This window comes from Cellulomonas cellasea (genome assembly GCF_030372105.1).
GTDB classification, from domain to species: Bacteria; Actinomycetota; Actinomycetes; order Actinomycetales; family Cellulomonadaceae; genus Cellulomonas_A; species Cellulomonas_A cellasea_A.
The window spans coordinates 228,500-284,515 of sequence record NZ_JAUDBQ010000002.1 but is presented as its reverse complement, the minus strand read 5'-3'; the positions used below and the strand labels follow the sequence as shown (position 1 = coordinate 284,515).

Genomic DNA, 56,016 nt, shown 5'->3' with positions numbered 1-56,016 from the left:
CTCCAGACCGATCGGGCCACCGAAAGCTCGCCGCCCGAAATGGGTGGGTGCTGATTCGCAGCCTCGAGGGTGCGAACGCCCGGAGTCATTCGCAGATTGCGCCCGCTGACCTGCGGAAGCGCAATCCACGAACACCCCACCATGGCGACCGCCGCAGGGCGGTCGTGCACAAGAAGGACCGTTGCCCCTCGTGGGTTGCGGTCCTTTCTTGTGTCTCTCGCTCGACGACACCGTCGGCGAGAGAGTCACAGCATCATGATCCCGTCGGTCGAGCCGGGGCAGGGGCATCGGGCGTATGACTATGCAGTTCTTAGTCCCTCTGACTAAACTCTGCATGGTGAACACCGAACGGGAGGTGCGTCGACTGCTCGCGCGCGCGCCCATGCGGACGGTTCGCGCCGCGAGCCTTGCCGGCCTCTACGCGCATCCCGGGCCTGAGCTCGCGATCCTTAACCGTCGTGGGGTGGTGCACCGCCTGGCTCACGGCATCTACTGTGCCGTGCCGCCGGAGCACGCGGGCGGCAACTGGCGGCCGGCGCTCGAAGCGGCAACCGCTGCCGTCGCCACCGTCCTCTACGGCGATGGAGTCCCGGTCCTCACCGGACTCAGCGCTGCGCGAGTGCATCAGGCCCTGCCCCGTGCGATCGGCGTCGGTTATGCCGCCGTCCCCACCCAGCGCCGACCGCTTCGACTGGCCGATCGCGAGGGCGAAGTTCGCTTCGTCATGCGCAAGGTCGGAGAGCTCGACGCCGTCGCGATCGCCACGGAACTCGGCCAGGCGCTGGTGACCACGCCCGAGCAGACACTGCTCGACCTCGCGCGCGCGGATCCCCGTGCGGCGGACCTCGACGCCCAGCAGGCCATCGACGCGCTGTGGCCGTCGTGCGACCCCGGAGTCCTTGACGAGATCGCCAGCCGTCAACGGATGCGCGCCACCTACGCGCGAGTCGCGGCGAACCGATGACCGCCTCCCGGTACGACGAGTGGACGGCTATCGCCGAGCGATTCGGCGTCGACATGGAACAGGTGCGCCGGGACCACTTGATCTCTCATCTGCTCGGCGCGATCGCCGCGAGAGTCCCCACCAACGACCTCGTCTTCTTCGGTGGCACAGCGCTGTCGCGCACCTACCTGACCGATGCCCGGCTTAGTGAGGACATCGACCTCATCGCTTTGGCTCCGCGCTCCGACGTCGCCGCACGGATCGAGGCAGCCGTCCGGCGGGGCCTAGCCCGCAGCCACGGCCGTCCCGCCTGGCGCCCCCTGTTGAGTGGCACGTCGGGTAGCCAACCGGCGACTGTTGGTGTCGAGGGGACCGCGAGCATCCAGGTTCAGCTCCTCAGCGGCGAGGGCTACCTCTGGCCGACCGAAGTGCGGGACATCGACCAGCGCTACAGCGACGCCCCACCCGCGCGGCTCCAGACCCTGACAGGCGCGGGATTCGCCGCCGCAAAGCTCAGCGCGTGGATGGACCGGCGTGCGCCCCGAGACCTGTACGACCTATGGGCGATGAGCGAGCGAGGGCTGATCGACGCCGACGCGCTCGACGTGTTCACTCGCTGCGGTCCGCAGGGTCGGCCGCCCGCGAGCTGGGTGTTCACGTCGGCCCCTGAAGAGACCGCGTGGCGTCGCGCGCTCGGGCACCAGACAAGGTTGCGAGTCACCGCCGCTGAGGCGCTTGCCTCCGTCCAAGAGGCGTGGAGCGCGGCCGCAAAGGCGTAGTCCGCCGACCGCCGTCGGCACCGCGCGCTGAGCGCGGCGCCGACGGGCCGGGACCACTCCCCGTCAGCGGCGACTGCGACCGGCGATCAGCGCAGTCGCAGCGGGGCCACCGCGAAGCCGCCGAGGGGAGGCTCCTCGCGCTCGCGCGGCCGCTCGGGGTCGGGCTCGATGGCTGCCGTCGCGTTCAGGATCGCCCTGGTCAGCACCCGCAGCTCGAGGGTGGCGAGCGGCCGCCCGGGGCACACGTGTTTGCCGATCCCGTAGACCAGGTTGTGCGGCGCGTTCGCGTCGGGATCGAAGGCGTCGGGGTCGCCGAACGTCTCGGGGTCGCGGTTGGCGGACGTCCAGTTGAGGAGAACCGTGTCGCCTGCGGCGATGTGTCGGCCGCCGACGGTGACGGGCGCGGTGGCGACGCGGCGGTTGCTGACGAAGGGGTTGTCGATCCGCAGGATCTCGTCGAGGACGCCGTCGAGCTCGTGGTCGGAGACGCCGGATCGCAGCCGGGCCTGCAGGTCGGGGTGGTCGGCGAGGTAGGTGAGCACCACGCCGGCGCACAGCGCCATGGACCCCAGGTCCCCACCCGTCCAGTTGCGCAGGATCGAGACGATCTCCTCGTCGGTCAGCGCCCGGCCGTCCACGTGTTCCCGCACGAGGTCGGTCGTCACGTCGGCGGGGGCGTCGGCTCCGGCACGACGGCGGGCGTCCGTGAGCGAGCGGATGATGGCGTCGAACCGCTGGGCGACCTCGGCTGTGCGCGCACGGTCGCGGGAGCGCGTGGCGGCGTGGTTGTCCGCCATCCACTGCAGCAGCTCGTGCTCGAGGTCGGCCGGCCAGCCCAGCCAGACGCTCTGTGCGCGCACCGCGAACCGCGAGCCGACCTCGACGGCGTCGAGACCTCCCGGGACGTCCAGCTCGGCGACGAGGTCCGCGGCCACCTGGCGCAGCGCCGGCTCCACGGCCCGCATGCGGTCGGGTGTGAAGTACGTGTCGACGACTGCGCGCAGCGCGGTGTGCTCGTGGCCGTCGAGACCGTTGGGCACCTGCAGGTGGCGTGAGACGGCGTTGGAGAACGTCTCGTGGTCGAGGGCGGCGGCAGTGACGTCGGCGTGGGTGAACAGGGTCCACGTGCCGTCGGTTCCGTGGGCGACGGGGCACCGCGCTCGCATGTCGTCGTACGCGGCACGCGGGTCACTGCTGACACTCGGGCCTCGGGGGTCCCAGTCCGGACGCTCCCGCTCCTCGGTGGTGACAGCGCCGCCCGCACTCGTGGGCACGTCGGGCGTCGCTGGGGAATCAGATGGCAGGTGTTCAGTCACGACGTCCATCTTGGACCCGGCCCGACGCCACCCCGACACTGCGGACTCAGCGCCCCGCCGCGTTCCGACGGGCCGCCCTTATGGGCCGGCCAGGAATGTCAGCAGATGTCGGGCCACCGTCTCAGGCTGCTCCTCTGCCAGGTAGTAGCCCGCGCGAGGGACGTGCGCGAGGGTCACATCGTCGGCGTGCTCCTCGTAACCATGCAGGAGCCCAGGGTGGCCGGCCGCGTCGCGGTCTCCGTCGTAGAGGACCGTGCCGTAGAGCATCAACGTGGGGGTGACGAGCCGGGTGGTGCGGTAGGCGCCGGCGGCGGCTCGTCGGGCCGATCCGAGGGCGAGCGCACGGTAGGTCGCAGCGGCGGCGCGGGCGCGGGCGGGGTCTCGGAGCCTGCCGAGGAACAGGTCGAGGTCCTCTGCTGACCAGGTGTCCGGGGCGACCGAGCTGCCGAGCATCATCCGGCGGGGGAGGCGGCCGCGGCTCAGCAGCCTCGGCCCCAGCGCCGGGAGCGCGGTCGCGAAGCCGGGCCACAGCTGCCACGTCCGGAGCATGACCCCCATCGAGAGCACGGGGTACGGGTGCGGGGCGGCGAGGCTCACGAACCTTCGCACGCGCTCGGGGTGGGCCAGGCACACCCGGAAGCCGAGCGTGCCGCCGATGTCGAGCCCGGCGAGGGACACCCGGTCCAGCCCGAGCGCGTCTAGGAGGGCCACGATGTCGGCGACGAGCTGCTCCTCGGTGTAGCCGCCCGTAGTCGCCTCGGTCCACCCGGCGCCGCGCAGGTCCGGGGCGGTCACGCGGTGGTGGGCGGCCAGGGCAGGAATGACTTTGCGCCATCCCCACCAGTGCTGCGGGAAGCCGTGCAGCAGGACCAGCGGCTCGCCAGCTCCGGCCTCGGCGACGTGCATCCGGAGGCCGTCGGGCAGCTCGACCATCAGGTGCCGGACGCCGTCGAGATGCGGGAGCGGACGGTCGACGGGGCCGTCATCACTCGGTGCTTCCGCGTCGCTCTCGCGAGCCTCCATGCCCTCCGACGCTACTCCGCACGGCCGGCGAGGACCCCTGCGCGTGATCGGCAGCCGACCGTGACGCAGCTTTCCCAGATTTCTGGGATCGACCCTCGCGGGGCCGCGGCCTAGCGTCGAGTGATCCCGCACGCGAGGGCGCCGCGCCACCGAAGGCGCCTGGAAGGGGATGGCATCGTGAACGGCATCGCGCAGGTCGCAGCACTCTTCGGAGCGGTGGCTTACATCGGAGCCGCGCAGCTCGAGATGGTCTTCTTCAATCGGCCGCGTGCCCACAAGTTGCTGCACGTCGAGGTCGACGACGTCAGGGACGTGCGGATGTGGGCGTTCGTCGTCGGCGTCCGCAACGTCCTGGTCGGAGTGGGGACGATCGTGGGGCTGGTGATGCTCCACGTCGGAGACGTGGCGACGGGCCGCGTCGTGGTGCTCACCCTCGCCTGGTACATGCTGCTGGCGAGCCTGGCCATGGCGGTCGCCGACCTGCTCGGGTATTGGCGGCCGCGGGGTGGCAGCGTCATCGGCACCATCGGGTCCAGCCTGCCGCCCCTCGTCGTGATCATCGCGGCGATGTGAGGCGCTGGGACCAGTGCCAGACTTGAGGTATGTGGCACGAGCGTGCCCACCGGGCCCGTCGGGACATCGCGGCGTTGGCCGCCGCAGGCCTCGGCGTCAGCGATCTGCATGCCGCGGCGATCCGGGTGATCGCCGACGACGTGGGCACGGACCTGGCCTGCTGGGCCACGATCGATCCAGAGACGCTCGTCATCAGCGCGATGACAAGCGGGGAGACAGCGATCCCGCCCGAGTACGAGCCGCTGCTCGCCCAGGCCGAGTACGCGCCGGATGAGCCGCACGCGTTCGCCGAACTGGCCCGCCAGGGTTCGCCTGTGGCGCGCTTGTCCGACCTGCCGGGGGTCGAGCGTGAGCGCAGCGCGCGCCTGCGCACGGTGTGGCGGCCGCTCGGCGTCGAGCGGGAGCTGCGGGTGATGTTCATGGCCGACGGCGCCTGCTGGGGCGGGGCTGGCATGGTCCGGTCGGGGCCAGACTTCAGCGACCGGGAGGTCGAGCTCATGAGGTCGGTCGCCCCTGTGATCGCCGGCGCGACCCGGGTCGCCGTGCGATCCGAGGCGCGCACGCCGGTGGCGGGCGGTGGGGGAGCGATCGTCGTTGTCGGCCCGGACGGCGGGCTCCGAGCCGCGACGCCAGCGGCCCGGGACTGGAGGGACGGGCTCGACGAGATCGCGTCCGGCCGCTTCCTGACGATGATGCGGGTGATGGCCCTCGGCGCCCGGTCCTCCCAGTCCGGCGGCTTCCGCGCCCGGCTGCGTGGCCCTGACGGCCGGTGGGCGGTGCTCGAGGCGAGCCTCCTGATCGGCTCGGATGAGGAGCAGACCGCCATCACGATCGAGCCGGCGACCGGCGACCAGCTGCTGGGGTTGCTGCTGACGGCGTACGGCCTGACAGCCCGGGAGCGCGAGATCTGCCATGAGGTCATCGGGGGGCACTCCACCGCTGAGATCGCCGAGCACCTCTTCATCACCACGAACACCGTCCAGGACCACCTGAAGTCGATGTTCGCCAAAGTCGGGGTGCGCAGCCGTGGGGAGATGGTCGCGCGGCTGCGCCCCGAGGGGATCCCGAAGGCTCCGCTGCAGGTTGGCGCCCCTCTTGCCGAGAGTCCGCTTCGTTCCGAATGATGGGGTGCATGCCCGACTCATCGACACCGCTGCCGACGGCGCTGGGACGTCCGGCCACGCGAGCCTTCGAAGCCGCCGGCTTTCGCACGATCACCGACCTCGACGGGGCTAGCGAGCGAGCGCTCCTGGCCCTCCACGGGGTGGGACCACGAGCGATCAAGATCCTGCGAGAGCACGGGGTCGAACTCGCGCCCTGACTTCAACGCCGTGCTGCTCGGGTCACCCGCGCCGGTTCGCCCACCGCCGTGAGACGTCGACCAAGGCGAGCCCGAGGGTGAGAAGTCCGATGGTGAGCCCGCCCAACGGAAGCGGGGAGTCGGAGCCCGTCGCGGCCAGCGCTGTCCCCCCGCCGGACGAGACCTTGGTGTAGGTGTTGGTCACCGCGAGCGTCGACGTGGCGCCCGCGGCGATCGTCACGCTGGCGGGGAGCGACACCGTCACCCGGACCGTCGCCGTGGCGCCCGTGGCGGGCTCGGTGACGGAGCACACGCTGTTCGCCGGCACCCCCGTGAAGGTCTGGCTGGTGGTCCCCGCTGACGCGCCTGCGGGCAGCGTCACGCGCTCGGACAGCACCCGCGAGCCGTCGCTCACGCACTCGACCGTCAGCTCGACTGCGCCTTGGGCGCCCGCCCCGGCGCCAGTGATCGTCTTGCTCACCACCAGAGTTCCCGGTCGGGCGTCATAGGTGTTGGTGACGAGCAGCTCGCCGCCCTCGGTCGCGCTGATCGTCACCGGGTCGGGCAGGTCCGTGGTGACGGCCACTGTCGCCGTCTCGCCGGTCGTCGGCTCCGTGACCGTGCACACGCTCCCCGACGGGATGCCGGTGAACGACGCCTCGGTGTCACCCGCGCCTTGGCCTGCCTCGATGACGACGAGCTCGGACAGCACGGTGGCCTGGCCCTGGACGCACTGGACGGAGAGCTCGACCTGGCCCTGCGATCCAGCCGCCGTCCCCGCGATCACCTTGGTCACCACGAGTGAGCCGGGCCGCACCTCGTAGGTGTTGGTCACGGTGATTCGCGCGTCTGCGTCCGCCGCGATCGTGACGGCGCCGGTGTTGGTCGTGGTGACCTCGATCGCCGTCGTCTCGCCGGTGGTCGGCTCGGTGACGCTGCACTCGCTGTCGACCTGGATCCCGTCGAACCTCGTCGAGGTCGTGCCCGCCTCGCTCTCGGCCGGGATGACGACGCTCTCCGACAGCACTGTCGCCCCGTCGAGCGTGCACGCCACGTCGAGGACCACCTCGCCCTGCGCGCCCGCCGCGCCACCGGCGACCGTCTTGTCGACGACGAGGGCCCCGGTGGCGAACAGCTCGATCGCGGCTGTCGCGTCGGCTTTGATGTTGGCCGTCTGCGCGAGGATGAGTTTCTGGGCTGCGTCCACCCCGGGCGTGCTCTGGTCATAGAGGTAGACGTTGCCGGTGGGCACCTCGACGGTCGCGGTCGCGCCGAGCGAGACGGCGCCGGCCGTGGCGCCACGCACCCAGATCTGCGTGCCGGACGCGACGGTTGACCCGTCGGGAACCTCGACAGTGCCTGCGGCGTCGGAATACGCGGTGACGCCAGTGGGGACGGACAGCGTGATCGAGGGCGCCGGGCCGGTCGTCGTGGCCGCCGTGACGGTGAACGGCCCGACAAGGGAGCCCACCGCGCCACTCGCGGACGCGGGCGTGATCGCGATGTCGGGTGACGCCGGCTCCGGCAACGGCCCTGCGGCCAGCACCTCGGCCACGATGGTCGCCACGATCGGGTTGAGCATGTCGCTCGTCGCCACGACAAACCCGTCGCTGAAGAACCAGATTGCGGCCTGGACCGCGGCGGCCCGCTCGTTGTCGCCCGCGGGCGTGGCCGGCTCGGTCGGGACCGTCGGGTAGTAGCTGTTGAGGATCCTCGCGATGTAGCCGACGTTCGGCACGGTGGACTCGTCCCAGGTCCCGTTGGTGTATCCGAGGCCGGAGAACGTGGTGGTCCGGATGTCGATGCAGTACATCGACAGGACGGTCCCCGTGTCCTCCGCGATGGCGCGGATGATGCCGGCGAAGCCCTCGTTCGCGACGTCATAGCCCGCGGGGTCGGAGGTCGGGTAACCGGCAGTCGGGTCGAATGGGGTGCCGACGGGCGGCAGGAAGCCGTTGACAGCCTGCCCCTCGGCGGTCGCAGGGTCTGCCACGGTCAGGTCGGTGGCGGGGGAGGTGACCGGTGCCTCGTTCGGCGGGTCGGGATCCACGACGGCCGCCGTGGGAGCGATGCCGATCGCGAGGAGGAGGGCAGCGAAGGCAGCCACCCCCCGAAGCGGCTGGAGCCCAAGCGTGCTGTTCGCCGACCTGACATGTGGTCCCCCCGGACATTGGCGACTGGGACGGCAGCCCTCTGCGAGGTACCCGGTCGGTCCTCGGCCTGCCATGCGTGCGTCGTTTGTCGCCTTTATACCGCTTCCAGGGTCCGGTGTCTGATCCTGAGGGGCGGTTCGATGACTCCGACCGACGCCGCGGGTGAGGCGCCAATTGCCCTAGGCGCGCGCGTCCACCACGAGGCGCCGCCGCAGCATGGGCACGCCAGGCCCGTCGAGCTCGTCCAGGTAGGCGGCGCGGCCGGCCATGCTCATGACCAAGGCGAGGGTGGGCCCGGTGACCATCGGGCCGGCGCCTGCGGTGAATGGCCCGTCGTCCGCGCGCAACGTCAGGCCCGTGACGTGTGTGCGACTGGCGACGGCGAAGTCGCGTCGGGCGAAGAAGTCGGCCACGGGTGTCTGCGCGTCGACGCTCGGAGTCCGGGGGATTCCCAGCGGCTGGCGGATGTCCTGGGCGTGCACGACGACCTCGCCGAGGTAGGCCGGGGTGTGGCTCGACGGCGCAATGGTGCTGCCGATGACGCCGCGAAAGCGGTCGAGGGTCTGTGCCGGAGTGCTGCCGCGGTGGTCGGCCATCCTGCGCTGATTGTGCACATCAGCGCGAAAGCGAGCGCCGAGCATGCTGCGGAGCCATTGCCGCTGGCTCATGCTCGCTGCGGCGATGAGATGGGCGACGACCTCCTCGACGTCCCACCGGCCACACAGCGTGGGGCGCCGCCACTGCTCAGCGCTCAGGCCGCTCAGGTCCTCCGCGAGGGTGGCCCGCTCGGCCCGCGCCAGTGTCCAGAGTGCGTCGTCCTGCTGTTTCGCCATCGTGCTCGACCGCCCTTTCCTCAGTGACATCCCTTGTGCAGGGGGTGACGTGCTTCTGGCGCGCCGGAATGACCTAGTCTCGGCCCATGTCGGCGACTGAAGAGCAACGCCCGAGGCTGAGTGGCCCCGCTGTCGCGGCCCTGATCGCCCTCGCCGTGCTTTTCATCTCGGGCCTCGTGCTCGCCCTTGACGAGCTCATCGATATTCCGTTCTCCATAGTCGTGGTGGCGCTGATTGTTGCGGGGATCGCCGCTCTCACGCTGGCGGGCGCGGCATGGGCAGAGTCGAGGAGACGCGGTCTCGGGATCCTTCGCAGCCTCGGTCGGTCGGTGCGGGCAGTTGGCAGAGCCGTGTGGGACTCCTTCTAGGCCCTCCTTTCGAGAGCATGCCGTGGAGGGCTGACATCGGCGGATGTGGCGTGCGCATTCGAGCGGCGCGGCGATAGGGCCACCCGCCGTGATCGGCGGGTGGCCCTGTCGTTCTCTTCAAGGGCTATGCGCTCAGTGCCCCTGGGTGTACGGGGCGGCGAACGCGTAGACCGCCAGGACGGCAGTCACGACACTCGCGGCGGCGACCTGGACGCGCTCGCGGCTGGGAACCTTCATGGGGTGCTCCTCTCGACGGCGGGCGGGCTGCCCGCGGGGGTGGTGCCGGACGGGTGGTGCTCCCCGACGATCGCGCCGGGGCGTGTGGTGGATCGGCGGGCGCCGATCACGAGGGCGGCCGCGAGACCGCCCCACAGAAGGAGGTCGCCCACGCTGAGCACGACGCCGAGCCCCGGGACCCCGATGACGTCGGCCAGGGCGACGAGTGCTGTGCCGTCGTCGATCGGCACGTGCCCGGGAGTCGGCGCGGCGATCTGCTCAGCCGGGATGCCGGCTGCTCGAGCGCCGGAGACGGAGAAGGGCATGCCGCCGTTGAGTGCCGTCGTGAGCGCGTTCGCGAGGGCGCCGGTGAGCATCGCGGCGAGCGCGACCTGGACGCCCCGCTTGGCGCCGCGCGCGTTGGCCAGGGCGAAGCCCGTCGCGCACACGGCGAGGGCGAGCGGTGGCAGCACCCGCCCGGCGGCGTGCAGCGGGCCCGCCGCCCACGTCGGGTCTGCCGTGCGGAGCAGCTGCACGAGCGCGCCCGCGATCGCCCAGAGCAGGCCGCGGACCCGGACATCCGCAAGGGCCGCGATGCCCTCGCCGCGCAGGAGGATGCCGATGACGAGGGCGACCGGGACCACGAGCAGCACGAGCAGCATCGCCACGCCCGATGACCTCCTCGCTTGGCGCCGCCTCGTCGGCCGGGGTCTGTCGACGCCAACCCCTGCACGTGGCGGGGACGCTAGTGGCCCCTTGCCGGCGCCCGATAGGCCCGTCTCGTCCGTTGGGCGTCCCACTGCGCGCTGCCTGCGGACCATCTCGCCGAGCCGGAAGGGCGCGTGGGGCGATGTGCAGTTCGGGGGAGTGGTCACGAACCAGCCCTGAACTTCGAAGGCGCCGAAGACGGAGAAGGGCATGCCACCGTCGAGCGCGGTCGTGAGGGCGATCGGGACCGGAGCCACTGTCGTCGGCCGGTCGCCGGCGCCGCCGTCGATGATCTGAGCCGCGTCGGTGCATCCGCCGGCGGACCTCAGTCGGAAGTACAGGTGTCAGCACGACACCGCCCGTGCCACGGGCTGAACCTGGAGGACGCCATGCGAGCACGACCCTTCGCAGTAGCCGCCGGAACAATCGCTGTTGCTGCACTGACCTTCGCCGCCGTGCCCGCACAGGCCGCGACCGGTGACAACGCCCAGCTCTCGGTGCTGCACGGCGTGCCGGACCTCACCGTGGACGTGTGGGTGAACGGCGAGCGCACCATCGACGACTTCACGCCCGGCAGCCTCGCCGGCCCGCTCGACCTCCCCGCGGGCACGTACACCGTGGCCATCACGGCGGCGGATGCGGCGGACGCGAGCTCCCCGGCCATCGGACCGGTGGACCTGCCCCTCGACGCGGGCGGCAATTACACGGCCGTCGCGCACCTCGACACCGCCGGAACGCCCACCGCGACGCTGTTCGCGAATGACACGTCGCCCACCGCGGCTGGCCAGGGTCGGCTCACGGTCCGTCACGTCGCCGCGGCCCCGGCGGTGGACGTCCTGGCGGGCGGGCAGCCCGTGGTCTCCAACCTGACGAACCCGAACGAGCAGTCGCTCGACCTGCCGGCGGGCACGGTGTCGGCCACGGTCGTCGCGGCGGGCACGACGGCGCCGGCGCTGCTCGGCCCGGCGGACGTGAGCGTCGCCGAGGGCTCGAACACGATCGTCTACGCGTGGGGCAGCGCCACTTCGGAGCCCTCCACGCTGGCGCTCGCCACGCAGGTGGTGGGCGGGCTGCACAGCAACCCGTCGGGCGTGCAGGCCGGGCAGGCTGGCCTGGTCGACGACTCCGGCGCACGGCCGTGGATGATCGCGGCGGGCGCGCTCGCGCTGCTCGGCGCCGGCGTCCTGACGGTCGCGCGACGCACCCAGGCCGCGGCCGCGAAGGACGACCGCTGATCGTGCCCACCCTGGCGCAGGACCGCCCGGCCCGGGAGCGTGAGGCGGCGCGAGCCGTCCGCCCCCGGGCCGCGGCTCGCGCCATCGTTCATGGACGCCGTCGAGTGGTGGGGCGAGCCCTCGCGGTGGCGCTTGTGGCCCTCGGCGCCTTCACGGCGTGCGGCGGCGACACGCCGGGAGCCCCGGACCCTGGGGCCACCGTCGGGCAGTCGGCGCCCTCGTCGAGCCCGTCCCCGGCCGGGGACGGCTCGGTGCCCGTGACCGATGCGGGACTCGGAGCCAGCACGGCGCCGGCAGTGGTCCCGCCCGTGCGGGTGCAGGTGCCCGAGCTGGGCATCGACATGCCGGTCGAGTCCGCGGGCGTCGCCCCGGAGGGCGACATGGAGCTGCCCGACAGCGCGGACGTCGCCGCGTGGTACGAGTTCGGCCCGGCCCCCGCCGCAGCCGAGGGGTCCACGCTGATCGCCGCGCATGTCGACTCGCTGACCACGGGCATCGGACCGTTCGCGAGGCTCCACGACGTGGCCCCGGGAGCGAAGGTGGTCGTCAGCGCGGCTGACGGGAGCACTTACGAGTACCGGGTGCGGGACGTCGTCCGGACGCCGAAGGACACCGCCCCGGTGGGCGAGTGGTTCGACCGCGCAGGACCGCCCCGACTGGTCCTCGTCACCTGTGGAGGTGCGTTCGACCGCGACGTCCGCCACTATGCGGAGAACGTCGTCGTCACGGCCGTACCCGAGGGCGGCTGACCGTGCCGCAGCGGGCGCGGGTCTTGACGGCGGGTGAGGAGTCGTCCGTGGCGGTGGCAGTCCCCCCGCCCGACCCGGCCGGGTCGTCGGGGCCAGCGGGCGCGGAGGTCGACGACGGCGTCTCGGCGCTCGGCGCGGCGTTCGCCGCCGGCGACGAGACCGCAGTCCGAGACGCCTACCGGCGCTGGGCGACACTCGTCCACACCATCGCGCTGAGATCGCTGGGCAGCGTCGCGGAGGCCGAGGACGTCACCCAACAAGTCTTCGTGGACGCATGGCGCAGCCGGGGCCGGTTCGATCCCACGCGCTCGCGGCTGCCCGCCTGGCTGCTCGGCATCGCGCGGCACGCCGTGGCGGACGCGCACGCCCGCCGGGCGCGCGACGGCCGGCTCGAGGTCGCGGCGGGCGCGTCCGCGTCTGCGGAGGCATTGGGGGCGGCGCCGGGGCACGACGACCGGGTGGTGGATCGTGTGGTGGTGCGCGACGAGCTGGACCGCCTCGGCGACCCGCAGCGCACCATCCTGCGGCTCGCGTTCTATGACGATCTGACGCACGAGCAGATCGCGCGGCGCCTGGACTTGCCGCTGGGCACCGTGAAGAGTCACGTCCGGCGCAGCCTGGCCAGGCTGCGGAACCGATGGGAGGTGGAGGGTGTCGCCGAATGACGCGCACGTGGACGACGACGTGCTGAGCCTCCTGGCCCTCGGTGAGAAGGTGGGATCCGTCGAGGAGCGGCAACACCTCGCGAGCTGTCCGGAGTGCTCCGACGAGCTGGCACACCTGCGCGCGATCGTGGGAGTGGCGCGGGCCGCAGACGGCGACGAGCCGCTGGTCGCGCCCGCGCCGCACGTGTGGGAGCGGGTCGCCGCAGAGCTGGGCCTCGACCCGGCGCCGGTGAGGGCTGCCGAGGATGGGCCGACCCGTGCCGCGGAGGAGGCGGCACGGGAGGAGGGTCGCGCTTCCGTCGTGCCACTGCGCCGCCCGCGCCGCACCTGGGCCTGGGTGGCGGGAGCGGCCGCCGCCGGCGTGGTGATCGGCGGGGCCGGCGCCTGGTGGGCGACCCGCGAGCCCGCGCCGACGATCGTCGCCAGCGCCACCCTCGAGGCCCTTCCCGGCTGGGACGCTCAGGGCGTCGCCGAGCTGGAGACCACCGCCGACGGGTCTCGTGTGCTGGTCGTGGACATGAGCGGCGTGATGCCCGACGAGGATGGCCTGCGTGAGGTCTGGCTGCTGCGCCCTGACGTGTCCGGGCTGGTCAGCCTGGGCCTGCTCGCGGGCGACTCCGGGCGGTTCGTGCTGCCCGACGACCTCGACGTGGGCGAGTTCCCGGTGGTGGACGTGTCCTCGGAGCCACTCGACGGGGACCCGGCGCACTCGGGCGACTCGATCGTCCGCGGCACCCTCGGCGCCTGACGGCCCGCCCGCCGACGCCCCGCCCCTCGATGGCGGCTCACGAGCCAGTCCTGCACCTTTGAGGCTCAGCGCATGGGGCTCAGGGGCGCACGTACGCCCATCCCTCGCGTTGCCGCCTCACCAGATGGCCCACTCCGGACGGGACGACGACGGCCTGGGGCACGAGGTCGTCGCTGGTCAGGCCCTGGGCCTGCATCGTGTTGTGGCACGCGACGAGGGTGATGCCGGCGGCGAGCGCCTCCGCCAACGATACGGAGACCGGGCCGCCCGGGCGGGCGAGGCTGATGCCCTCACCGTGGACGACGACCTCGATCGGGGTCCCCGCGGGCACCTCGGGCAGCAGGTGGAGGGCGTTGCGCAGCACAGACGCCTGCTTCGATGGCGCGTCCTCGTCGAGATGGAGCGTCACGCCCTCGCTCATGTGCGTCCCTTCCACAGTGGCCGACTGAGGCGCCGCGGGTGAGTTCAAGCCTCGGCGGAGGGGAGGGGCGAGCCGCCGTGTAGGCGATAGCCGGGAGTCCGATGCTATATCTCGGGGTGGCGATATGACGGTTCATGTGGGTTTGATGGCGTGACGGCCGGCTCCCGAGATCGCACGACGTGATGTCGGCGGTGCGGGCACGAGCGCTCTCTGACCCGCCGGGACCACGTGCACGATCACTGAGCCGGTAAGAATGAGATCCGGCTGACCGTCAGCTGCGGCGGCGCGCTGCAGGACCAGATCGTCATCGCCGCGAGGACCACCACGGAGACGGTCCGCGCCCATCCCGGGCTGCCCGCAGGCGTCCACTGCACTGTCACCGAGACCGCCGACGGATCCTCCGCCCGCGTGCGGGTGACGACCACCGCCGCCGCGCCAGTGGCTGTCGTCGCTGGCGGGACGGTCACGGCGACGACGTCCAACGCCTACACGGCGGACGCCCTCCCGGCTGCGCCCACGGCGTGGACGGCGCCCGGCGGCGTGCCGACGCGTCTCGCGGCGACCGGCGGGGACGCCACGGCGGCGCTCTCGTTGCTCGCGCTGGCCAGCCTGCTGGGCGGCGCGCTGCTGCTCGGGCGCGCGCGCCGCAGATCGCGGCGCTGACGCCTCGCCCGCTGGAGTCATGCCAACCGGGCACACTTGCCTCGTGACGAACCGCGCAGGACACCAGCACGTGGCCCACGGGCATGACCACCACGGCCCTGCGGGGGTGGGCTCGCCCGAGGTGATGGGCTGGGAGGCGTGGTACGCCGCCCAGCAGCAGGTCTGGAGCGGGAAGGTGAATGGAGCCGTCGTCGCCGAGTTGTCCGACGTGGCCCCGGGGCGCGCGCTGGACATCGGGTGCGGCGAGGGAGGCGACGCGGTGTGGCTGGCCGCGCGCGGGTGGGACGTCACGGCTGTGGACGTCGCCGCTGTGGCACTGGAGCGGGGGCGGGCGGCGGCGCAGGCCGGGAACGTCGACGTCCACTGGGTCCAGGCTGACCTCACGACGGGCGCACCGGACCTGGGGGCCTTTGACGTCGTCTCGGTGCAGTACCCGGCGCTGCGCCGGACGCCGGGGGAGGACGCGGTGCGGGCCGTTCTCGCGTCCGTGGCGCCCGGGGGGATCCTGCTGGCGACGTGGCACGCCGACATGGACGCGGAGCACGCGCGCTCACGCGGCTTCGAGCTGGACGACTTCGTGCAGCGTGCGGACTTCGTGGCGCACCTCGACGACGCGTGGATGATCGAGGTCGACGAGACGCGGGACCGCGACGCCCCTGCCGGCCAGGGCGGGACGCACACCCGCGACGTCGTGCTGCGCGCCCGCCGGAACCCCTGACAGCCCGCGTCGCCGGTCAGGCCACCAAGCCCCTGCGGTACGCGTACACCACCGCCTGCACCCGGTCGCGCAGGTCGAGCTTGGCGAGGATCCGGGACACGTACGTCTTGACGGTCTCGTGGCTGATCACCAGCGTCGCGGCGATCTCGCTGTTCGACATGCCGCTGGCGATGAGCCGCAGCACCTCGAGCTCGCGCGGGGTCAGGGCGCCGTCGTCGGGCGTGCGCTCCGGAGGGCTGATCCGGCTGGCGTACCTGCCGACGAGCTGTCGGGTGACCTCGGGCGCCAGCAGCGCGGCGCCAGCGGCGACGGTGCGGATGCCGTGGAGCAGCTGCGCGGGCGGCGCGTCCTTGAGCAGGAACCCGCTCGCCCCGGCGCGCAGCGCCTCGTACACGTATTCGTCCAGGTTGAACGTCGTGACGACGAGCACCTTGACGGGATTCGTCACGCCGAAGCCAGCCAGCAGCCGGGTCGCCTCGATGCCGTCGAGCACCGGCATCCGCACGTCCATCACCAGCACGTCCGGCCTCACCCGCGCGGCGAGGTCGACTGCGGCGCGCCCGTCGCCGCACTCGCCCACGACCTCGAGATCGGGCTGGGCGCCGATGATCGTGGCGAACCCGGTGCGGATCAGCGCCTGGTCGTCGCAGACCAGCACCCGAATGGGCTCGGTCATGACGGGCTCCCGGCGGGGATCCGGGCCTGGACCACGAATCCGCCACCCGTCTGCGCGTCCGCGCTGAACTCGCCGCCGAGGATGGCGACCCGTTCACGGAGCCCGGCCAGGCCGCGCCCGCTCCCGCCGACGATCCCGCCGACGCTCCCGCCGACGATCCTGGCGCGCGGGCCGGAGCCGTCGGTGCTGACCTCCACAGTGATCTCCTTCTCGCCGTGGCGGACGCGCACGATGGTACGGCTGCCATGGGCGTGCTTGAGGGCGTTCGTCAGGGCCTCCTGGACCACCCGGTAGGCCGCGACCTCCGCGACGCCGGTGGTCTCGGGCGGGCTGCCCTCCTCGACGTACTCGACTGGCTGCCCGGCCTGCCGGGTCAGCTCCACGAGGCCGTGGAGCTCGCCGACCGTCGGGGTCCGCGGGTCGGCGCCATGGTCGGGGTTGAGCACGTCGAGCAGGCGCCGCAGGTCGCTGATCGCGCTGCGCCCGGTGTCGGTGACGGCCGTGAGCGTCCGGTCGAGGCGCTCGGGATCGGCGGTCACGTAGCGCGCGGCCTCGGCCTGCACGACCATCGCCGTCACGTGGTGGGTGACCACATCGTGCAGCTCACGGGCGATGCGGGTGCGCTCGGCGGTGCGGGTGCTGTCGGCGACCTGGCGGCGGTGCTCGGCCTCGGCGATGCGGGACTGCCGCAGCCACGCGCCGACGCCCCAGGCGAGGGCCAGCAGGACGTAGAACGTGACGTAGTCGCTGACGCGATCAACGGATCCGTCCCGGTGGAGGCCGACGGCCATCGCCACGTAGGCCGCGGTCGCGAGGGTCGCGGTGGTGCGCCGATAGCGGTCCAGATGGGCGCCCGCGCTCACCAGCGCCACAGCCAGCGCGCTGCCGGCCACCGTGTGATAGCCGCGGAGCTGGTCGAGGGCGAAGCCGGCCGAGACCAGGGCGAGGCACACCGCCGGCCACCGGCGGCGCACGGCCAGTGGCAGGCACTGGAGTGCGACCGCGACGGCGGCCAGCGCGTCCAGCGGACGGTCCGGCATGTCGCCGAGCCGCGTCCCCTGGCTCTGCCACGAGGGGATGAGAGGCCCGAGGGCCAACACAAGGGCGAGCGGGAGGTCGCGCAGGGTGACGCTCTGGCGTTGCCACAGGTCACGCAGCCGCCGCAGGTCCACCGTCACAACGTAGCGGCCGACGCGATCTGGGCGGCCCGCCGCCGGCTCGGCACGATGTTGCCGCGCCGGTGGGCCAGCACCAGGAACACGGCCGTCAGCAGCGAGCCCGCCAGCACGGCGTAGATGCTGCCCTCGGGGCCGAACTCGCCGCCGGTGAGGATCGCCGGGCCCGACGTCACCCCGCGCAGCAGGCCCTGAGGCATGTCGCTGCCCGAGACCACCGTGCCGAAGATGCCCGCGGCGGCGAAGTTCCAGGCGATGTGCAGGCCGATCGGCAGCCACAGGGTGCGGGTGGCCGCGTATGCCGCGCCGAGCATGGCGCCCGCCTCGATGGCGATCGCGATCACGCCCCACAGGGTGGCGTCCGGGTTGGCCAGGTGCATCGCGCCGAAGGCCACAGAGCTCACTGCCAGGGCCGCCCAGGTGCCGGTGCGCTTCTCGACGAGCCGGAACAGCAGGCCGCGGAACATCAGCTCCTCGCCCACCGCGCCGGCGGCCACCAGCCCGATCAGCCCGACCGCCGCCGTCACGGACCCTGTGTCCTCGACCCGGTAGCCGCCGCCCACCGCGATGCTCGCGATCACGGCGCCGAACATCAACAACCCGAGGAGCAGCCCTCGGCCCAATGCCCCGCCCGCTCCCGCCAAGCCCACTTCGACCGCCGCCCGACGCTCCGTCGTGCGGATCGCCCACGCGTACGCGAACAGTGCGAAGGCCGCGGCCGCGAGGCCGACGACGAGGCTGAGGAGCCAGTTGTCTGCGACGGCCTGGACGGCCAGGCTGCCGATGAGGGCAGCCCCCACCACGATCACGATCTGCTTCAGAACCTGCATGTCTCGTCCTCCCAGAGATCGCCGCGGCCGGTGGGCTGCGACTACCTGGAACGCTAAAGATCGGACGATCCGGAATCGTCACCGCACGGTGGACACTTGCGGGTCCCTCGCATGGGGGACCCGCAACGCCTCTGCGAGTGGATGGGGGACTGATGGGTGGCGACTTCGACGCGATCGTCGGGCGCGTGTTGGCGGGCGTGCCCCGGCAGAGCCGCGCCATGGTGGCGATCGACGGCGTCGGGGGGAGCGGGAAGAGCATCTTCGCCGAGCGATTGGCGCGGCGCGGCGGCGGACGCCCGGTGATCGTGTTGCACGTCGATGACTTCTTCAACCCGTCGGCGATCCGGCGCGCGAGGGGGCGCCACTCGCCCGAGGGATTCTGGCTCGACGCCTTCAACTACGAGGCGCTCATCTCGTGGGCGCTCACGCCGTTGGCCGCTGCCGGTGGTGGGCTCTACCGCCCAGCGTCGTATGACCATGCCAGGGACCAGATCGTGGAGGCTGACCCGCTCCCGGCTCCCCCCGACGCGCTGGTGCTGGTCGAGGGCGTCTTCCTCCACCGTGACGAGCTCAGGCGGTTCTGGGACTTCTCGGTGTTCCTCGACGTGCCCTTTCTGGAGGCCTCCAGGCGCATGGCGCAGCGCGACGGTCTCGAGGCCGATCCCGAGAGCGGGTTGATGCGCCGGTACGTGGGCGCCCAACGGGCCTACTTCCGCGATGCCGCACCGTGGGAACGCGCCTCGCTGGTGGTCGACAACACCGACGTCGACACCCCCCGGATCATCGATGCGGCAGCCGTTCGCCACACGCGCTGAGGGGTCGGGCCACAGGGACGGCTCCACCCTCGCGTGTCAGGTCGTTCGGCCGGCTCAGGCAGTCGGGAACGCCGTGGCCAGTGTGCGGTGGACTCGGTCCGTCATCGCCTCGTCGAGCGTGCCGGGGGCGAGCAGATGCTCGGCGGCCTTCTTGGGCCACAGGACATCGATGCCGTCGATGACGAAGGACCCGCCGATGAGCGGCCAGCTCGCCTCGATGAAGCACAGCATCCCGCGCACGGGAACGTCGGCGAACCCCGCGGCGTCGAGCGCGCTCCGGACCACGTCCACCTGCTTGTGCGCGCCGTCGACCAGCTTGGTCTGGTTGCGCCCACCGACCATGAGCAGCGTGACCCGTGGGCGGAAGAGCCCGCCGACCGACCGCTTCGACGGGCGTCCTGAGTACCGCTTGGCGTCAATGACGAAGACGCCCGCCGACGAGACCGCGAGGTGGTCGATGTTCGCCCTGGTCCGTGGGATGCGGCGATCGTGCAGCACGCGCACGCCCTTCGCGGCGAGCCCGTCGAGGCCCTTGCCGAGCAGGGCCTCACCCCGGGCGCCGACGGCCCACGCTCTCGTGCTCTGCGGCTCTTCGGAGATGGCGAGCAGGAACCCCCCGATCCGGGGATGTGCGGCACGGACGCGTTCCTCGCGCTTCGTGCTTCGACGTTCGTACTCACGTCGGGCGGAGCCGCCAGCCTTGCCCGAGGCGATCTCCGGCTGTCCGCTCTCGGGAGGGCTGACCTCCACAGGCCGCGCCGTCGGATGGTCAGGCGCGCCACCAGCTAGTGCGGGCGTTGCCGTGGAGCAGTCGAGGCACCGCACCGTCCTGCTGGCCCGGTCGTACTCGGCGGAGACCCCCGCCGATAGTGCCTTCCCGCAAGCGCGGCATCGGCCCGCGTACCGCAGGCGCATCACCTTCGTCGTCGGCATCCCGCCCTCGGCGCCACTCGTCATGCCTGGAGCATCGGCCGGAGATGCGAGCGACTGAAGGGACGGATGAGCGCCCGACGCCCGGTCAGGATCCGAGCTGGGCGTCGATCCCGGTCAGCACGATCGCGAGTTGGCGCTCGAATCGAGCGTCCTCGTCGCCGCGCGCGTGGCCTGCCGCGACGACGAGGGGCGCTTCATCGCCGACCATCGCGTCACGTGCCTCGAGGGAGTACCGCGCCGCGTCGGACTGGCTGCGCTCCTGCTCCTCGATGACGAACCCGACGACGAAGGACGTCACCAGATCGACGGCGTCCATGGCGTCGGCCAGCTGGAGCCCGGCCGCTGTCCAGGAGCGCAGCCACACCTCCTGTGCCCGCAGCGCCTCGGGGTCGGTGAGGCGCGTTCCGCTGAACGTGCGCGCGCCGTCGCGATGCGCCAGGTACTCGGCGCGCAGGATGCGGGCGTAGCCCTCGAGGCTCTCCCGCCAGTCCCGGCCGGCGAAGCCTGCGATGAAGGCCGCGTTCACGCGCCGCTGGATCTCCGTGCCCATCTCGTCGAGCAGTTCCTGCTTGTCGTGGACGTGCCAGTACAACGCGGGGGCTTTCACCTCGAGCCGCGTGGCCACCGCGCGCACCGTCACGCCGTCGATCCCGTGCTCGTCGAGCTGGTCCAGTGCGGCCGCCACGATCCGCTCGCGGCTCAGTCTCTTGGTCACGGTTGACACCTTAACAACGTTAAGCGACAGTGGAAGTTCATTGAACTTAGTTAAGGAGGCTGTCATGCGCGCTGCAGTTGTCGCGGGGCCCGGCGCTGGTCCCGTCTGCTCGGACTTCCCCGAGCCCGAGCCGATGCCCGGCCAGGAGTCGCTCGAACTCGTCGCCGCGGGGGTGCACCGGGTCACCAAGGCGATCGCCGCCGGCCAGCACTACGGGAGCGAGCGCCGCTACCCCCTGGTCGCCGGGGTCGACGCCGTCGCGCGGACCGCCGACGGGCGCCTGGTGTTCACGGGATTCCCGCGTGCGCCGTGGGGCACCATGGCCGAGCGGCTCGTCACGCCGTTCAGCCTGGAACTGCCCCACGGCGCCGACCCGCTCGCGATCGCCGCCGGCGTCAACCCGGGGATGTCGGGCTGGTTCGCGCTGACGGGGCGCCGCGAGGAGCGCGGCGGGCTCGGCACGGTGCTCGTGCTGGGCGCCACCGGTATGTCCGGGAGCATGGCGGTCCAGTCGGCATTCGCCCTCGGCGCCCAGCGGGTCGTGGCTGTGGGCCGCAACCCCGAGGCCCTTGAGCGGCTCGCCGCGCGCGGGGCGACGACCGTGTCCCTCGCCACGGGCGACCCGGCGGCCGCGATCGCGGGGGCGCTCGGCGACGACACGCCGTCCCTGGTGCTCGACTACCTCTGGGGCCCGGTCGCCGAGGCGACGTTCGCCGTCCTCGGCCGACGCGGCCTGGCCGAGGATGAGGGCGACATCACCTACGTGCAGATCGGCTCACTCGGCGGACCGGACGCGGCAGTGCCGGCCGCGCTGCTCCGCAGCCGCAAGATCCGGATCGTCGGCAGCGGCGCGGGCTCGGTCTCCGCCGAGCGGACGATGGCCGAGCTGCCGCGCATCATGCGGCTCATCGCCGACGGCGCCCTCGAGGCTCCCGCGACGGCGTACTCGCTGGAGCGGGTCGGGGAGGCGTGGGCCCACGGCGGTCCGAGCCGCGCGGTCGTCGTGCCCGGCTGACCGATCAGCCCGGCCACGGCGACGTGCGCTCGTTCGCCGCCGTGGCCGACGCCGCTCAGGTCCAGCGCGATCCGGTTCATCTGACCCGTCGCGGGTGAGCCCGTATCGGGACTGTTGACACGAAATCGACATCCTGCCTAGTGTGTGCACGTTCACACAATCTCGACGGCGAGAACGTGCGACACGATGTGTGCACGTGCACACACTGTGTCGGACTCCCGCCGCACGACGGGCAGGGAGCACATGAACTCGCCGGAAGTCGTCCTCGGAGCCGGGGACACCACCACGCGCGGCATCGCGTTCGGGTGCGACTACAACCCCGAGCAGTGGGACCGCGACGTGTGGCGCGAGGACGCCCGGCTCATGCGCGAGGCCGGCGTCGACCTGGTCGCCGTCAACATCTTCGGCTGGTCGCACATCGAGCCGCGGCCGGGGGAGCACGACTGGTCCGGCCTCGACGAGATCGTCGACCTGCTCCACGAGAACGGCATCCGGGTGAACCTCGGCACCGGCACGTCCTCGCCGCCGCCGTGGCTCACGACGCTGCACCCCGAGATCCTCCCCGTCATGGCGGACGGCACGACCCGGTGGCCGGGAGGTCGCCAGGCGTGGTGCCCGAGCTCCGCCGAGTTCCGCCGCCGCGCGCTCGCGCTGGTCGCCCAGGTCGCGAAGCGCTACGGAGAGCACCCCGCGGTCGCGCTGTGGCACGTGTCCAACGAGCTCGGCTGCCACAACGCGCTCTGCTACTGCGACGAGTCCGCCGCCGCGTTCCGGATCTGGCTCGAGCGCCGCTACGGCACGGTCGACGCGCTCAACGCCGCGTGGGGGACGAGCTTCTGGAGCCAGCGGTACGCGGACTTTGCCGACGTGCTCCCGCCGCGGGCCACGATCTCGCTCGGCAACCCCGCGCAGGCCGTCGACTTCCACCGCTTCAGCTCGGACGCGCTGCTCGACCACCACCGCGCCGAGGCGGAGGTGCTCCGGCGGTTCTCGAACGCCCCCGTCACGACGAACTTCATGGTCACCGCCCACATCCGCAACCTCGACTACTGGTCGTGGGCGCCTGAGATGGACGTCGTCGCGAACGACCACTACCTCGACCACCGGCTCGACGACCCGCGCTCCGAGCTGTCGTTCGCGGCCGATCTGACCCGCGGGCTCGCCGGGGGAGCGCCATGGCTGCTCATGGAGCAGTCGACGAGCGCCGTGAACTGGCAGCCGGTCAACGTGGCCAAGGATCCGGGCCAGATGACCCGCAACTCCCTCACGCACGTGGCGCGCGGCGCGGACGGCGTCTGCTTCTTCCAGTGGCGGGCGTCGGCGCAGGGCGCTGAGAAGTTCCACTCGGCGCTCGTCCCACATGCCGGCACGGACACGGAGGTGTGGCGCGAGGTCGTCGAGCTCGGCGCGACGCTCGACCGGCTCGACGAGGTCGCGGGCACCCGCGTCATCGCCGACACCGCGCTGCTGTTCAGCTGGGAGTCCTGGTGGGCCGCCGACGGCGAGGCACGGCCCTCGCACGCCGTGCGGTACCTCGACCAGGTGCACGCCGCGTACCGGGCCCTGCACCAGCTGGGCGTGACGGTCGACGTCGTCGGCCCCGACAGCGACCTGAGCGGATACCGGCTCGTCGTGGTGCCCGCCCTGCACATGGTCTCGGACGCGCAGGCGGCCCGGGTGAGCGGGCACGTCGAGGCCGGCGGGCATGCGGTCGTCACGTTCAACTCGGGCATCGTCGACCAAGATGACCGGGTGCGGCTCGGCGGGTACCCGGGCGCGTTCCGTGACCTGCTCGGCGTCGTCAGCGAGGAGATCGTGCCGCTGCTGCCCGGGCAGCGGGTCGCGCTCGACTCGGGCGCCCACGCGTCGCTGTGGACCGAGCGGCTCCGCACCACCGACGCGGCCGTCGTCGCCTCCTACGCCGACGGCCCGCTCGCCGGAGTGCCGGCGATCACACGGGCCGAGCGCGGCGCGGGCGCCGCCTGGTACATCGCGACGGCGCTCGACGACCCCGACCTGCGCGATGTCATGCGCTCCGCGGTGGCCGGCGCCGGTGTCGCGGCGACCGGCCCGGAGAGCGACGGGTCGGTCGAGGTGGTCCGCCGCGCGGGCGGCGGTCGCAGCTACGTCTTCGTCATCAACCACTCGCACCGCGATCTCGAGCACCCGGCCACCGGGCACGAGCTCGTCACCGACCAACGAGCCGATGGCCTCGTCCACGTCCCCGCCGGAAGCGTGCGGGTCGTCCGGGAGGGCACACCAGTCCGGGAGGGCACACCCGCATGACGAGCACCCAGACCCTCGCCCCCGCGCCGACGCGGGCCTCGCAGCCCTGGCGCCGCGTTCCCGTCCCGCATAAGCGCGCGATCGCGTTCTTCGTGCTGCCGTTCGGGGTGCTGTTCGCGCTGTTCTACGCGCTGCCCATCGGCTACGCGGTGTGGCAGTCGCTCCTCGTCGTCGAGCGTGAGGGCACGTTCGGCGCCCCGCGCCAGGTGTTCGGCGGGCTCACGCAGTACGCCCAGGTCTTCGAGAACGGGCCGTTCTGGAGCTCGGTCGGGCGCGTGCTGGCCTTCGGGGTCGTCCAGGTCCCCGTGATGCTCGCGCTCGCGCTCGTGTTCGCGCTGCTCCTCGACTCGCCGCTGCTGCGGGGCAAGAGGTTCTTCCGGCTCGCGTTCTTCGTGCCGTACGCGGTGCCCGGCGTCGTCGCGGCGATCATGTGGGGCTTCCTGTACTCCCCGAACCTCTCGCCGTTCACCGCTGTCACCGGGCGGGTCGACCTGCTCTCCGCGGACCTCGTGCTGTGGGCGATGGCCAACGTCGTCACGTGGGTCTACGTCGGCTACAACATGCTGATCATCTACTCCTCGCTCCTCGCGATCCCCACCGAGGTGTACGAGGCCGCACGGCTCGACGGCGCGGGACAGCTGCGGATCGCCTGGTCGATCAAGATCCCGTTGGTGATCCCGGCGATCGTGCTCACGACGGTGTTCTCGATCATCGGCACCCTCCAGTTGCTCGCAGAGCCGCAGGTGTTCCGCTCGTTCAGCTCCGCGGTGACGAGCACGTTCACCCCGAACCTCACCGTCTACTCGACGTCGTCCGTGCCGAACTTCCACCTCGCCGCGGCGTTCTCGGTCGTGCTCGCGCTCGCGACGTTCGTGCTCTCGTTCACGTTCCTCAAGCTGACCCAGAAGAAGGGCGTCCAGTGAGCGCCGCCGTCCGCACCGCCCCCCAGCCCACGGCCTCGCCGGCGGCCTCGCGGGGCGTCCAGGAGAGCTTGTTCTCGCGCGCCGGCGCGATGCTCGTCATGGGCGTCTTCACGCTCTACTTCCTCGTCCCGATCTGGTGGCTGATCGTCTCCGCGACGAAGGACCGCGGGCAGTTCACCAGCACGAACCCGCTGTGGTTCGCCGATATGAACCTGGTCGAGAACGTCAGCGCGCTGCTGCGCTACGACGGCGGGATCTTCGCGCGGTGGATCGGCAACTCGCTCGCCTACACCGCGGGCGGCGCGCTGCTCGGCACCGTGCTCGCCTCGATGTGCGGGTACGCCCTCGCGAAGTACCGGTTCCGCGGCCGCGACACGCTGTTCAACGTGGTCCTCGGCGGCGTCCTCGTCCCGGCGACGGCGCTCGCGCTCCCGCTCTTCCTGATCTTCAGCCAGGTCAACCTGACGAACACGTTCTGGGCGGTGTTCCTGCCGAGCCTGGTCAGCCCGTTCGGGGTGTACCTGACGCGGATCTATGCCGCGGCGAGCGTGCCCGACGAGCTGCTCGAGGCCGCACGGCTCGACGGGTCGGGCGAGGTCCGCACGTTCTTCACGGTGTCGGTGCGGCTCATGTTCCCCGCGCTCGTGACCGTGTTCCTGTTCCAGTTCGTCGCGATCTGGAACAACTTCTTCCTCCCGCTGATCATGCTCCGCGACGAGGCCGTCTTCCCCGTGACGCTCGGCCTCTACTCCTGGAACACCCAGGTGAACCAGATCCCCGAGCTGCGCGGCCACGTGCTCGTCGGGGCGTTGCTCGCGATCATCCCGCTGATCGTCGTCTTCCTGCTGCTGCAGCGCTTCTGGCGCAACGGGCTCGGAGCCGGCTCGGTGAAGTGACCGCTCGTCGATCGACCGCTCATCGCCCGGCGGCGCCCTGCCTGCCGTGCGCCCTTCCACAGATAAGGACAACCATGCGTCTCACCAAGGCCGCCAGCGTCGGCGCCCTCACCGCGGTCGCCCTGCTCGTCGCCGGCTGCTCGTCGAGCGACGGCTCCTCCTCCGGGGGTGACGCCGCCGGCGCCTGCGAGCCGTCGGACGGCGCTGTCGAGCTCACGTTCACAACGTGGATCCCGGGCATCGAGGAGGTCGTCGATGTCTGGAACGAGGCGAACGCCGACATCCAGGTGACAGTGCAGACCGGGCCCAACGGCAACGGCGGCACCTACCAGAACTTCTTCAACCAGCTCAAGGCCGGCAACGCGCCCGACCTCGGGCAGATCGAGTACGACGCGCTGCCGAACTTCCGCGTCCAGAACGGGCTCACCGACCTCGGGGCGTGCGCCGACGTGCTGGCCGCGCAGGGCGACTTCGTCGACTGGACCTGGGACCAGGTGAGCTTCGGCGAGGACGGGCACGCGTACGCGATCCCGCAGGACGCCGGCCCGATGGCGCTCTTCTACCGCGCCGACTTGTTCGAGGCGAACGGCATTGCCGTCCCGACGACGTGGGCCGAGTACGCCGCCGCGGCGGAGAAGGTCAAGGCCGCCGGCGGGCACATCACGAACTTCTCGCAGAGCGACGTCAACCAGTTCGCGGGCCTCGTGTGGCAGGCGGGCGGCACCTGGTTCTCGAACGAGGGAGACGAGTGGGGCGTCGACCTCGCGGGCGAGGAGTCCACGCAGGTCGCCGAGTACTGGCAGGACCTCATCGACCGGGACCTCGTCTCGAGCGTCCCGCCGTGGACGAGCGAGTGGGACAACGCCTACAACACCGGCGCCGCGTGGACGTGGGTCTCGGCGGTGTGGGGCGCCAACTCGATCTCGAGCGGCGCCCCCGACACCGCGGGCAAGTGGGCCGTCGCGCCCATGCCGCAGTGGGAGGCGGGCGACGAGGCCGCCGGCAACTGGGGCGGTTCGTCGACAGCTGTCTTCCGCGGCTCGGAGCACGTCTACGAGGCCTCGAAGTTCGCGCTGTGGCTCAACACGTCCGACGAGGCGCTCACGCTGCTCAACAAGGGCGCGAACCTCTACCCGGCGACGAAGGCCGGCGCGGCCCTGCCGGCGCTCGCGGAGGGCGTCGAGTTCTACGGCGGCCAGGCGATCTACGACGTGTTCGCCGAGGCCTCGACGCAGGTCCCCGCGGGCTTCACGTGGGGCCCGACGATGACGCAGGTCTACGCGGACGTCTCCGACGGCTTCAAGGGCGCGGTCTCCGGGTCGGGGACGCTCCTCGCGTCGCTCGAGTCGGCGCAGGGATCGACGATCTCGACGCTCGAGTCGCAGTCCATCCCCGTCGCCAAGTGACCGCATGATCCAGCACCTGCGCGCAGCAGGGTCGAGCCTCGTGCTCGACGTCCCGGTGCGGGGCGGTGGGGACCTCCCCGCCGTCCTGCACTGGGGGCGCGACCTCGGCCCGCTCGACGACGACTCCCTCGCCGGGCTCGCGGTGGCGCTGGTCCCGGCCGTCCCGCCGAGCGCGATCGACACCCCGCTGCGCCTGTCGATCCTGCCGACCCGTGAGCAGGGGTGGACGGGGCGGCCGGGCTTCGAGGGCTTCTGGTCGGGCTCGGGGGAGCCGGCGGCTGCGCTGGTCATGGCCGGCGCCGAGCCGGTGGGCGACCGCGCGATCCGGCTGCGCCTGGCCGACGCCGCGGGCACGCTCGCGGTGACGACCGACGTCGAGCTCACCGAGCACGGCGTCCTCCGCGTCCGCAGCACCCTCGAGAACCGGGGTGACGACACGTTCGTGCTGGGGGCGCTCGACGCGTCCCTGCCGGCCCCGGACCGCGCCCGCGAGGTGCTCGACTTCACCGGGCTGTGGGCGCATGAGCGGCGACCGCAGCGACTGACGCTCGGCCACGGAGCGTGGACGCGCGAGACGCGCCACGGCCGGCCCGGCCACGACGACCCCTTCCTGCTGGTCGCGGGGACGCCAGGGTTCGGGTTCCGCTCGGGCGAGGTCTGGGCGACGCACGTCGCGTGGAGCGGCGACAAGCGCCAGTGGGCCGAGCGACAGGCCCTGGGCCATGCCCTCCTAGGTGGCGGCGAGCTGCTCGCGCCCGGCGAGGTGCGGCTCGCGCCGGGCGGGCGGTACACCGCGCCGTGGCTCGTGGCGGCGTGGTCCGACGCCGGGCTCGACGGCCTGTCCGACCGGTTCCACCCGTGGATCCGGTCCTGGTCGACGATCCGGCGCGCACGGCCCGTCGTGCTCAACACCTGGGAGGCCGTCTACTTCGACCACGACCACGCGACGCTCAACCGCCTGGTGGACGCCGCGGCCGACGTGGGGGTTGAGCGGTTCGTGCTCGACGACGGCTGGTTCACCGGCCGCACCGACGCCGCCCGTGCGCTCGGCGATTGGACTGTCGACCCGGTCGCGTGGCCCGACGGCCTGCACCCGCTCGTCGAACGTGTTCACGCGCGCGGCATGGAATTCGGGCTCTGGGTCGAGCCGGAGATGGTCAGCCCCGACTCCGACCTCGCGCGAGCCCACCCCGACTGGGTGGTGGGCGGCTCGAGCCTGCCGACGTGGCGTGACCAGCGCACACTCGACCTCGGCCACCCCGACGCGTACGCGCACGTGCGCGACGCCCTCGCCGCGCTGCTCGACGAGTACCCGATCACCTCGCTCAAGTGGGACCACAACCGCGACCTGCTGCACGGCTCGGCGCACCGCCAGACGACCGCGCTGTACCGGCTGCTCGACGAGCTGCGCGCACGGTTCCCCGCGGTGGAGATCGAGTCGTGCGCGTCCGGGGGAGCGCGCATCGACCTGGGGATCCTCGAGCGCGTCGACCGCGTGTGGACGTCCGACACGAACGACCCGCTCGAGCGCCAGGGCATCCAGCGCTGGACCGGGGTGCTGGTGCCTCCCGAGTACCTGGGCGGCCACCTCGGGGCGCCCCGCGCCCATACGACCGGACGCGTCGCGAGCACCGGCTTCCGGTGCGCCACGGCCATGTTCGGCAGCGCCGGGATCGAGTGGGACCTCACCCGCGCGGGCGCCGACGAGCTCGACGAGGTCCGGGCCTGGGTCGCCGACCACGTGGCCGGACGCGGACTGCTCCACTCGGGGCGGGTCGTCCGTGCCGACAGCGCGGACCCGGGCGTGCTGGTGCACGGCGTCGTCGCCCCCGACGGCAGTGCGGCGTTGTTCGCGGTCGTCGCCCTCGCGGCGGCCGAGGCGGCGCTGCCCGCGCCGGTGCGGCTCGTCGGCCTCGACCCGGAGCGCGTCTACCGCGTCCGGACTGTCGGGGCGCCGCCGCTGCTGGTGCAGGCCGCGCCCCCGCCCTGGCTCGCGCGCGGCGAGGCCACGCTGCCCGGACGGGTCCTCGTCGACGTCGGGCTCGCCGCGCCGCTGCTCGCCCCGGAGAACGCCGTGCTGCTCGCAGTCGACGCGGTCGAGGCGGTGGGCCCGGCGGGCCCGATCGGCCCGGCCGACGACGTTACATTCGACCCATGACCCCTCCAGGCCGGCGCCGCGCCACGATCCACGACGTCGCCGCCGAGGCGGGGGTCTCGCGGGGGACCGTGTCCCGGCTGCTCAACGGCACGTCCTACGTCTCGTCCGAGGCGCGCGAGGCGATCGAGAAGGCCATCGCCAAGGTCGGCTACGTGCAGAACACCGCCGCGCGCAACCTCGTGACGCGGCGCTCGCGGGCCGTCGGCTTCGTGGTCCACGAGCCGCACGAGCTGTTCCTCGACGACCCGAACATCGGCGCGATCCTGCTGGGCGCCAACGAGGTGGTCTCCGAGGCGGACTTCCAGCTCGTGGTCCTCGTGCTCGACTCGGAGCGCGACAGCCAGCGCGTCGCCGACTATCTGCGCGGCGGGTTCGTCGACGGCGCGGTGCTCGTCTCCGCCCGCCAGCACGACACGATCGCAGGCGCCGTCGAGCGCCTCGGGCTGCCCGCCGTCTTCATCGGGCATCCCCCGGGGCACCCCGCGATCCCGTACGTCGGCATCGACAACCGCTCGGCCGCGCGCTCGGTGACGCAGGAGCTGCTCGGCACCGGGCGGCAGCGGGTGGCGATGGTCGCGTGCGCGCTCGACCGCGACTCCGGCTCCGACCGGCTGGCGGGGTTCCGCGACGCGCTCGGCGAGCAGTTCGACCCCCGGCTCGTCGTCGACCACCCGTTGTACTCGTACGCGAGCGGCCTCGAGGGCGCCCGCGAGCTGCTGCGCCGCGAGCCGGCGATCGACGGCATCTTCGCCGCGTCGGACGCGGTCGCCGCCGGGGTGCTCGAGGCGCTGCGCGAGGCCGGCCGCTCGGTGCCGGGCGACGTCGGCGTCGTCGGCTTCGACGACAGCGCCTGGGCGGTGCGCTGCGTGCCCGCGCTGTCCACGGTGCGCCAGCCCGCGCGCCTGATGGGGCGCCGCGCCGCGGAGATCGTGCTCGGCCAGATCGAGGGCGTCGAGGTGGAGCCGGGTGGCGCGCTGCTCGACACCGAGGTGGTCTGGCGCGCGTCGGCGTGACTAGTCCCGGCGCAGGCCCGCGACGACGAGTTCCACCATGCGGCGCGCGTCGTAGCGGGAGTCGTCTCCTGAGCCGATGCAGAGGTTCCCGATGCCGCGCATGAGTGTGTAGGCATCCAGGTCAGGCCGGATCTCGCCTGAGGCGGCGGCCGCGTCGATCAGTTGCGCGCACACCGGGACGAGCCGATCGACGAAGTACGCGTGCAGGGCGTCGAAGGATGGGCTGTCGGACTGCAGCGCCTCGGCGAGGCCGTGCTTGGTGACGAGGAAGTCCACGAAGAGGTCGATCCAGGCCGCCAGTGCCGCCTGCGGTGTGCTGCTGGACTCCAGCAGGGCTGGCCCGGCCTCCGCGCAGGCCTCGACCTGGTGCCGGTACACGGCCACGATCAGGTCCGCGCGGGTGGGGAAGTGGCGGTAGATCGTGCCCATCCCCACGCCGGCCCTGGCCGCGATGTCGCGCACGGGAGCCTCGACCCCTGAGGCGACGAACGCGGCGGCGGCCGCGGCGAGCAGCGTCGCCTCGTTGCGCCGGGCGTCGGCCCGTTTGCGCGGCGTCGCCGGCCCTGAGGTGCTGCGGGTGTCGGCCATCGTGCCCTCCATCTCCGTCGATCTCTTGTCAACCGGAACAGCGCTCCGTATAGTCGAGACCGGAGCAATGCTCCGGTTTTCTGAGCATGGCAGGCAGCAGGCATGAACAGCAAGCGGCTCGCTCCACGCCGCCCACCCACCCAGGAGGAACCATGCTCTACCGCACCTTGGGCCGCACCGGTGTGCAGGTCAGCTCGCTCGCGCTCGGCGCGATGAACTTCGGGGCGATCGGCGACACCACCCAGGACGACGCCACTGCGATGGTGGACGTCGCCCTCGAGGCGGGCGTCAACCTCATCGACACCGCCGACATGTACAGCCAGGGCGGGTCCGAGGAGATGGTCGGCAAGGCCATCGCCGGCCGACGCGACGACATCGTGCTGGCCACGAAGGCGAGCATGCCCATGGGCGACGAGCCCAACCACCGAGGAGCCTCGCGCCGTTGGCTGGTCGCCGAGCTCGACCACTCCCTGCAGCGCCTCGGCGTCGATCACGTCGACCTGTTCCAGATCCACCGCTGGGACCCGACCACCAGCGACGAGGAGACGCTCTCGGCGCTGACCGACCTGCAGCGCGCGGGCAAGATCCGCTACTTCGGCTCCTCGACGTTCCCGGCGTACCGCATCGTCCAGGCCGAGTGGGCCGCCCGCGAGAACCGCCTGGGCCGGTACGTCACCGAGCAGCCCAGCTACTCGATCCTGCAGCGAGGCATCGAGGCGCACGTGCTGCCCGTGACCCAGGAGTACGGGATCGGCGTGCTTGTGTGGAGCCCGCTGGCCTCAGGCTGGCTGTCCGGCGCGGTCCGCCAGGGGCGCGAGATCGCCACCCACCGCTCCGCGTTCATGCCGCAGCGGTTCGACCTCGCCATCCCGGCCAACCAAGCCCGGATGGACGCCGTCGAGAAGCTGGCGAAGGTCGCCGACGAGGCGGGCCTGACGATGATCCAGCTCGCCCTCGGCTTCGTGACCGCCCACCCCGCGGTGACGAGCGCGATCATCGGGCCCCGCACCATGGACCACCTCACGTCGCAGCTCGCCGCCGCGGACACCGTGCTCACCGCCGATGTGCTCGACGCCGTCGACGCGATCGTGGCCCCGGGCGTCGACCTCGCCCCCGAGGAGAAGTTCGACGTGCCGCCGGCGCTGCTCGACCCGTCGCTGCGCAGGCGCGGACGCGACGACGGCCGGTAGGCGCGACGGGGACGTCGCCTGATCGGACGCAGGGACCTTGGCCCGACGTCGTGGCTGGCCAGGCCGCCTAGTGTCCGAAGGGTGACGGCGTCGTCCCCCGGCGCCTCCCCGCAATGTCGCGGGGTCGCACATTGGCGCAAAGGAGCAGTCGATGAAGGCAGCGTTCGTGACCGGTCCGAACACCCTCGAGATCCGGGAGGTCCCCGATCCTGTTCCGGGCGACCGCGACGTCGTCGTGAAGATGCGCGCGTGCGGCATCTGCGGCTCGGACACGTCGTACTACGTGATGGGCGCCCTGCCCGGCTATCCGGCCATGCCCGGCGGGCTGCCGATCGGGCATGAGCCGACGGGAGTGGTCTCGGCGGTCGGCAAGGACGTGACCGGGCTGGCCGAGGGCGACGCGGTCTTCATCAACCCGATGGCGGCGCCGAGCGGCGTGATCGGCAACGGCGGCCGCCTCGGCGCGCTCGCGGAGTACGTGCTCGTCGAGGACTGCGAGGTGGGCGTCAGCGTCAAGAAGATCCGCGACGACATCCCGTTCGAGGTGACGGCGCTCAACGAGCCGATGGCCGTCGCGCTGCACGCGGTCAACCGGGGCGAGCCGCTGCCCACCGACAAGGTGGTGATCTTCGGCGCAGGCCCGATCGGCCTGGGCGCGCTGATCTGGCTGAAGCTGCGCGGCGTCGACCACGTGGTCGTGGCCGACGTCCAGCAGGACCGGCTCGACCTGGCGAAGCGCATGGGCGCCGACGCGGTGCTCGACTCCAGCGGCAGTCCCGAGGAGGTCACCGCCCAGCTGATGGAGCTCCACGGCTCGGCGGCCAACGGCATCGGGCTGCCGCGCGCGGGCACGGACCTGTACATCGACGTGGCGGGCGCACAGGCGTCCTTCGACGCGATCGTGGCCTCGGCCAAGACGCGGGCCCGGGTCTCGACGGCGGGTGTCTACAAGCACGCGCTCTCCCTGGACATGAGCATGGCGCTCATGGCGGAGCTCGACCTGCGGTGGGCGATGGGCTACCCGACGGAGATCTTCGACGTGACCGACCAGCTGGCGGAGCACTGGGAGCAGTTCGCCCCGATGATCAGCCACCGGATCCCGTTCGCGGACCTGCAGAAGGGCTTCGACCTGCTGACGACGCCGAGCGGCGCGGTGAAGGTGTCGATCCTGTTCGACTGAGTGGTCCGGAACTGAGTGGAGAGCCGGGCCCGACGACGCGAGGCAGCGTCGTCGGGCCCGGCCCCGACACGTCAGCTAGCGGAGACGCGCCGCCGTGCGAGGGCGGCCAGGCGACCGAAGTTCACCGTCCAGCCGACGCCGAACACCTCCGGCTTCACCACCTGGGCGTCATCCGGCGCCCACATCCGCTCACGGACCCGGTCGAGGGTGGGCCTGCGGAAGTCGTAGGGGACGAACCTGGCGACGTTGCCGTGCCACGTCCTCTGATCCTGCGGTGTGCGGAGCTCCTTGACGATGGCGGCGATGGTCAGCGCGATCACGATCAGCCGGATCACGCTCGCCAGGCCGCCGGAGTCCTTCTTCTTGTGCGGGCCGTCGTGCGAGCCCATGGCCTGGTGATGCGAACCCACGATGGCCTCCTCATCCGGTGACAGTGCGTCCATGCTCCACCTGGCAGGGCTCGGTGGCCAGGGACCACTGTCGCGAGGCGGTAACCTGGTCTCGCTGCGATCGCCGCAAGGCTGATCGCGCACTCGAAGGCCGTCATCCCTCTCGCCGGGGGTGGCGGTCCTTCTTGTTTCCCGGCTGTGCCGAGCCACGGCTGAGGTCGAGTCGGCGAAACCGTGACGGACCTCGGTCCTGGTGCGGGCTGTATGCCTCCCCACCTGCGACGTCGCGCAGGCTGACGTCGGGCCGTAGGTCCTGTTGAGCCGGTGGTCCCCGGGTTTAACCTTGCGGTGACTCCACAGGAGGTGTCCCCAATGAAGGTGACAGACAAGACCATCGCGGTAACCGGCGGCGGCAACGGAATCGGCCGGGAGCTGGTCCTGGGCCTCCTTGAGCGCGGCGCGCGCGTGGCGGCGCTCGACATCAGCGAAGACGGCCTGAAGGCCACGCTGGACCGCGCGGGCAGCCGGTCGGACAGGCTCTCGACGCACGTCGTGGACATCACCGACCGCGCGGCGGTCGAGGCGTTGCCCGCGGCGATCATCGCGGAGCACGGCCAGGTGGACGGGCTGATCAACTGCGCCGGGGTGATCCAGCCGTTCGTGCCGCTGATCGACCTCGACTACCCGTCCATCGAGCGCGTCATGGCCATCAACTTCTGGGGCCTGATGCACACCACCAAGGCGTTCCTGCCGTATCTGGTCGCCAGGCCGAGCGCGCACATCGTCAACGTCTCCAGCATGGGCGGGTTCATCCCCGTGCCCGGGCAGACCGTGTACGGCGCGTCGAAGGCAGCCGTGAAGCTGCTGACCGAGGGGCTGCATTCCGAGCTCGCGGAGACGCCGGTGTCGGTGACCGTGGTGTTCCCGGGCGCGATCCACACAGAGATCACCAAGAACTCGGGCGTGGAGATGCACGGGAAGCCTGACGCGGCCACGGCGGACCAGTCGAAGCACAAGATGACCTCGGCCCCCGACGCGGCTCGCATCATCCTCGACGGGATGGAACGCGACGCCTACCGGGTCACGGTCGGCAAGGACGCCACGATGCTGGACCGCCTGGCGCGGCTGTCGCCCCGGCGGTCCGCGGCGCTCATCCAGAAGAAGATGAAGGACCTGCTCGACTGACGAGCTTCCGGTCCCGGCTGGGCCCACCCCACCTCCAGCCGGGGCCGGTTTCACACCGGCCGGTTTCCCACCCGCGCTGGCCTGTCGGGCGGCATGCTGTGGGCGTGACCGTGACCCTGACCCCGCACGCGGGCGAGCCCGTCGCCGCGCCCTGGACCGCAGCCTCGACCGACGACCTGCTGCGCCTGCTCGGCGCCACTCGGGGCGCCCCCACCGGCAGGCCGAGGATCGTCGCGGTCGACGGCCGCAGCGCTGGCGGCAAGACGACCCTCGCGGCACGCATGAACGCCGCCGTCCCCGCCTCGGCCATCGTCCACACCGACGACGTGGCTTGGAACGAGTCGTTCTTCGGCTGGGCGCCACTGCTCGTCAGCGGGGTGCTCGAGCCGCTGCGCCGCGGGCTCGCCGTCTCCTACCAACCGCCCGCCTGGCCGGCGCATGGGCGCGACGGCGCCATCGAGGTCCCCGCCGGGCTCGACCTCGTGATCGTCGAGGGCGTCGGCGCCAGCCAGCGCGCGCTCACCGGGCTGCTGGACGCGGCCGTGTGGGTGCAGTCCGACGCCGCCGAGGCGGAGCGCCGGGGCATCGCCCGCGACATCGCGCAGGGCGTGAACGGCGACGAGGCGGCCAGCATCGAGTTCTGGCACGGCTGGATGGCCCAGGAGCTGCCGTTCCTCGCCGACGACCGGCCGTGGGAGCGGGCCGACGTGATCGTCTGCGGCACACCGGGCCTGGTGACGGACGCCGAGGCGTCGCCCACTGGGCACGAGGTCCTGCTCGCAGTGCCCTAGACCCCTGGATGCGGGTGATGTGGCGCAGTCGAGCCCCGAGTTGAGCACAGGCGCCCAGCGGCGCGCGAGACAATGGCCGCATGTCGACGACTGACCAGCAGCACCCCTGGGTGAAGAACTACCAGCCGGGCGTGCCGGCCGAGATCGACCTGCCCACCGAGTCCCTCGTGGCGTTGTTCGAGCGCTCGGTGGCCGAGGGCGGGAGCCATCCGGCGTTGGAGTTCTTCGGTCGTCGCACCACGTACACCGAGCTCGGCGACCAGGTGGCGCGCGCGGCGGAGGGGCTGCGCAAGCTCGGGGTGCGGGCGGGGGACCGGGTGGCGTTGGCGCTGCCGAACTGCCCGCAGCACGTGATCGCGTTCTACGCGGTGCTCCGGCTGGGCGCCATCGCTGTGGAGCACAACCCGCTCTACACGTCCCGCGAGCTGCGGCACCTCTTCGAGGACCACCAGGCCCGTGTGGTCATCGCCTGGGACAAGGCAGTCCCCGCGATCCAGGCGTTCCCCGCCGATGTGGAGATCGACCACATCGTCTCGGTGAACCTGCTCAAGGCGTTCCCGACGGTCAAGCGCCTGGCCCTGGGCCTGCCGGTGAAGAAGCTGCGCGCGACGCGCGACGCGCTGACGGCCCCGGCGCCGGGGACCATCCCGTGGGAGAAGCTGCTCTCCGCCGATCCGATCGACGGCGCGCACCCGCGCCCGGCCGTGGAGGACCTGGCCGCCATCCAGTACACGTCGGGCACCACGGGCCTGCCCAAGGGCGCGATGCTCACGCACTTCAACCTGTACTCCAACGCGCTCCAGGGCGAGGCGTGGATGCACGGCGCGGAGCTCCGCAAGGAGGTCTTCTACGCGATCCTGCCGATGTTCCACGCATTCGGGATGACGCTGTACCTGACGTACGGCATCCGCAAGCAGGCCCTGATCGTGCTGTTCCCGAAGTTCGACCCGGACCTCATCCTCGACGCGATGAAGAAGTCCCCGGCGACGGTGTACTGCGCGGTGCCGCCCATCTATGAGCGGACGGCGTTGGCCGCGAAGGAGAAGGGCGTCTCGCTGCGCTCGTGCAAGTACTGCATCTCCGGCGCGATGAACCTGCCGCCGCACGTCGTGGAGTTGTGGGAGTCGGTGTCCGGCGGCCTGCTGGTCGAGGGATACGGCATGACGGAGTCCTCGCCGGTGGCCCTGGGCAACCCGTTCCACCCGACGCGCCGCACGGGCACCATCGGGGTGCCGTTCCCGTCGACGTCGATGCGCGTCGTCGACGTGAACGACCCGACTGTCGACGTGGCGCAGGGGGAGCCGGGCGAGCTGCTGCTGCAGGGGCCGCAGGTGTTCCAGGGCTACTGGAACAACCCGGAGGAGACGGCGAAGACCCTGCTGCCCGGCGGGTGGCTGCGCACGGGCGACATCGTCACGGTGGACGAGGACGGCTTCACGACGATCGTGGACCGCGCCAAGGAGATCATCATCACGGGCGGCTTCAACGTCTCCCCGTCCGAGGTGGAGGCCGTGCTGCGGCTGCACCCGGACGTCGCGGACGTCGCGGTGATCGGCAAGCCGCTCGAGCGGGGCGGCGAGATGGTCGTCGCGGCTGTCGAGCTGGAGCCGGGCGTCGCGCTCGACGAGGAGGCGCTGCGGGCGTTCTGCCGCGAGCGGCTGGCCGCCTACAAGGTGCCGCGCCGCGTGGTGCAGATCCAGGACACGCCCCGTTCGATGCTCGGCAAGGTGCTCCGCAAGCAGGTGCGCGAGCAGGTCATCCCGACGCTCTGAGGGCGGGGTGGACCTGATGGAGGCCCAGCGCATGGCGCGGGGCCTGATGGCGGAGCACGGACTGAAGCGCTGGACCCTGGTGCTCGACCGGGCCAAGACGCGGGCCGGGGTGTGCCGGGCGGGGCGGCGCGAGATCGGGCTGTCGCGTGAGCTGACGGCGCTGCACTCGGTGGAGCAGGTCCGCGACACGGTGCTGCATGAGATCGCCCACGCGCTCGTGGGGCCGGGGCACGGGCATGACGCGGTGTGGCGGGCGACGGCTGTGCGGATCGGCGGCAGCGGCGAGCGGTGTGTGCCGTCCGACGCACCGAAGGTCGAGGGGCCGTGGGTGGGGGTGTGCCCGGCGGGGCATCGCATGAGCGTGCACCGGCGGCCGGTGCGGGTGCGGACCTGCCCGACGTGCTCGCCGACGCTGGACCTGGACGCGTTGTACACGTGGACGCTGCGGGGCCAGCCGGCGCCGATGCACCCGGCGTACGTGGCGGAGTTGGCGCATGTCCGGGCCGCGGCGCGCCACGGCGGCTCTGGCGCGCGCGTGGGCGCGCCGGGCGGCGCCGTCGACCTGGAACCGGGGGAGCGGGTGCGGCTGCTCGGAGGCGGCAAGTACGCGGGCCTGGTCGGGGTCATCGAGAAGCGTGGGCGCACCCGGTACGCAGTGCGGACCCCGCGCGGCTTGGTGAGCGCCCCGTTCACGCTCGTCGGGCGGCTGGCGGAGCCGTCCAGGGCTCCCGGGTCCGTCACGTAGGCTCGCGCCCATGCACTGCTCGTACTTCGCCGCAGCGCAGTGCCGCTCCTGCACGTTGATGGGGCAGCCGTACGCCGAGCAGCTCGCGGGCAAGCAGCGCCACGCCGACCTCGCCCTCGGGCGCCCCGAGGGCTTGCAGTGGCTGCCCCCGGTCGCCAGCCCCGAGTCGGGCTTCCGCAACAAGGCGAAGCTGGTGGTGGGCGGCGACGCGCACGAGCCGACGCTGGGCATCCTCGACGCCGACGGGCGCGGGGTGGACCTGCGCTTGTGCGGGCTCTACACCCCGGGACTGCGGGCGGCGTTCCCGGTGCTGGCCGAGTTCGTGGCGCGCGCCGCGATCGCGCCGTACAGCGTGCCGCAGCGCACCGGCGAGCTGAAGTATCTGCTGGTCACCGAGTCGCCCGACGGCGAGCTCATGCTGCGGCTGGTGTTGCGGTCGCAGGAGTCCGTCGCCCGGATCCGCAAGCACCTGCCGTGGTTGCGGTCGGCGTTGCCGCGGCTGGCGGTCGTGTCCGTGAACCTGCACCCCGAGCACAAGGCGACGGTCGAGGGTGAGCGGGAGATCGTGCTCACCGAGCAGCAGACGCTGCGGATGCGCCTGGGCGGCGTCGACCTGCACCTGCGCCCGCAGAGCTTCTTCCAGACGAACACCGGCGTCGCCGCGGCGCTCTACCGGCAGGCCGCCGCCTGGGTGGCCGAGAAGTCGCCCGCCTCGGTGTGGGACCTGTACTGCGGGGTCGGCGGTTTCGCGCTGCACGTCGCCGAGCCCGAGCGCGAGGTGGTCGGCATCGAGACCAGCGTGGAGGCGGTGGCGAGCGCGCGGCTCAGCGCGGAGGAGGCCGGCCTGGGCCGAGTGACGTTCGAGGCCGGCGACGCGACGGCGTTCGCGCTCGCGGCTGAGCGGGTGCCCGACCTGGTCGTGGTGAACCCGCCCCGGCGCGGGCTCGGCGAGGACCTCAGCCGCTGGCTCGAGGAGTCCTCGGCGCGGCACGTCGTGTACTCGAGCTGCCATGCGGGGTCGCTGGCCCGCGACCTCGCGTTGATGCCGTCGCTGCGCCCACGCCAGGCGCAGGTGCTCGACATGTTTCCCCAGACGGCGCACTACGAGGTGCTGACCCTGCTCGAGCGGGCCTAGGGCGCAGTCAGGCCAGCGAGAGGAAGAGCTTCTCGAGCTTCTGCACGTCCAGCGTCTGCTCGCCCTCGTCGGACTTCGTCATGCACTGCCGCATGCCCGAGGCGATGATCGCGAACCCGGCGCGGTCCAGGGCGCGGGACACGGCCGAGAGCTGGGTGACGACGTCCTCGCAGTCCCGGCCCTCGTCGAGCATCCGCACCACGGCGTTGAGCTGCCCTTGGGCGCGCTTGAGCCGGTTGCTGACCTTGGCCATCTCGTCCCTGTCGAGCTCCATGCCGGTTCCTCCTCGGTGACTGCTGGGCACGATACCCCGCTGGGTATCGGTGGGTGGCGCCGCGGCAGGGCCCGGCGCCGCCTTGTCGTGGGCGCTGCTCAGCGGCGGCACGTGCACCGCTGATCGGCGGCGACCTGCGACATCACGTCGTCGACATGCAGGCCGCAGCCGTCCCAGGTCGTCTTGCCGCAGGTGGCGCAGGGAACGGGGAAGCACATGGGGAACTCCTTCAAACGGGGTGGGTGTGGTGGTGAGGTGTGGGGGAGTCAGCGCCGCACGGCGCCGCCCGCGGCCTGCCAGGCGCCGATGCCGCCCGAGAGACTCGTCGCGTCCAGGCCGAGGGCGCGCAGCCGCTTCGCGCCGGTGCGCGAGCGCATCCCGCTGGCGCACATCACGACGACGGGCCGGCCCTTGGCGACGCGTTGCGCGGCCTTGTCGATCTCGGCCAGGGGGATGTGCACGGCCTGCGGGGCGTGGCCGGCACGCCACTCGCCGCGCTCGCGGACGTCGACCAGCGACGCGCCGTCTCGCACGAGCTCGAGCGCCCGGGCGGCGTCCACTGTCGCGCGCAGCCGCCCGTCGTCCTGGCCGCGGCCCAGCAGCCTGCGCATGCGGTCGCCGAGGGACGGCGTGGGGGTGGTGCTCATGCGGGGATCTCCTCCGGGTCGTTGGTCACGCGGGTCGTGGGCACGCGCGGGGGAAGGGGCGCCGCGGATCGGCGGGCCGCCTCGAGCGTGAGCCAGCCTCCCGAGAGGTTGCTGGCGTCCACGCCATGCGCCAGCAGGATGCGGGTGGCCAGGTAGGAGCGGACGCCGCTGGCGCAGTGCACCTTCACCGGGCGGCCGTCGGCGGCCTCGAGCACCTCGTCCAGGCGGGCGCGCAGCTCGGTGTGCGGGATGTTCAGGGCGCCGTCCAGGTGGCCGGCCGCGAACTCCGCGGCGGAGCGCACGTCCAGCACCAGGCTGGTGCGCAGCGCCTCGTCGAGGTCCCAGGCCTGCCACTGCGGCATGGCGCCGCTGAGCACGTTCTGCGCCACGAATCCCAGCATGTTCACCGGGTCCTTGGCGGAGCCGTACGGCGGGGCGTAGGCGAGCTCGAGCTCGGCCAGGTCGTCTGCTGTCATCTCGGCGCGCAGCGCGGTGGCGAGCACGTCGATGCGCTTGTCCACCCCGGACCGGCCCACGGCCTGGGCGCCCAGCAGGCGGCCGTCGGGCGCGAAGGACGCCGTCAGGTGCATCGTCTCGGCGCCGGGGTAGTAGCCGGCGTGGTGCGCGGGGTGCAGGTGCACCACCTCATGCGCGATGCCCGCCTGGCGCAGCGTGGCCTGGCTGGCGCCGGTGACGGCTGCGGTGAGGCCGAAGACGCGCACGATGGCGGTTCCGAGCACTGTGGCCTGCGGGGTGGTGCGGCGCCCGGTCATGGAGTCGGCGGCGCGGCGGCCTTGGCGGTTGGCCGGGCCGGCCAGCGGGACGGGCCCGACGGCGCCGGTGACGGCGTGCACCACCTCGACCGCGTCGCCCACGGCCCAGATGTGCGGGTCGGAGGTGCGCTGGTCCGCGTCGACTGTGATGGCGCCGGTGGGGCCGGTGTCGAGGCCCGCCTCGCGGGCGAGGTCGCCGGCGGGGCGCACCCCGACGTTGACCACGACGAGGTCGGCGGCGAGCCGCGTGCCGTCGGACAGGGCCACGGTGACGCGGTGGCTGTCGGCGGCGGGGTGGACCGACTGGGCCGAGACGCCGAGGTGCAGGCCGACGCCGTGATCCGCGAGCTCGTCGGCCAGCAGCGGCGCGAGCTCGGCGTCGAGCGGGGGCAGCACCTGGTCGGCCAGTTCCACCAGGTCGACGCGCACCCCGCGTGCGGTGAGCGCCTCCACAGCCTCGAGGCCAATGAACCCGGCGCCCACCACGACGGCGCGCGGGGCGGCGCCCGGGGTCTGCGCGGAGGTGATCCGGTCGACCTCGGCGCGCAGCGCGTCGACGTCCGGGATGGTCCGCAGGGTGTGCACGGCGGGGTGGTCGAGGCCGTCGATCGGGGGCCGCACGGCGACGCCGCCCGGCGCGAGCAGCAGCGCGTCGTAGCCGATCTGGTGCTCGCCGTGCGGGCCGCGGACGGTGACGGCCTGGGCCGCGGGGTCCACGGCCACGACCTCGTGGCGGGTCCGGACGTCGAGGTCGAGGGCGCGCGCGAGCGACTGGGGCGTGTGCAGCAGCAGGTCGTCGCGGCGCTCGATCTCGCCGGACAGGTGGTACGGCAGGCCGCAGTTCGCGAACGACACGTGCTCAGACTTCTCGAGCACGATGATCTCGGCGCGCTCGTCGTTGCGGCGGGCGCGGGCGGCGGCGCTCATGCCGCCAGCGACACCGCCGACGATGACGATCCGGCGGGCGGCGGCGCCGTCGGTGACGGGGGTGGTGCGGGGGGTCAGGTGCTGGTCCACACCCCGACTATATACCCCCGGGGGTATAGGTTGGTCAGCGGCTGAAGCCGAACCGGTCCACCCTGCGGTGGAACCGCATGCCTCCCATGCCGCCCAGCACCGAGCCCACCAGGCTCGCCACCGCGATCACGACCAGTGCGACCACCCCCGCGAACGTGAGGGAGCCCTCGTCCAGTGGCACCGTCGGAACGCCATTCAGCTCCGCCAGCACGTTGTAGCGGGCGCCGGCGATCGCCGTGAGGACGGCCACCGCCACCGACAGCACCACGGCCCACAGCCACACGGCGACGCCCTGCCGCGCGCCGTTGAAGCGCGCCATCCGCCCGGCCACGTACCCGCCGCAGTAGTAGGCCACCAGGACGACCAGCAGCAGGAGGATGCCGGAGACGATCCCGACGGTCGTCGGATCGGCGGCGGCCTGGTCCGTCGCCGCGTCGATGTCGGTGTTGCTGGCCGCGCCGATCGCGATGCCCACCGCCGCCACGATGGCGGTCAGCAGCACGACCGTGCCCGTCGCGGTGAGCCATCCGAAGAACGCGGAGCCCACCTTGACGCCGCCGAACCGCTCCCGCTCGCGCTCCACCACCGCGTCGCCGATGCGCGCCGCGCTGGAGCCGTGGGGCTCTGGCCGGTAGGCGGGTGGCTGGTCGTGGGGGTCCATCGGGGTGCTCATCAGCCGGCCTCCTCAGGAGTGCGGGAGCCGAGGCCGCCGGGACAACCGCAGGGTCCGAGGCCGCGCTCTCGGCTCGTCCACCCGTGTCCGAATGGACCCCACCACGCTACGCACGGCGACTGCGCGCGGCGACCGGTGGCCGGGCCGTCGTCCCGCGGCGCGGCGCCGGGTCCGCGTGCGACGAGGCGCGATGCGAGGATGGGCAGATGCCCGAGGCAGACCCCATCGCCACAGCCGACACGACGTCCGGGGACGCCCGTCCGTGGCACGTCCTGACGATCGACGAGGCCAAGACCGCGCTCGCCGTCGATCCCCGACGCGGCCTGGACGGCCCCGAGATCGCCCGACGGCTGGCGGACGTCGGCCCCAACCAGCTCGAGCAGGCGCCCCCGACGCCGGCGTGGCGCAAGGTCCTGGCCCTCCTGGTCGAGCCGATGACGCTCGTGCTGCTGGCCGCGGCGGTGGTCAGCGCGGTGGTGTCCCGTGAGCTCGAGACGCCCATCGTCATCCTCGTGGTGGTCGTCTTCAACGCGATCCTCAACCTGGTCCAGGAGCGCCGGGCCGAGAACAGCCTCCGCGCGCTGCAGGACATGACCGTCACGCGCGCGACAGTGCGCCGGGACGGGCGGGTCGAGCAGGTCGAGGCCGACGGGCTCGTGCCCGGGGACGTCGTGCTGCTGGAGCCGGGCGACGTCGTCCCGGCTGACGGGCGGCTGATCGAGGCGGCGGGCCTGGAGGTGCAGGAGTCGGCCCTCACCGGGGAGTCGGCGCCGGTCAGCAAGGACGTGTCCGCGCTGGGCGACCCTGCCGCGAGCCTCGGCGACCGCACTGACATGGCCTACATGAGCACCGCCGTCACGCGTGGGCGCGGCGCGCTGCTCGTCACGGCCACCGGCATGCGCACCGAGATCGGCCGCGTCGCGGGGCTGCTCAGCTCGGCCGGGCGCGAGACCACGCCGCTGCAACGGCAGATCGCGCAGCTCGCCAAGTTCCTCAGCATCATCGCCGGCGTCGTCATCGTCATCGTCTTCGCGCTCGGCCTGCTGCGGGGCGTGGCGCCCGCCGACCTGTTCCTGACGGCTGTGGCGCTGGCCGTCGCGACGATCCCCGAGGGGTTGACGGCCGTCGTCACCTTCACCCTCGCGATGGGCGCGGGGCGGCTCGCGCGGCAGGGCGCGATCCTCAAGCGGCTGTCCTCCGTGGAGACGCTCGGCTCGACCGCGCACATCGCAACCGACAAGACCGGCACGCTGACCCTCAACCAGATGACGGCGCGCGAGCTGTTCGCCGGGCAGCGGCTCTTCGAGGTGACGGGGGAGGGCTACTCCACCGACGGCACGCTCGAGGTGACGGGCGAGGGCCCCGCGCCGGACGTGCGCCGCGCGCTGCTGGGCATGGCCCTGGCGAGCGAGGCGGTGCTGCGCGACGGCGAGCTGGTGGGCGACCCCACCGAGGGCGCCCTCGTGGTGCTCGCCGCCAAGGGCGGGCTCGACGTGGACGCCGCACGCCGCGCCTGGCCCCGGGTCGCCGAGATCCCCTTCGACTCCGACCGCAAGTACATGGCGACGTTCCACCCGTGGGCTGCCGTGCGCGGCGAGGCTCCCGCGGACGCTGAGGCCCAGGCGACCCTGGCCGCCTGGGCAGAAGGGCTGGTCCCGGGCGAGAGCGGCGCGCGGCTGTTCGTCAAGGGAGGGCCGGACGTGGTGCTGGCCCGCTGCGCGTGGCTGGACACCCCGACGGGGAAGGTCCCGCTCGACGCGGCGCAGCGTGAGCGCCTCGCCGCGCTGACCGAGCAGATCGGCTCCCGCGGGCTGCGCGGCATGGCCGTCGCGGCAGGGGACGTGCCCGCCTCGGAGATCGACCCCGAGGCCATCGGCTCGCTCGACGTCGAGGACCTCGCCCGCCATGTCGACGGGCTGACGCTGCTGGCCCTCGTCGGGATCGTCGACCCGCCGCGCCCCGAGGCGCGCGCGGCGATCGCCGAGGCCCGCGAGGCCGGCATCAGCGTGCACATGATCACCGGCGACCACGTCGGCACCGCCTCGGCGATCGCCCGCGACCTGGGCATCGAGGGGGAGGCGGTCTCCGGGGCGGTGCTCGACGACCTCGACGACGCCCAGCTGGCCGAGCGCGCCCGCGGCTTCGGCGTCATCGCCCGGGTGAGCCCCGAGCACAAGATCCGCCTGGTCGACGGGCTGCGCGCCGACGGCTCGGTGGTGGCCATGACCGGGGACGGCGTGAACGACGCCCCCGCGCTCAAGCAGGCCGACATCGGCATCGCGATGGGGATCACCGGCACCGAGGTCTCCAAGGGCGCCGCGTCGATGATCCTCACCGACGACAACTTCGCGACGATCGTCGCCGCCGTGCGCGAGGGGCGCGGGATCTACGACAACGTCGTGAAGTTCGTGCGCTTCCAGATCGCCACGTCGTGGGGCTTCGTGCTGATCTTCCTCGTCGCGGGCGCCGTCGGGATCGCGGGCGGGGCGCCGTTCACCGCCCTGCAGGTGCTGTGGGTCAACATCATCATGGACGGCCCGCCCGCGATGGCGCTGGGCCTGGACCGGCCCGACCCCGGGGTGATGCGCCGCCCACCGCGGGCGGTGGGCGAGTGCATCCTCACCGGGCCGCGCATCCTGCGCATCACGCTGTCCGCGCTCGTGATGGCGATCGGCGCCCTGGCGGTGCTGGAGCTGGCGCCCGGCCCCGAGCCCCAGGCCGATGTCGCCACCACCGCGGGCACCCTCGCCTTCACCACATTCGTGTTCTCGCAGGTGTTCAACCTGCTGAACGTGCGCAGCCGCGAGGCCAGCGTCTTCACCCGCGCCACGTTCACCAACCGCGCGCTGTGGCTCGCGCTGGCCGCGATCGTGGTGCTGCAGGTGCTGGTCGTGCAGACGCCGGCGCTGCAGGGCTTCTTCACCACCACCGCGCTGACCGGGGGCCAGTGGCTCGTCGCGGTGGCGGTGGCGTCAGCCGTGCTGTGGGTGGAGGAGGCGCGGAAGGCCGTCAGTCGCCTGCGGCATTGAGCCCCACCTCGGCGACCTCGCCCTTCTGGACGTGGACCGTCGCGTCGGACTCGCCCGCCCGCACCGTGTACGTGCCGGGCTCGAGGCCGGTGGCGCCGAACCACCCGCTGGCGTCGGTGCGGGTGACGACCTGCTCGCCGCCGTCCGCCTGCAGCACGACGTCCACCGGCCCGCCGCCCTGCAGGTCGACGGTCCCGGACACCATGCCCGTGGACGGGCTGGTCTTCCAGGTCATCTCGGGCACTGCGACGTCGTCCGCGAACACCCCGGAGCGCAGCGCGCTGGTCAGCGCGGCGCGCTCGGCGCGGTCCACGGCCACGTCACTCGAGTCGGCTGCCGCCTCGGTGGTGTTGGCGTAGCTGTAGCCGTTCCAGCCCAGCCCCAGGTCGTCGACGCGCTGTGCCTGGGCGACGTTCTCGGCGACGTCGTTGAGGTACAGCCCCGGCCCGGCGACCCCGTGGCGGCCCGCCTGGTACTCCAGCAGCGCGGCGTTCCACTCGTCGAAGCGGCGCAGCGAGTTGGTGCTGGAGTGGCTCTTGTAGTTCATCGTCATGACGGTGTCGACGATGCCCTCGTCCAGCCAGCCCTTCCAGTCCTGCAGAACGCCCAGGTACGGCTGGGTGGACTCCCAGGCGCCGACGGTGATCGGCCCGTCGCCGTAGGTGACCGCGTTCACGCTGAGCCGGTCGCTCGGGTCGTTCTCGTACAGGCCGACGTAGACCTTGCGGACCATGTTGGTGACCTGCTCGCGCCGCCAGTCGCTGAACTGCTGGTCGTTGGGCGCCGGCACGTCGGTGCGGCCGGTCTCCGCGGCGAAGCGCGCCAGCGAGGTCTCCGAGTAGCCCCAGTCGTTCGCGTTGGTGTTCGCGGAGTCGTCCGGGTAGCGGATGTAGTCGAGGTTCACGCCGTCGATGTCGTAGTTCTCCGCGATGGAGACCACGCCGTCGACCAGGTAGTCCACGGCCGCCGGGTTGGCGGGGTCGATGTACGACATGGTGCCGATCTTCTCGACGCCGTCGTTGCGCTTGTTCAGCCACCGGTCGGAGCCCGAGGCCGAGAAGCCGTTCGTGTTGTACACGTGGTCAGGGGACTCCGGCGGGGTGCTGCGGCTCCACAGCGTGGTGGAGTTCACCCACGCGTGCACCTCGAGGCCTGCGGCGTGGGCCTGGTCCACGACCTCCTCGAGCGGGTCGTACCCCGGGTCGAGGTCGGCGTCGGTGCGGGGGAGCGTCGAGTCGTCGCAGAAGCAGTCGAACCAGCGGGCCACCTGCACGACGAGCGCGTTGGCGCCCACGGCCTGGGCGTCGGCGACCATCTGGCGCACCTCGTCAGGGGTGGAGATGCCCTCGTTGAAGCTGTCCACCCAGTAGCCGCGCCACTGCTCGTCCTTCGCCTGCGCGTCCGAGGAGGCGGCTGCTCCCCCTGACGCGGCGGCCTCGGGGGAGTCCTCGGCCTGCGCCGCCGCGTCGGGGGACGCGTCGTCGGAGGCGTCATCGGACCCGGAGTCGGTGGAGGACGCCGTGCGGGAGGCGTCCGGGGAGGCCTTGCGGAGGCGTTCGGCGGCGGCGCCGTCGAAGCCCATCGACCATCCGAATAGGAGGGCGAGACAGCCGAGGATGGCTGTCAGGAACGTCAGTCGTCGAGTCACGTGCTTCCCCCTTCTGGATCGGCGACCAGCGTGCGTCGGTTTCCTGAGAGGCGGGCTGTCGCGCGGGCGCGGGCCGACGCGCGACGGGGCACGCACGACGACCACCGGCCGCGGCTGCGGTGCGGTGGTCGCCGTGCGCTCGGCCGGGCAGTGCCCGGCCCACTGCTACTTGGCGAGGAAGGCGAGGAGCGCCTCGTTGACCTCGGCGCCGTGGGTCCACAGCAGGCCGTGCGGCGCGCCCTCGATCTCCACGTAGTCGGCGGCAGGGAGCGACTTGGCGAACAGCCGGCCGGTGGCGTCGATCGGCAGGATGCGGTCGGCGGTGCCGTGCACGATCAGCGCCGGGACGTCGATCTTGGCGACGTCGCCACGGAAGTCCGTGAGCCACGTCGGGTGCGCTGCCACGGAGGCGTGCGGGCTCGCGGTGGAGGCCACGTCCCAGCTCGCGCGCAGCGCCTCTTCGCTCAGGCGGTTGCCCAAGAACTCGTCAGTGTTGAAGAAGTTGGTGAAGAACTCGGTGAAGAACGCGTACCGGTCCGCCTTGACGGCGGCGAGGAGGCCGTCGAAGACCTCCTGCGGGACGCCGGTGGGGTTGTCAGGGGTCTGGAGCAGGAAGGGCTCGAGCGAGCCGAGGAACGCCGCCTTCGCGATCCGCTCCGAGCCGTAGGAGCCCAGGTAGCGGCCGACCTCGCCGGTGCCCATCGAGAAGCCGACGAGCACGGCGTCGCGGAGGTCCAGGGTCTCGAGCAGGGTGTTCAGGTCGGCGGCGAACGTGTCGTAGTCGTAGCCCTCGGTGGGGCGGCTCGAGCGGCCGAAGCCGCGGCGGTCGTAGGTGATGACGCGGTAACCGGCGTCGAGGAGGGCGGCGGTCTGCTTCTCCCAGGAGTCGCCGTTGAGCGGGTAGCCGTGGATCAGCACGACCGGCTGACCTGCGCCGTGGTCCTCGTAGTACAGGTCGATGCTCGTGCTGTTCTCGGTTCCGACAGTGATGTAGCCCATGGACCCCTGCTCTCTGGGACTGAGAGAACGATCGTTCTCTGCTGTGGTCACCACCGTAGAGAACGCACGTTCTCTTGGCAAGTACTATGGCGTGATGAACGAGCAAGAGACCCGTGCCCGAGTCGTGGAGGCCGCTGACCGCCTCTACTACGCGCGTGGCATCCAAGCTGTGGGCATGGACGAGCTGCGCACCGCCGCCGGCGTGTCCCTCAAGGCGCTGTACGCGCTGTTCCCCTCGAAGTCCGACATCGTCCTGGCCGTGCTCCAGCGCCGCCACCGGCTCTGGTCCGACGGCGTCGAGGGCAGGGTGGGCCAGGCGGGCAGCCCGCGCGCCAGGCTGCTGGCCGTCTTCGACTACCTCGCGGACTGGTTCGCCGACGACGGGTTCCGGGGCTGCGGCTTCATCAACACCTTCGCCGAGCTGGGCGGCACCTCCGTGGTCGTCGCCGCGGAGACCCGCGCCCACAAGCAGTCGTTCCAGGAGTACGTCGCCCGGCTGGTCGCCGACGCGGGCGGCACGCCGGAGCTCGCGGCACAGCTCGCGATCCTCGCCGAGGGGGCCCAGACCACCGCCGCGATCGCCGGCGCCCCCGACGCCGCCGCGCAGGCACGCCGAGCGGCAGAGGTGCTGATCGACGTCGCCGCAGCCACCGCGGCAGCGGCGACACCACCCGTGCGCCGCCCCGCGGGGACCCAGGAGCAGGCGCATGCCTGACTACGGGCACGACCTCCTCTTCGGCTCCTTCATCACGCCGGTCAATGCCGACCCGCAGCAGGCTGTGGTGCTCGCCCAGGAGTCGGAGCGGGCCGGCCTGGACCTCGCGACCTTCCAAGACCACCCGTACCAGCCGGCCTTCCTCGACACCTGGACGCTGATGTCCTACGTCGCGGCCCGCACCCGGCGCATCCACCTGGCCGGCAACGTGCTCAACCTCCCGCTGCGGCAGCCCGCCGTGCTGGCCCGGGCCGCCGCGAGCCTCGACCTGCTCAGCGGCGGGCGCGTCGAGCTGGGGCTGGGCGCCGGGGCGTTCTGGGACGCCATCGAGGCGATGGGCGGCCAGCGGCTCAGCCCCGGCCAGGCCGTCGACGCCTTGAGCGAGGCCCTCGACGTGATCCGCGGCATCTGGGACACGGGCGACCGCGCCCGGCTGCACGTCGCCGGGTCCCACCACCACGTCGACGGCGCGAAGCGCGGCCCCGCGCCCGCGCACCGCATCGACATCTGGCTCGGCGCCCTCAAGCCGCGCATGCTCCGCCTGACCGGGCGCAAGGCCGACGGGTGGCTGCCGTCGATGGGCCGGATCCCGCCCGCCGAGCTCGTCGCCGCGAACGCCACCATCGACGAGGCGGCGCTCGCCGCCGGACGCGAGCCCGCCGCCGTGCGGCGACTGGTGAACATCAGCGGCACGTTCGGGCCTGCGGGGGAGGGGCCGCTGTCCGGGCCGCCGCAGCAGTGGGTCGACCACCTGGCCGCGCTGTCCCTCGAGCACGGCTTCAGCGCGTACATCCTGCAGAGTGACGACCCGGCCGCCCTGGCGCGGTTCGGCCAGGAGGTCGCGCCAGCGCTGCGCGAGCTCGTCGCGGCCGAGCGGGGGGCCGGAGCCTGACGGCCCGGCGTCACCCGCGGCTCGCGTCGGGCGCCGCGCGTGCCGATGGCTGGGTATGAGCACTCACGTCGCCCGACGCTCCTGGTCCACGGTCGCGCCCGCGCTGGCCCTGGCGCTGCTCGCCGGGCCACTGCTCGCGGGTTGCGAGCAGGTGGAGGCCGCGCCGGGCGCTGCCTCGGCGCCCGCCGCCGCGGTCGAGGTCGAGACCGGCGTCGACGCCGAGCCCGTCCCCGAGGCCGACCTCGCCCCGGCGGGCGAGGTCGCGGCGGCGCAGTCCGCCCTCGCCGCTGCGCTGCTGCTCGAGGTCAAGGGGCGCGCCCCGAAGACGGGGTACTCGCGCGACCAATTCGGCGCCGCCTGGAAGGACACCGACCGCAATGGGTGCGACCAGCGCAACGACGTGCTCGGCCGTGACCTCACCGACCTCACGCACAAGCCGGGGACCCGATCCTGCGTCGTGCTGTCGGGAACCCTCGCCGACCCCTACAGCGGGACGGTCATCGCGTTCCAGCGCGGCCAGGACACGTCTTCCGCGGTGCAGATCGACCACGTCGTGGCCCTGGCCGACGCCTGGCAGAAGGGCGCCCAGCAGTGGGACGCCCCCACCCGCGAGCAGTTCGCCAACGACCCGCTCAACCTGCTGGCCGTCGACGGCCCGCTCAACGCCCAGAAGGGCGCGGGTGACACCGCGACGTGGCTGCCGCCGAACAAGGCCTACCGCTGCGCGTACGTGGCACGGCAGGTCGGCGTGAAACTCGCCTACGGGCTGTGGGTGACGGCCGCGGAGCAGGACGCGATGGCCAGCGTCCTGTCGGCGTGCCCGGACGAGCCGCTTCCCACCGGGTCCGCGATCCCGCCGGCGGCTGCGCCCGCACCCGCCACTGAGCCCGCCCCTGAGCCGGAGTCCGCGCCGGAGTCCGCGCCCTACAAGAACTGCGCCGAGGCTTGGAGTGCTGGCGCCGCGCCGGTGCGGCTCGGCGATCCGGGCTACGCCCCGCACCTCGACGGCGACGGCGACGGCGTCGGCTGCGAGCGGCGTCCCTGACCTCGCCGGCCTCGCCCGTGCCCGTTGGCGCCTCGTGCCTGGATCGTCGCGTTCGCGCGTGTTCGGGGTGGCTCGCGCCTATCCTCGCCGCATGAGTGGAATCGGGAGGCCCCGACGCGTCCGCGGCGAGCGGCGGGACCTGCTCGGCCGGGTGCTGTTCCCCTGGCGGCTGCTCCTCGCGATCCGGAGTGACATCCCGGTGCGCTGGTCATCGGGCGACGGGGGCGGCGATGAGGGCGATGGCCTGCCGCCGCTGGAGGAGGGCAGCGTCGTCAAGCTCGCCTTCGAGCGGGTGTGGCCCAGTGCCGTGGAGCGGCTGTGGGTGCGCGTCGAGGTCGGCGATGAGGGCGACGGCTGGCACATGGGCCGGGTGGACTGCGAGCCCTACCGCCTGCGACGGCCACGGTTCGGCGACCGGGTCCGCTTCACCCGCGCTCATGTGATCGAGGAGCCGGCCCCCGGCGCGTAGCGGCGCGCGGGCGCCCGGATCAGCGGGGGCCTGGTCACCAGCGCCGCGCACTGATAGGACATAGGGGTCATTGAGGTCGCCGACGGTGTCGACCGTGCGAAAGCGGGCGGCGTGGTCGGTCGCGCTACCGGGGTGTTACCGGGTGGTATCACTCCAATAACGATTGCGACGAAGCGTCATCAACGTGACATCCGGACCGTAGTGTCCTCGCGTTGAACGAGAGCGGCCACCCCGACTCCCGTCGTCACCCCTCGCACGTGACCCTCCAGGAGGAACAGTGAAGATCAAGCGCATCGTCGGCCTCGCGGCAGTGGCGGCCCTCGCCCTCGCCGCGTGCAGCGACACAGGCGGCAGCGGGGACGCGGAGACCACTGAGGGTGGAACGTCGCAGGGCATCGTCACCGCGTGGGGCAGCGAGCCGCAGAACCCGCTCATCCCCACCAACACCAACGAGGTGGGCGGCGGGAAGATCCTCGACCTGATCTTCTCCGGCCTCGTGCACTACGAGGCCGACGGCAAGGCCGTCAACGAGGTCGCCGAGTCCATCGAGACTGAGGACGCGCAGACCTTCACGATCACCCTCAAGGAGGGCTGGACGTTCTCCAACGGCGAGCCCGTCACCTCGAGCAGCTTCGTGGACGCCTGGAATTACGGCGCCAAGCTCAGCAACGAGCAGCTCTCCAGCTACTTCTTCGAGCCCATCGAGGGCTTCTCCTACGACGTGGACTCCGACCTCACGGGCCTCAAGGTCGTCGACGACACCACGTTCACCGTGACGCTGACGCAGCCGGAGTCCGACTTCCCGCTGCGGCTCGGCTACTCGGCGTTCTACCCGCTGCCCGAGTCAGCGTTCGCGGACATGGACGCCTTCGGTGAGAGCCCTGTCGGCAACGGCCTCTACAAGCTCGACGGCGAAGGGGCCTGGGAGCACAACGTCCAGGCGTCGCTGGTCCCCAACCCGGACTACGCGGGCGACCGCACCGTCGCGAACGGCGGCGTCGTCGTCAAGTTCTACGAGACGCTCGACGGCGCCTACAACGACCTGCTCGCGGGCCAGCTCGACGTGCTCGACCAGATCCCGGACAGCGCGTTCGGCACCTACGAGTCCGAGCTGGGCGACCGCGCGGTGAACCAGCCCGCCGCCGTGTTCCAGTCGTTCACGATCCCGCAGAGCCTCGCCCACTTCTCCGGCGAGGAGGGCAAGCTCCGCCGCCAGGCCATCTCGCTCGCGATCAACCGCGCCGAGGTCACCGAGGCGATCTTCCAGGGCACCCGCACCCCCGCGTCCGACTTCACGTCACCCGTCATCGACGGCTGGTCGGACTCCGTCACCGGCTCCGAGGTGCTCGAGTACGACCCGGAGAAGGCCAAGAAGCTGTGGGCCGAGGCCGACGCCATCGCGCCGTTCAGCGGCACGTTCACCATCGGCTACAACACCGACGGCGGCCACCAGGCATGGGTCGACGCCGTGACCAACGGGCTGCGCAACACCCTGGGCATCTCCGCCGAGGGCAACCCGTTCCCCTCGTTCAAGGACCTGCGCACTGAGGTCACCGCCCGCACCATCACGGGCGCCTTCCGGTCGGGATGGCAGGCCGACTACCCGGGCCTCTACAACTTCCTCGGCCCGCTCTACGGCACCGGCGCGGGGTCCAACGACGGTGACTACTCCTCCGCCGAGGTCGACACGCTGCTCGCCGAGGGCGCGGCCGCCGGCTCGATCGAGGAGGCCAACGCGAAGTTCGTCAAGGTCCAGGAGGTGCTCTTCACCGACCTCCCGGCGATCCCGCTGTGGTACGCCAACGCCACCGGCGGCTCGGCGGACACCGTCAGCAACGTCACGTTCGGGTGGAACAGCGTCCCCTTGCTCAACGAGGTGACCAAGAACTGATCGCAGGAGCCGGCGGGGACGGGACAGCTCCCGTCCCCGCCGACGACTGCCCAGGACCCACCTGAGGAGGTCCCGCTGTGGCCTGGTACATCGGCCGACGGCTTGTGCAGACGATCCCCGTGTTCCTGGGGGCGACGCTGCTGATCTACGCGATGGTCTTCGCCCTCCCGGGCGATCCGGTCGCGGCGCTGGGCGGCGACCGCGGGCTCAGCCCTGCGCTCGTCGAGCGCATCCGGGAGAGCTTCAACCTCGACAAGCCCTTCCTGGTGCAGTACCTGCTGTACCTCAAGGGCGTTGTGACGTTCGACTTCGGCACGACGTTCTCCGGCCGCTCAGTCCGCGACGTCATCGGCGAGGCGCTGCCCACCACGTTCAAGCTCGCGTTCATGGCGCTCGTGTTCGAGGCGGTGCTCGGCGTCGCGGCGGGGCTCGTGGCCGGGCTGCGCAAGGGCAAGGCATTCGACGCGACGGTGCTGATCGTGAGCCTGTTCGTCATCGCCGTGCCGACCTTCGTCATCGGCTTCGTGCTCCAGTTCACCGTGGGGGTGAAGTGGGGCGTGCTGCCGCCGACGGTCGGCTCGGATGTGAGCTTCCGGACGCTGCTGCTGCCCGCGATGGTGCTGGGCGCCGTGTCGCTGGCGTATGTGTTGCGCCTGACGCGCACCTCCGTCGCGGAGAACCTCACCGCCGACTACGTGCGCACGGCCACAGCCAAGGGCCTGTCCCGGCCGCGGGTCGTCACGGTGCATGTGCTGCGCAACTCGCTGATCCCGGTGGTGACGTTCCTCGGGGCCGACTTGGGCGCCCTGATGGGCGGGGCGATCATCACCGAGGGCATCTTCAACATCAACGGCGTCGGCGGGACGCTCTACCGGGCGATCCTGCAGGGGCAGTCGTCCACTGTCGTGTCCCTGACCACCGTGCTGGTCGTCATCTACATCGCCGCGAACCTCGTCGTCGACGTGCTCTACGCGGCCCTGGACCCGAGGATCCGTTATGCCTGACGCCCCCGTGCGGCCGGATCAGGCCCACTTCTTCGCGGCCGACACCGAACTGGGCCTCGTCGACCAGATCGACGAGACGTCGGCGCCCACGAGCCTGTGGGCCGACGCCTGGCAGAACCTGCGCCGCCGCCCGCTGTTCTGGGTCTCGGCCGCGCTGATCGCCCTGGTGCTGCTGGTGGCCGCGTTCCCGACGATGTTCACGTCGCTCGACCCGCGGTTCTGCGAGTTGCGGAACTCGTTGGGCGAGCCAACCGCCGGGCACCCGTTCGGCTTCGACCGGCAGGGCTGCGACATCTACGCCCGCACCATCTACGGCGCCCGGGCGTCGGTGGCCACCGGCGTGCTGACCACGCTGCTGGTGCTCATCGTCGGGGGGATCGTGGGCGGTGTGGCCGGGTTCTACGGCGGGTGGTTCGACTCGCTGCTATCCCGCGTGACGGACATCTTCTTCGCGATCCCGCTGGTGCTCGCCGCGATCGTCGTCATGCAGATGTTCAAGGAGAGCCGCAACATCCTCACGGTGGTGCTGGTGCTGGGCATCTTCGGCTGGCCGCAGCTCGCCCGCGTGACCCGCGGCGCCGTCGTGGCGGTGCGGCACTCGGAGTTCGTCACCGCCGCGCGGGCGCTCGGCGCCTCCCGGCTCGCGACGCTCATCCGGCATGTGGCGCCCAACGCCTCCGGCCCGGTCATCGTGACCTCGACGGTGGCGCTCGGCACCTACATCGTGGCCGAGGCGACGCTGTCCTTCCTGGGGATCGGGCTGCCGCCCCAGATCACCTCGTGGGGCGCCGACATCGCGAAGGCGCAGACGTCGCTGCGCAGCGAGCCGATGGTGCTGTTCTACCCGTCGGCGGCGCTCGCGTTGACCGTGCTCAGCTTCATCATGATGGGCGACGCCGTGCGCGACGCCCTGGACCCGAAGGCGCGCACCCGATGATCCCCGTCGAGATCGACACCCAGGCCCCCACGCTCGCCACGACCGTCGAGCCGCTGCTGCGCATCAGCGACCTGGAGGTGTCGTTCGCCACGGCGAACGGCCTGGTGCAGGCGGTGCGCGGCGTCAGCCTGACCGTGTACCCGGGGCAGACGGTCGCGATCGTCGGCGAGTCCGGGTCGGGCAAGTCCACGACCGCGCATGCCGTGATCGGGCTGCTGCCCGGCACCGGGAAGGTCACCGGGGGGACGATCGAGTTCGGCGGCGTCGACATCACGCATGCGGGCGCCAAGGACATGGTGGCGCTGCGCGGCAAGGAGATCGGCCTGGTCCCGCAGGATCCGATGTCCAACCTCAACCCGGTGTGGAAGGTCGGGTTCCAGGTCAAGGAGGCGCTGCGCGCGAACGGCGTCGCCACCGGGGCCGCCGCCACGGCGCGCGCGAACGAGCTGCTGGCCGAGGCGGGGCTGCGCGACGCCGCCCGGCGGGCCAAGCAGTACCCGCACCAGTTCTCCGGCGGGATGCTGCAGCGCGCGCTCATCGCCATCGGGCTGGCCGCGCGCCCCCAGCTGCTCATCGCCGACGAGCCCACCTCGGCGCTCGACGTCACAGTGCAGCGGACCGTCCTGGACCACCTGCAGGGCCTCACCCAGGAGCTCGGCACCGCGGTGCTGTTCATCACCCACGACCTGGGGCTCGCCGCTGAGCGCGCCGACCACCTGGTGGTGATGTACCGGGGGAAGGTCGTCGAGTCCGGGCCCGCCCGCGAGATCCTCGCG

General features: G+C 72.2%; 54 protein-coding genes (1 of these 54 running past the window's edge). 35 read left to right on the top strand and 19 right to left on the bottom strand.

The window, feature by feature from the left end; all coding sequences use genetic code 11:
- Positions 1-337 precede the first annotated feature (337 nt).
- The gene (locus tag QUV83_RS03225; protein ID WP_289562585.1) at positions 338-964 is read left to right on the top strand and encodes a type IV toxin-antitoxin system AbiEi family antitoxin; all 627 of its coding nucleotides are present in this window, start codon (positions 338-340) and stop codon (positions 962-964) included.
- 53 nt (positions 965-1,017) lie between these two features.
- Complete coding sequence (locus QUV83_RS03220; protein WP_289562582.1) at positions 1,018-1,722, top strand: nucleotidyl transferase AbiEii/AbiGii toxin family protein; 705 nt, start codon at positions 1,018-1,020, stop codon at positions 1,720-1,722.
- Between the two features lie 86 nt (positions 1,723-1,808).
- Here QUV83_RS03220 and QUV83_RS03215 read toward each other — a convergent pair whose 3' ends face one another.
- Entirely contained in the window at positions 1,809-3,038 is a 1,230-nt protein-coding gene (locus QUV83_RS03215; protein WP_289562581.1) for a cytochrome P450, read from the bottom strand.
- Positions 3,039-3,116: 78 nt separating this feature from the next.
- Positions 3,117-4,061 (bottom strand): alpha/beta fold hydrolase, encoded by a 945-nt coding sequence (locus QUV83_RS03210; protein WP_289562579.1) that lies wholly within the window; start codon positions 4,059-4,061, stop codon positions 3,117-3,119.
- A gap of 177 nt (positions 4,062-4,238) precedes the next feature.
- Here QUV83_RS03210 and QUV83_RS03205 point away from each other — a divergent pair, with 177 nt between their 5' ends.
- Together QUV83_RS03205 and QUV83_RS03200 are read left to right on the top strand one after the other, a co-directional pair.
- The gene (locus tag QUV83_RS03205; RefSeq protein ID WP_289562577.1) at positions 4,239-4,634 is read left to right on the top strand and encodes a DUF1304 family protein; all 396 of its coding nucleotides are present in this window, start codon (positions 4,239-4,241) and stop codon (positions 4,632-4,634) included.
- Between the two features lie 29 nt (positions 4,635-4,663).
- Positions 4,664-5,758 (top strand): helix-turn-helix transcriptional regulator, encoded by a 1,095-nt coding sequence (locus QUV83_RS03200; RefSeq protein WP_289562575.1) that lies wholly within the window; start codon positions 4,664-4,666, stop codon positions 5,756-5,758.
- Between the two features lie 219 nt (positions 5,759-5,977).
- On the opposite strand, the gene QUV83_RS03195 is transcribed toward QUV83_RS03200, so the two are convergent.
- Positions 5,978-8,041, bottom strand: a complete 2,064-nt coding sequence (locus QUV83_RS03195) for a thioester domain-containing protein (protein WP_289562573.1) — start codon at positions 8,039-8,041, stop codon at positions 5,978-5,980.
- A 225-nt stretch (positions 8,042-8,266) separates the two neighbouring features.
- Positions 8,267-8,920 (bottom strand): maleylpyruvate isomerase family mycothiol-dependent enzyme, encoded by a 654-nt coding sequence (locus tag QUV83_RS03190; RefSeq protein ID WP_289562572.1) that lies wholly within the window; start codon positions 8,918-8,920, stop codon positions 8,267-8,269.
- An 86-nt stretch (positions 8,921-9,006) separates the two neighbouring features.
- Here QUV83_RS03190 and QUV83_RS03185 point away from each other — a divergent pair, with 86 nt between their 5' ends.
- A complete protein-coding gene (locus QUV83_RS03185; protein ID WP_289562570.1) occupies positions 9,007-9,288 on the top strand; it encodes a hypothetical protein in 282 nt (93 codons plus the stop codon).
- 233 nt (positions 9,289-9,521) lie between these two features.
- On the opposite strand, the gene QUV83_RS03180 is transcribed toward QUV83_RS03185, so the two are convergent.
- Positions 9,522-10,166, bottom strand: coding sequence for a DUF5317 family protein (locus tag QUV83_RS03180; RefSeq protein ID WP_289562774.1), 645 nt, complete (start codon positions 10,164-10,166; stop codon positions 9,522-9,524).
- 435 nt (positions 10,167-10,601) lie between these two features.
- Here QUV83_RS03180 and QUV83_RS03175 point away from each other — a divergent pair, with 435 nt between their 5' ends.
- From QUV83_RS03175 to QUV83_RS03160, 4 genes are read left to right on the top strand one after another with little or no spacing between them, the layout of a single operon-like run.
- A complete protein-coding gene (locus QUV83_RS03175) occupies positions 10,602-11,447 on the top strand; it encodes a DUF4397 domain-containing protein (protein ID WP_289562569.1) in 846 nt (281 codons plus the stop codon).
- Positions 11,448-11,449: 2 nt separating this feature from the next.
- Entirely contained in the window at positions 11,450-12,196 is a 747-nt protein-coding gene (locus QUV83_RS03170; protein ID WP_289562567.1) for a class F sortase, read from the top strand.
- A gap of 53 nt (positions 12,197-12,249) precedes the next feature.
- Positions 12,250-12,861 (top strand): RNA polymerase sigma factor, encoded by a 612-nt coding sequence (locus tag QUV83_RS03165; protein WP_289562772.1) that lies wholly within the window; start codon positions 12,250-12,252, stop codon positions 12,859-12,861.
- Positions 12,848-13,609 carry an anti-sigma factor gene (locus QUV83_RS03160; protein ID WP_289562564.1) on the top strand — a complete coding sequence of 254 codons (762 nt, stop codon included), beginning with the start codon at positions 12,848-12,850 and terminating at the stop codon, positions 13,607-13,609. Before QUV83_RS03165 ends, QUV83_RS03160 begins: the two co-directional genes overlap by 14 nt.
- A gap of 79 nt (positions 13,610-13,688) precedes the next feature.
- Here the strand turns inward: QUV83_RS03160 and QUV83_RS03155 are convergent, their stop codons facing one another.
- Positions 13,689-14,030: a DsrE family protein gene (locus QUV83_RS03155; protein ID WP_289562562.1), complete on the bottom strand. Its 342-nt coding sequence runs from the start codon at positions 14,028-14,030 to the stop codon at positions 13,689-13,691.
- A gap of 258 nt (positions 14,031-14,288) precedes the next feature.
- Between QUV83_RS03155 and QUV83_RS03150 the strand changes: the two genes are divergently transcribed.
- Together QUV83_RS03150 and QUV83_RS03145 are read left to right on the top strand one after the other, a co-directional pair.
- Positions 14,289-14,693, top strand: coding sequence for a DUF5979 domain-containing protein (locus tag QUV83_RS03150; protein WP_354003919.1), 405 nt, complete (start codon positions 14,289-14,291; stop codon positions 14,691-14,693).
- 43 nt (positions 14,694-14,736) lie between these two features.
- Positions 14,737-15,411: a class I SAM-dependent methyltransferase gene (locus QUV83_RS03145; protein ID WP_289562560.1), complete on the top strand. Its 675-nt coding sequence runs from the start codon at positions 14,737-14,739 to the stop codon at positions 15,409-15,411.
- A 16-nt stretch (positions 15,412-15,427) separates the two neighbouring features.
- On the opposite strand, the gene QUV83_RS03140 is transcribed toward QUV83_RS03145, so the two are convergent.
- From QUV83_RS03140 to QUV83_RS03130, 3 genes are read right to left on the bottom strand one after another with little or no spacing between them, the layout of a single operon-like run.
- The gene (locus QUV83_RS03140; protein ID WP_289562558.1) at positions 15,428-16,087 is read right to left on the bottom strand and encodes a response regulator; all 660 of its coding nucleotides are present in this window, start codon (positions 16,085-16,087) and stop codon (positions 15,428-15,430) included.
- The gene (locus QUV83_RS03135; RefSeq protein WP_289562556.1) at positions 16,084-17,259 is read right to left on the bottom strand and encodes a sensor histidine kinase; all 1,176 of its coding nucleotides are present in this window, start codon (positions 17,257-17,259) and stop codon (positions 16,084-16,086) included. Before QUV83_RS03135 ends, QUV83_RS03140 begins: the two co-directional genes overlap by 4 nt.
- 2 nt (positions 17,260-17,261) lie before the next feature.
- Positions 17,262-18,092 (bottom strand): CPBP family intramembrane glutamic endopeptidase, encoded by an 831-nt coding sequence (locus tag QUV83_RS03130; protein WP_289562555.1) that lies wholly within the window; start codon positions 18,090-18,092, stop codon positions 17,262-17,264.
- 218 nt (positions 18,093-18,310) lie between these two features.
- Between QUV83_RS03130 and QUV83_RS03125 the strand changes: the two genes are divergently transcribed.
- Positions 18,311-18,907: a uridine kinase gene (locus tag QUV83_RS03125; RefSeq protein WP_289562553.1), complete on the top strand. Its 597-nt coding sequence runs from the start codon at positions 18,311-18,313 to the stop codon at positions 18,905-18,907.
- A gap of 54 nt (positions 18,908-18,961) precedes the next feature.
- On the opposite strand, the gene QUV83_RS03120 is transcribed toward QUV83_RS03125, so the two are convergent.
- Both QUV83_RS03120 and QUV83_RS03115 read right to left on the bottom strand, forming a co-directional pair.
- A complete protein-coding gene (locus QUV83_RS03120; RefSeq protein ID WP_289562551.1) occupies positions 18,962-19,657 on the bottom strand; it encodes a nuclease-related domain-containing protein in 696 nt (231 codons plus the stop codon).
- Between the two features lie 268 nt (positions 19,658-19,925).
- Positions 19,926-20,555 (bottom strand): TetR/AcrR family transcriptional regulator C-terminal domain-containing protein, encoded by a 630-nt coding sequence (locus QUV83_RS03115; RefSeq protein WP_289562548.1) that lies wholly within the window; start codon positions 20,553-20,555, stop codon positions 19,926-19,928.
- Between the two features lie 64 nt (positions 20,556-20,619).
- On the opposite strand from QUV83_RS03115, the gene QUV83_RS03110 reads away from it, so the two are divergent.
- The 7 genes from QUV83_RS03110 (at position 20,620) to QUV83_RS03080 (ending at position 30,252) form a co-directional block, all read left to right on the top strand.
- On the top strand, positions 20,620-21,570 hold the full coding sequence (locus tag QUV83_RS03110; RefSeq protein ID WP_289562546.1) for a quinone oxidoreductase family protein: 951 nt from the start codon (positions 20,620-20,622) through the stop codon (positions 21,568-21,570).
- 243 nt (positions 21,571-21,813) lie between these two features.
- Positions 21,814-23,856, top strand: coding sequence for a beta-galactosidase (locus QUV83_RS03105; RefSeq protein ID WP_289562544.1), 2,043 nt, complete (start codon positions 21,814-21,816; stop codon positions 23,854-23,856).
- Positions 23,853-24,779, top strand: a complete 927-nt coding sequence (locus tag QUV83_RS03100) for a carbohydrate ABC transporter permease (RefSeq protein WP_289562542.1) — start codon at positions 23,853-23,855, stop codon at positions 24,777-24,779. Before QUV83_RS03105 ends, QUV83_RS03100 begins: the two co-directional genes overlap by 4 nt.
- Complete coding sequence (locus QUV83_RS03095) at positions 24,776-25,675, top strand: carbohydrate ABC transporter permease (RefSeq protein WP_436231870.1); 900 nt, start codon at positions 24,776-24,778, stop codon at positions 25,673-25,675. Before QUV83_RS03100 ends, QUV83_RS03095 begins: the two co-directional genes overlap by 4 nt.
- 74 nt (positions 25,676-25,749) lie before the next feature.
- Positions 25,750-27,081, top strand: coding sequence for an ABC transporter substrate-binding protein (locus QUV83_RS03090; protein WP_289562540.1), 1,332 nt, complete (start codon positions 25,750-25,752; stop codon positions 27,079-27,081).
- Positions 27,082-27,085: 4 nt separating this feature from the next.
- Positions 27,086-29,239 carry an alpha-galactosidase gene (locus QUV83_RS03085; protein ID WP_289562538.1) on the top strand — a complete coding sequence of 718 codons (2,154 nt, stop codon included), beginning with the start codon at positions 27,086-27,088 and terminating at the stop codon, positions 29,237-29,239.
- Entirely contained in the window at positions 29,236-30,252 is a 1,017-nt protein-coding gene (locus QUV83_RS03080) for a LacI family DNA-binding transcriptional regulator (protein WP_289562536.1), read from the top strand. Before QUV83_RS03085 ends, QUV83_RS03080 begins: the two co-directional genes overlap by 4 nt.
- Here the strand turns inward: QUV83_RS03080 and QUV83_RS03075 are convergent, their stop codons facing one another.
- Complete coding sequence (locus tag QUV83_RS03075) at positions 30,253-30,840, bottom strand: TetR/AcrR family transcriptional regulator (RefSeq protein WP_289562531.1); 588 nt, start codon at positions 30,838-30,840, stop codon at positions 30,253-30,255.
- 152 nt (positions 30,841-30,992) lie between these two features.
- Here QUV83_RS03075 and QUV83_RS03070 point away from each other — a divergent pair, with 152 nt between their 5' ends.
- On the top strand, positions 30,993-32,030 hold the full coding sequence (locus tag QUV83_RS03070; RefSeq protein WP_289562530.1) for an aldo/keto reductase: 1,038 nt from the start codon (positions 30,993-30,995) through the stop codon (positions 32,028-32,030).
- Positions 32,031-32,181: 151 nt separating this feature from the next.
- Positions 32,182-33,210 (top strand): zinc-dependent alcohol dehydrogenase, encoded by a 1,029-nt coding sequence (locus tag QUV83_RS03065; protein WP_289562528.1) that lies wholly within the window; start codon positions 32,182-32,184, stop codon positions 33,208-33,210.
- Between the two features lie 71 nt (positions 33,211-33,281).
- On the opposite strand, the gene QUV83_RS03060 is transcribed toward QUV83_RS03065, so the two are convergent.
- Positions 33,282-33,620: a DUF5808 domain-containing protein gene (locus QUV83_RS03060; RefSeq protein ID WP_289562526.1), complete on the bottom strand. Its 339-nt coding sequence runs from the start codon at positions 33,618-33,620 to the stop codon at positions 33,282-33,284.
- Between the two features lie 351 nt (positions 33,621-33,971).
- Between QUV83_RS03060 and QUV83_RS03055 the strand changes: the two genes are divergently transcribed.
- The 5 genes from QUV83_RS03055 (at position 33,972) to rlmC (ending at position 39,227) form a co-directional block, all read left to right on the top strand.
- Positions 33,972-34,784, top strand: coding sequence for an SDR family NAD(P)-dependent oxidoreductase (locus tag QUV83_RS03055; RefSeq protein ID WP_289562524.1), 813 nt, complete (start codon positions 33,972-33,974; stop codon positions 34,782-34,784).
- Positions 34,785-34,888: 104 nt separating this feature from the next.
- Complete coding sequence (locus QUV83_RS03050; RefSeq protein ID WP_289562522.1) at positions 34,889-35,575, top strand: uridine kinase family protein; 687 nt, start codon at positions 34,889-34,891, stop codon at positions 35,573-35,575.
- Between the two features lie 80 nt (positions 35,576-35,655).
- Positions 35,656-37,347, top strand: coding sequence for a long-chain-fatty-acid--CoA ligase (locus QUV83_RS03045; RefSeq protein WP_289562520.1), 1,692 nt, complete (start codon positions 35,656-35,658; stop codon positions 37,345-37,347).
- A gap of 16 nt (positions 37,348-37,363) precedes the next feature.
- The gene (locus QUV83_RS03040) at positions 37,364-38,092 is read left to right on the top strand and encodes a SprT-like domain-containing protein (RefSeq protein ID WP_289562519.1); all 729 of its coding nucleotides are present in this window, start codon (positions 37,364-37,366) and stop codon (positions 38,090-38,092) included.
- A 10-nt stretch (positions 38,093-38,102) separates the two neighbouring features.
- Positions 38,103-39,227, top strand: a complete 1,125-nt coding sequence (gene rlmC, locus QUV83_RS03035) for a 23S rRNA (uracil(747)-C(5))-methyltransferase RlmC (RefSeq protein WP_289562518.1) — start codon at positions 38,103-38,105, stop codon at positions 39,225-39,227.
- A 7-nt stretch (positions 39,228-39,234) separates the two neighbouring features.
- Here the strand turns inward: rlmC and QUV83_RS03030 are convergent, their stop codons facing one another.
- The 4 genes from QUV83_RS03030 to QUV83_RS03015 form a co-directional block, all read right to left on the bottom strand.
- Positions 39,235-39,501 (bottom strand): metal-sensitive transcriptional regulator, encoded by a 267-nt coding sequence (locus tag QUV83_RS03030; protein ID WP_289562516.1) that lies wholly within the window; start codon positions 39,499-39,501, stop codon positions 39,235-39,237.
- A 266-nt stretch (positions 39,502-39,767) separates the two neighbouring features.
- Entirely contained in the window at positions 39,768-40,148 is a 381-nt protein-coding gene (locus QUV83_RS03025; protein ID WP_289562515.1) for a rhodanese-like domain-containing protein, read from the bottom strand.
- Positions 40,145-41,938: an FAD-dependent oxidoreductase gene (locus QUV83_RS03020; RefSeq protein WP_289562513.1), complete on the bottom strand. Its 1,794-nt coding sequence runs from the start codon at positions 41,936-41,938 to the stop codon at positions 40,145-40,147. The genes QUV83_RS03025 and QUV83_RS03020 overlap by 4 nt, the downstream gene beginning before the upstream one ends.
- A gap of 34 nt (positions 41,939-41,972) precedes the next feature.
- Positions 41,973-42,611 (bottom strand): hypothetical protein, encoded by a 639-nt coding sequence (locus QUV83_RS03015; RefSeq protein ID WP_289562512.1) that lies wholly within the window; start codon positions 42,609-42,611, stop codon positions 41,973-41,975.
- A gap of 206 nt (positions 42,612-42,817) precedes the next feature.
- Here QUV83_RS03015 and QUV83_RS03010 point away from each other — a divergent pair, with 206 nt between their 5' ends.
- Positions 42,818-45,640 (top strand): cation-translocating P-type ATPase, encoded by a 2,823-nt coding sequence (locus QUV83_RS03010; RefSeq protein ID WP_289562511.1) that lies wholly within the window; start codon positions 42,818-42,820, stop codon positions 45,638-45,640.
- On the opposite strand, the gene QUV83_RS03005 is transcribed toward QUV83_RS03010, so the two are convergent.
- Both QUV83_RS03005 and QUV83_RS03000 read right to left on the bottom strand, forming a co-directional pair.
- Positions 45,621-47,288 (bottom strand): family 10 glycosylhydrolase, encoded by a 1,668-nt coding sequence (locus QUV83_RS03005; protein ID WP_289562509.1) that lies wholly within the window; start codon positions 47,286-47,288, stop codon positions 45,621-45,623. The two genes, QUV83_RS03010 and QUV83_RS03005, sit on opposite strands and share 20 nt — an antisense overlap.
- A gap of 165 nt (positions 47,289-47,453) precedes the next feature.
- Positions 47,454-48,287, bottom strand: a complete 834-nt coding sequence (locus QUV83_RS03000; protein WP_066582541.1) for an alpha/beta fold hydrolase — start codon at positions 48,285-48,287, stop codon at positions 47,454-47,456.
- 94 nt (positions 48,288-48,381) lie between these two features.
- Here QUV83_RS03000 and QUV83_RS02995 point away from each other — a divergent pair, with 94 nt between their 5' ends.
- From QUV83_RS02995 to QUV83_RS02960, 8 genes are all read left to right on the top strand, one after another.
- A complete protein-coding gene (locus QUV83_RS02995) occupies positions 48,382-49,002 on the top strand; it encodes a TetR/AcrR family transcriptional regulator (RefSeq protein WP_289562506.1) in 621 nt (206 codons plus the stop codon).
- Entirely contained in the window at positions 48,995-49,894 is a 900-nt protein-coding gene (locus QUV83_RS02990) for an LLM class flavin-dependent oxidoreductase (protein WP_354003918.1), read from the top strand. Before QUV83_RS02995 ends, QUV83_RS02990 begins: the two co-directional genes overlap by 8 nt.
- A 55-nt stretch (positions 49,895-49,949) precedes the next feature.
- Positions 49,950-50,939, top strand: coding sequence for a GmrSD restriction endonuclease domain-containing protein (locus tag QUV83_RS02985; RefSeq protein ID WP_289562504.1), 990 nt, complete (start codon positions 49,950-49,952; stop codon positions 50,937-50,939).
- 91 nt (positions 50,940-51,030) lie between these two features.
- Complete coding sequence (locus tag QUV83_RS02980; protein ID WP_289562502.1) at positions 51,031-51,408, top strand: hypothetical protein; 378 nt, start codon at positions 51,031-51,033, stop codon at positions 51,406-51,408.
- A 277-nt stretch (positions 51,409-51,685) separates the two neighbouring features.
- Entirely contained in the window at positions 51,686-53,299 is a 1,614-nt protein-coding gene (locus QUV83_RS02975) for a peptide ABC transporter substrate-binding protein (RefSeq protein WP_289562500.1), read from the top strand.
- 77 nt (positions 53,300-53,376) lie between these two features.
- Positions 53,377-54,303, top strand: coding sequence for an ABC transporter permease (locus QUV83_RS02970; RefSeq protein ID WP_289562499.1), 927 nt, complete (start codon positions 53,377-53,379; stop codon positions 54,301-54,303).
- Positions 54,296-55,240, top strand: a complete 945-nt coding sequence (locus QUV83_RS02965; RefSeq protein ID WP_289562497.1) for an ABC transporter permease — start codon at positions 54,296-54,298, stop codon at positions 55,238-55,240. The genes QUV83_RS02970 and QUV83_RS02965 overlap by 8 nt, the downstream gene beginning before the upstream one ends.
- A protein-coding gene (locus QUV83_RS02960) for a dipeptide ABC transporter ATP-binding protein (protein WP_289562495.1) crosses the window boundary here: on the top strand, positions 55,237-56,016 show its start. Its footprint extends 981 nt past the window's final position; only the first 780 of its 1,761 coding nucleotides appear in the window; it begins with the start codon at positions 55,237-55,239; its stop codon lies beyond the right edge, outside the window. Before QUV83_RS02965 ends, QUV83_RS02960 begins: the two co-directional genes overlap by 4 nt.

What these genes read in the sequence shown, in the direction of transcription:
- QUV83_RS02995 (WP_289562506.1), top strand. Translation starts at nt 48,382, where the DNA reads ATGAACGAGCAAGAGACCCGTGCCCGAGTCGTGGAGGCCGCTGACCGC.
- QUV83_RS03040 (WP_289562519.1), top strand. Translation starts at nt 37,364, where the DNA reads ATGGAGGCCCAGCGCATGGCGCGGGGCCTGATGGCGGAGCACGGACTG.
- QUV83_RS03220 (WP_289562582.1), top strand. Translation starts at nt 1,018, where the DNA reads ATGGAACAGGTGCGCCGGGACCACTTGATCTCTCATCTGCTCGGCGCG.
- QUV83_RS03200 (WP_289562575.1), top strand. Translation starts at nt 4,664, where the DNA reads ATGTGGCACGAGCGTGCCCACCGGGCCCGTCGGGACATCGCGGCGTTG.
- QUV83_RS03110 (WP_289562546.1), top strand. Translation starts at nt 20,620, where the DNA reads ATGCGCGCTGCAGTTGTCGCGGGGCCCGGCGCTGGTCCCGTCTGCTCG.
- QUV83_RS03080 (WP_289562536.1), top strand. Translation starts at nt 29,236, where the DNA reads ATGACCCCTCCAGGCCGGCGCCGCGCCACGATCCACGACGTCGCCGCC.
- QUV83_RS03125 (WP_289562553.1), top strand. Translation starts at nt 18,311, where the DNA reads ATGGTGGCGATCGACGGCGTCGGGGGGAGCGGGAAGAGCATCTTCGCC.
- QUV83_RS03180 (WP_289562774.1), bottom strand. Translation starts at nt 10,166, where the DNA reads ATGCTGCTCGTGCTGCTCGTGGTCCCGGTCGCCCTCGTCATCGGCATC.
- QUV83_RS02980 (WP_289562502.1), top strand. Translation starts at nt 51,031, where the DNA reads ATGAGTGGAATCGGGAGGCCCCGACGCGTCCGCGGCGAGCGGCGGGAC.
- QUV83_RS03025 (WP_289562515.1), bottom strand. Translation starts at nt 40,148, where the DNA reads ATGAGCACCACCCCCACGCCGTCCCTCGGCGACCGCATGCGCAGGCTG.
- QUV83_RS03030 (WP_289562516.1), bottom strand. Translation starts at nt 39,501, where the DNA reads ATGGAGCTCGACAGGGACGAGATGGCCAAGGTCAGCAACCGGCTCAAG.
- QUV83_RS03015 (WP_289562512.1), bottom strand. Translation starts at nt 42,611, where the DNA reads ATGAGCACCCCGATGGACCCCCACGACCAGCCACCCGCCTACCGGCCA.
- QUV83_RS03190 (WP_289562572.1), bottom strand. Translation starts at nt 8,920, where the DNA reads ATGGCGAAACAGCAGGACGACGCACTCTGGACACTGGCGCGGGCCGAG.
- QUV83_RS03055 (WP_289562524.1), top strand. Translation starts at nt 33,972, where the DNA reads ATGAAGGTGACAGACAAGACCATCGCGGTAACCGGCGGCGGCAACGGA.
- QUV83_RS02990 (WP_354003918.1), top strand. Translation starts at nt 48,995, where the DNA reads ATGCCTGACTACGGGCACGACCTCCTCTTCGGCTCCTTCATCACGCCG.
- rlmC (WP_289562518.1), top strand. Translation starts at nt 38,103, where the DNA reads ATGCACTGCTCGTACTTCGCCGCAGCGCAGTGCCGCTCCTGCACGTTG.
- QUV83_RS03100 (WP_289562542.1), top strand. Translation starts at nt 23,853, where the DNA reads ATGACGAGCACCCAGACCCTCGCCCCCGCGCCGACGCGGGCCTCGCAG.
- QUV83_RS02965 (WP_289562497.1), top strand. Translation starts at nt 54,296, where the DNA reads ATGCCTGACGCCCCCGTGCGGCCGGATCAGGCCCACTTCTTCGCGGCC.
- QUV83_RS03175 (WP_289562569.1), top strand. Translation starts at nt 10,602, where the DNA reads ATGCGAGCACGACCCTTCGCAGTAGCCGCCGGAACAATCGCTGTTGCT.
- QUV83_RS03085 (WP_289562538.1), top strand. Translation starts at nt 27,086, where the DNA reads ATGATCCAGCACCTGCGCGCAGCAGGGTCGAGCCTCGTGCTCGACGTC.
- QUV83_RS03090 (WP_289562540.1), top strand. Translation starts at nt 25,750, where the DNA reads ATGCGTCTCACCAAGGCCGCCAGCGTCGGCGCCCTCACCGCGGTCGCC.
- QUV83_RS03045 (WP_289562520.1), top strand. Translation starts at nt 35,656, where the DNA reads ATGTCGACGACTGACCAGCAGCACCCCTGGGTGAAGAACTACCAGCCG.
- QUV83_RS03185 (WP_289562570.1), top strand. Translation starts at nt 9,007, where the DNA reads ATGTCGGCGACTGAAGAGCAACGCCCGAGGCTGAGTGGCCCCGCTGTC.
- QUV83_RS02985 (WP_289562504.1), top strand. Translation starts at nt 49,950, where the DNA reads ATGAGCACTCACGTCGCCCGACGCTCCTGGTCCACGGTCGCGCCCGCG.
- QUV83_RS03065 (WP_289562528.1), top strand. Translation starts at nt 32,182, where the DNA reads ATGAAGGCAGCGTTCGTGACCGGTCCGAACACCCTCGAGATCCGGGAG.
- QUV83_RS03010 (WP_289562511.1), top strand. Translation starts at nt 42,818, where the DNA reads ATGCCCGAGGCAGACCCCATCGCCACAGCCGACACGACGTCCGGGGAC.
- QUV83_RS03105 (WP_289562544.1), top strand. Translation starts at nt 21,814, where the DNA reads ATGAACTCGCCGGAAGTCGTCCTCGGAGCCGGGGACACCACCACGCGC.
- QUV83_RS03210 (WP_289562579.1), bottom strand. Translation starts at nt 4,061, where the DNA reads ATGGAGGCTCGCGAGAGCGACGCGGAAGCACCGAGTGATGACGGCCCC.
- QUV83_RS03070 (WP_289562530.1), top strand. Translation starts at nt 30,993, where the DNA reads ATGCTCTACCGCACCTTGGGCCGCACCGGTGTGCAGGTCAGCTCGCTC.
- QUV83_RS03155 (WP_289562562.1), bottom strand. Translation starts at nt 14,030, where the DNA reads ATGAGCGAGGGCGTGACGCTCCATCTCGACGAGGACGCGCCATCGAAG.
- QUV83_RS03130 (WP_289562555.1), bottom strand. Translation starts at nt 18,092, where the DNA reads ATGCAGGTTCTGAAGCAGATCGTGATCGTGGTGGGGGCTGCCCTCATC.
- QUV83_RS03140 (WP_289562558.1), bottom strand. Translation starts at nt 16,087, where the DNA reads ATGACCGAGCCCATTCGGGTGCTGGTCTGCGACGACCAGGCGCTGATC.
- QUV83_RS03000 (WP_066582541.1), bottom strand. Translation starts at nt 48,287, where the DNA reads ATGGGCTACATCACTGTCGGAACCGAGAACAGCACGAGCATCGACCTG.
- QUV83_RS03075 (WP_289562531.1), bottom strand. Translation starts at nt 30,840, where the DNA reads ATGGCCGACACCCGCAGCACCTCAGGGCCGGCGACGCCGCGCAAACGG.